The organism is Kitasatospora fiedleri (assembly GCF_948472415.1).
In the GTDB taxonomy this organism is placed as follows: Bacteria; Actinomycetota; Actinomycetes; order Streptomycetales; family Streptomycetaceae; genus Kitasatospora; species Kitasatospora fiedleri.
Map to the genome: position 1 here is coordinate 963208 of NZ_OX419519.1, position 56441 is coordinate 1019648.

Annotated in this window: 45 protein-coding genes and 6 pseudogenes (1 of these 51 running past the window's edge); 24 read left to right on the forward strand and 27 right to left on the reverse strand. The window is 76.2% G+C overall.

The window, feature by feature from the left end:
* Positions 1 to 769 (reverse strand): annotated as a pseudogene (locus QMQ26_RS04755) (cryptochrome/photolyase family protein) (it extends 574 nt beyond the left edge of the window).
* A 306-nt stretch (positions 770 to 1075) separates the two neighbouring features.
* Here QMQ26_RS04755 and QMQ26_RS04760 point away from each other — a divergent pair.
* The 4 genes from QMQ26_RS04760 (at position 1076) to QMQ26_RS04775 (ending at position 6538) form a co-directional block, all read left to right on the forward strand.
* Positions 1076 to 2032 carry a serine/threonine dehydratase gene (locus QMQ26_RS04760; protein WP_282204861.1) on the forward strand — a complete coding sequence of 319 codons (957 nt, stop codon included), beginning with the start codon at positions 1076 to 1078 and terminating at the stop codon, positions 2030 to 2032.
* A 115-nt stretch (positions 2033 to 2147) separates the two neighbouring features.
* Entirely contained in the window at positions 2148 to 4541 is a 2394-nt protein-coding gene (locus QMQ26_RS04765) for a CRISPR-associated endonuclease Cas3'' (protein ID WP_282204862.1), read from the forward strand.
* A gap of 57 nt (positions 4542 to 4598) precedes the next feature.
* The gene (locus QMQ26_RS04770) at positions 4599 to 5036 is read left to right on the forward strand and encodes a hypothetical protein (protein ID WP_282204863.1); all 438 of its coding nucleotides are present in this window, start codon (positions 4599 to 4601) and stop codon (positions 5034 to 5036) included.
* On the forward strand, positions 5021 to 6538 hold the full coding sequence (locus tag QMQ26_RS04775; protein WP_282204864.1) for a hypothetical protein: 1518 nt from the start codon (positions 5021 to 5023) through the stop codon (positions 6536 to 6538). Before QMQ26_RS04770 ends, QMQ26_RS04775 begins: the two co-directional genes overlap by 16 nt.
* A 33-nt stretch (positions 6539 to 6571) precedes the next feature.
* On the opposite strand, the gene QMQ26_RS04780 is transcribed toward QMQ26_RS04775, so the two are convergent.
* From QMQ26_RS04780 to QMQ26_RS04810, 7 genes and pseudogenes are all read right to left on the reverse strand, one after another.
* Positions 6572 to 7579: an NADP-dependent oxidoreductase gene (locus QMQ26_RS04780; RefSeq protein ID WP_199846916.1), complete on the reverse strand. Its 1008-nt coding sequence runs from the start codon at positions 7577 to 7579 to the stop codon at positions 6572 to 6574.
* Between the two features lie 178 nt (positions 7580 to 7757).
* A complete protein-coding gene (locus QMQ26_RS04785) occupies positions 7758 to 8228 on the reverse strand; it encodes a DUF3291 domain-containing protein (protein ID WP_282204865.1) in 471 nt (156 codons plus the stop codon).
* A gap of 94 nt (positions 8229 to 8322) precedes the next feature.
* Entirely contained in the window at positions 8323 to 8952 is a 630-nt protein-coding gene (locus QMQ26_RS04790; protein WP_282204866.1) for a helix-turn-helix domain-containing protein, read from the reverse strand.
* 490 nt (positions 8953 to 9442) lie between these two features.
* Positions 9443 to 10102 carry a double zinc ribbon domain-containing protein gene (locus QMQ26_RS04795; protein ID WP_282204867.1) on the reverse strand — a complete coding sequence of 220 codons (660 nt, stop codon included), beginning with the start codon at positions 10100 to 10102 and terminating at the stop codon, positions 9443 to 9445.
* A gap of 146 nt (positions 10103 to 10248) precedes the next feature.
* Positions 10249 to 10818 carry a hypothetical protein gene (locus QMQ26_RS04800; RefSeq protein ID WP_282204868.1) on the reverse strand — a complete coding sequence of 190 codons (570 nt, stop codon included), beginning with the start codon at positions 10816 to 10818 and terminating at the stop codon, positions 10249 to 10251.
* Positions 10731 to 11588, reverse strand: coding sequence for an FAD-dependent oxidoreductase (locus tag QMQ26_RS04805; RefSeq protein ID WP_282204869.1), 858 nt, complete (start codon positions 11586 to 11588; stop codon positions 10731 to 10733). Before QMQ26_RS04805 ends, QMQ26_RS04800 begins: the two co-directional genes overlap by 88 nt.
* A 172-nt stretch (positions 11589 to 11760) precedes the next feature.
* A pseudogene (locus QMQ26_RS04810) lies at positions 11761 to 12665 on the reverse strand (alpha/beta hydrolase).
* 286 nt (positions 12666 to 12951) lie between these two features.
* Between QMQ26_RS04810 and QMQ26_RS04820 the strand changes: the two are divergent.
* The 3 genes from QMQ26_RS04820 to QMQ26_RS37330 all read left to right on the forward strand — a co-directional run bounded on the left by QMQ26_RS04820 (position 12952) and on the right by QMQ26_RS37330 (position 14865).
* A complete protein-coding gene (locus QMQ26_RS04820; RefSeq protein WP_318552197.1) occupies positions 12952 to 13254 on the forward strand; it encodes a MarR family winged helix-turn-helix transcriptional regulator in 303 nt (100 codons plus the stop codon).
* 118 nt (positions 13255 to 13372) lie between these two features.
* Entirely contained in the window at positions 13373 to 13699 is a 327-nt protein-coding gene (locus QMQ26_RS04825) for a deoxyxylulose-5-phosphate synthase (RefSeq protein ID WP_100835025.1), read from the forward strand.
* A gap of 497 nt (positions 13700 to 14196) precedes the next feature.
* Positions 14197 to 14865, forward strand: a complete 669-nt coding sequence (locus QMQ26_RS37330) for a hypothetical protein (protein WP_318552198.1) — start codon at positions 14197 to 14199, stop codon at positions 14863 to 14865.
* 80 nt (positions 14866 to 14945) lie between these two features.
* On the opposite strand, the pseudogene QMQ26_RS04835 reads toward QMQ26_RS37330, so the two are convergent.
* Positions 14946 to 15877: pseudogene (locus QMQ26_RS04835) on the reverse strand (aldo/keto reductase).
* A 366-nt stretch (positions 15878 to 16243) separates the two neighbouring features.
* On the opposite strand from QMQ26_RS04835, the gene QMQ26_RS37335 reads away from it, so the two are divergent.
* Positions 16244 to 16600, forward strand: a complete 357-nt coding sequence (locus tag QMQ26_RS37335; protein WP_318552199.1) for an SbtR family transcriptional regulator — start codon at positions 16244 to 16246, stop codon at positions 16598 to 16600.
* A 53-nt stretch (positions 16601 to 16653) separates the two neighbouring features.
* On the opposite strand, the gene QMQ26_RS04845 is transcribed toward QMQ26_RS37335, so the two are convergent.
* Positions 16654 to 19053, reverse strand: coding sequence for a hypothetical protein (locus QMQ26_RS04845; protein WP_282204870.1), 2400 nt, complete (start codon positions 19051 to 19053; stop codon positions 16654 to 16656).
* A gap of 193 nt (positions 19054 to 19246) precedes the next feature.
* Here QMQ26_RS04845 and QMQ26_RS04850 point away from each other — a divergent pair, with 193 nt between their 5' ends.
* Positions 19247 to 20998, forward strand: coding sequence for a cation:proton antiporter (locus tag QMQ26_RS04850; RefSeq protein ID WP_282204871.1), 1752 nt, complete (start codon positions 19247 to 19249; stop codon positions 20996 to 20998).
* A gap of 59 nt (positions 20999 to 21057) precedes the next feature.
* On the opposite strand, the gene QMQ26_RS04855 is transcribed toward QMQ26_RS04850, so the two are convergent.
* Both QMQ26_RS04855 and QMQ26_RS04860 read right to left on the reverse strand, forming a co-directional pair.
* Positions 21058 to 21846 (reverse strand): TetR/AcrR family transcriptional regulator, encoded by a 789-nt coding sequence (locus tag QMQ26_RS04855; RefSeq protein WP_282206420.1) that lies wholly within the window; start codon positions 21844 to 21846, stop codon positions 21058 to 21060.
* A gap of 175 nt (positions 21847 to 22021) precedes the next feature.
* Entirely contained in the window at positions 22022 to 22621 is a 600-nt protein-coding gene (locus tag QMQ26_RS04860) for a ricin-type beta-trefoil lectin domain protein (protein ID WP_282206421.1), read from the reverse strand.
* A gap of 498 nt (positions 22622 to 23119) precedes the next feature.
* Here QMQ26_RS04860 and QMQ26_RS38135 point away from each other — a divergent pair, with 498 nt between their 5' ends.
* Both QMQ26_RS38135 and QMQ26_RS04870 read left to right on the forward strand, forming a co-directional pair.
* The gene (locus QMQ26_RS38135; protein WP_404814067.1) at positions 23120 to 23461 is read left to right on the forward strand and encodes a hypothetical protein; all 342 of its coding nucleotides are present in this window, start codon (positions 23120 to 23122) and stop codon (positions 23459 to 23461) included.
* A 12-nt stretch (positions 23462 to 23473) separates the two neighbouring features.
* Positions 23474 to 23830, forward strand: coding sequence for a hypothetical protein (locus QMQ26_RS04870; RefSeq protein WP_282206726.1), 357 nt, complete (start codon positions 23474 to 23476; stop codon positions 23828 to 23830).
* Between the two features lie 42 nt (positions 23831 to 23872).
* Here QMQ26_RS04870 and QMQ26_RS04875 read toward each other — a convergent pair whose 3' ends face one another.
* Entirely contained in the window at positions 23873 to 25033 is a 1161-nt protein-coding gene (locus QMQ26_RS04875) for an FAD-dependent oxidoreductase (protein ID WP_282204872.1), read from the reverse strand.
* Positions 25034 to 25229: 196 nt separating this feature from the next.
* Between QMQ26_RS04875 and QMQ26_RS04880 the strand changes: the two genes are divergently transcribed.
* Both QMQ26_RS04880 and QMQ26_RS04885 read left to right on the forward strand, forming a co-directional pair.
* A complete protein-coding gene (locus QMQ26_RS04880; RefSeq protein ID WP_282204873.1) occupies positions 25230 to 25667 on the forward strand; it encodes a GNAT family N-acetyltransferase in 438 nt (145 codons plus the stop codon).
* Positions 25668 to 25745: 78 nt separating this feature from the next.
* The gene (locus tag QMQ26_RS04885; protein WP_282204874.1) at positions 25746 to 26282 is read left to right on the forward strand and encodes a GNAT family N-acetyltransferase; all 537 of its coding nucleotides are present in this window, start codon (positions 25746 to 25748) and stop codon (positions 26280 to 26282) included.
* A gap of 42 nt (positions 26283 to 26324) precedes the next feature.
* On the opposite strand, the gene QMQ26_RS04890 is transcribed toward QMQ26_RS04885, so the two are convergent.
* The 3 genes and pseudogenes from QMQ26_RS04890 to QMQ26_RS04900 form a co-directional block, all read right to left on the reverse strand.
* Positions 26325 to 26795: an NUDIX hydrolase gene (locus QMQ26_RS04890; protein WP_100835035.1), complete on the reverse strand. Its 471-nt coding sequence runs from the start codon at positions 26793 to 26795 to the stop codon at positions 26325 to 26327.
* A 101-nt stretch (positions 26796 to 26896) separates the two neighbouring features.
* Positions 26897 to 29115, reverse strand: a pseudogene (locus QMQ26_RS04895) (NADP-dependent isocitrate dehydrogenase).
* 535 nt (positions 29116 to 29650) lie between these two features.
* Positions 29651 to 30160, reverse strand: a complete 510-nt coding sequence (locus QMQ26_RS04900) for a pyridoxamine 5'-phosphate oxidase family protein (RefSeq protein WP_282204875.1) — start codon at positions 30158 to 30160, stop codon at positions 29651 to 29653.
* A 320-nt stretch (positions 30161 to 30480) separates the two neighbouring features.
* Here QMQ26_RS04900 and QMQ26_RS04905 point away from each other — a divergent pair, with 320 nt between their 5' ends.
* Positions 30481 to 31344 carry a universal stress protein gene (locus tag QMQ26_RS04905; RefSeq protein WP_282204876.1) on the forward strand — a complete coding sequence of 288 codons (864 nt, stop codon included), beginning with the start codon at positions 30481 to 30483 and terminating at the stop codon, positions 31342 to 31344.
* A 73-nt stretch (positions 31345 to 31417) separates the two neighbouring features.
* Here QMQ26_RS04905 and QMQ26_RS04910 read toward each other — a convergent pair whose 3' ends face one another.
* From QMQ26_RS04910 to QMQ26_RS38140, 3 genes and pseudogenes are all read right to left on the reverse strand, one after another.
* Positions 31418 to 33109 carry a PP2C family protein-serine/threonine phosphatase gene (locus tag QMQ26_RS04910; protein ID WP_282204877.1) on the reverse strand — a complete coding sequence of 564 codons (1692 nt, stop codon included), beginning with the start codon at positions 33107 to 33109 and terminating at the stop codon, positions 31418 to 31420.
* 246 nt (positions 33110 to 33355) lie between these two features.
* Positions 33356 to 35227 carry a BTAD domain-containing putative transcriptional regulator gene (locus QMQ26_RS04915; RefSeq protein ID WP_404814069.1) on the reverse strand — a complete coding sequence of 624 codons (1872 nt, stop codon included), beginning with the start codon at positions 35225 to 35227 and terminating at the stop codon, positions 33356 to 33358.
* Positions 35203 to 35376: pseudogene (locus QMQ26_RS38140) on the reverse strand (AfsR/SARP family transcriptional regulator); the annotation flags it as partial. The pseudogene QMQ26_RS38140 and the gene QMQ26_RS04915, both read right to left, overlap by 25 nt.
* A 305-nt stretch (positions 35377 to 35681) precedes the next feature.
* Between QMQ26_RS38140 and QMQ26_RS04920 the strand changes: the two are divergent.
* The 4 genes from QMQ26_RS04920 to QMQ26_RS04935 all read left to right on the forward strand — a co-directional run bounded on the left by QMQ26_RS04920 (position 35682) and on the right by QMQ26_RS04935 (position 42252).
* On the forward strand, positions 35682 to 36500 hold the full coding sequence (locus QMQ26_RS04920; protein ID WP_282206422.1) for an alpha/beta fold hydrolase: 819 nt from the start codon (positions 35682 to 35684) through the stop codon (positions 36498 to 36500).
* Positions 36501 to 36719: 219 nt separating this feature from the next.
* Positions 36720 to 37799, forward strand: a complete 1080-nt coding sequence (locus QMQ26_RS04925) for a LacI family DNA-binding transcriptional regulator (protein WP_282204878.1) — start codon at positions 36720 to 36722, stop codon at positions 37797 to 37799.
* A gap of 297 nt (positions 37800 to 38096) precedes the next feature.
* Positions 38097 to 40916, forward strand: a complete 2820-nt coding sequence (locus QMQ26_RS04930) for a cellulose binding domain-containing protein (RefSeq protein ID WP_282204879.1) — start codon at positions 38097 to 38099, stop codon at positions 40914 to 40916.
* 460 nt (positions 40917 to 41376) lie between these two features.
* Positions 41377 to 42252: a LysR family transcriptional regulator gene (locus tag QMQ26_RS04935; protein WP_100835043.1), complete on the forward strand. Its 876-nt coding sequence runs from the start codon at positions 41377 to 41379 to the stop codon at positions 42250 to 42252.
* A gap of 140 nt (positions 42253 to 42392) precedes the next feature.
* Here the strand turns inward: QMQ26_RS04935 and QMQ26_RS04940 are convergent, their stop codons facing one another.
* The 4 genes from QMQ26_RS04940 to QMQ26_RS04955 all read right to left on the reverse strand — a co-directional run bounded on the left by QMQ26_RS04940 (position 42393) and on the right by QMQ26_RS04955 (position 46048).
* A complete protein-coding gene (locus tag QMQ26_RS04940) occupies positions 42393 to 43631 on the reverse strand; it encodes an FAD-dependent oxidoreductase (RefSeq protein WP_282204880.1) in 1239 nt (412 codons plus the stop codon).
* A 92-nt stretch (positions 43632 to 43723) separates the two neighbouring features.
* Entirely contained in the window at positions 43724 to 43978 is a 255-nt protein-coding gene (locus tag QMQ26_RS04945) for a hypothetical protein (protein ID WP_282204881.1), read from the reverse strand.
* Complete coding sequence (locus QMQ26_RS04950) at positions 43975 to 44583, reverse strand: VOC family protein (protein ID WP_199846917.1); 609 nt, start codon at positions 44581 to 44583, stop codon at positions 43975 to 43977. Before QMQ26_RS04950 ends, QMQ26_RS04945 begins: the two co-directional genes overlap by 4 nt.
* Before the next feature lie 52 nt (positions 44584 to 44635).
* Positions 44636 to 46048 (reverse strand): MFS transporter, encoded by a 1413-nt coding sequence (locus QMQ26_RS04955; protein ID WP_100835046.1) that lies wholly within the window; start codon positions 46046 to 46048, stop codon positions 44636 to 44638.
* Between the two features lie 170 nt (positions 46049 to 46218).
* Here QMQ26_RS04955 and QMQ26_RS04960 point away from each other — a divergent pair, with 170 nt between their 5' ends.
* Positions 46219 to 47094, forward strand: a complete 876-nt coding sequence (locus QMQ26_RS04960) for a LysR family transcriptional regulator (RefSeq protein ID WP_282204882.1) — start codon at positions 46219 to 46221, stop codon at positions 47092 to 47094.
* A gap of 119 nt (positions 47095 to 47213) precedes the next feature.
* Here QMQ26_RS04960 and QMQ26_RS04965 read toward each other — a convergent pair whose 3' ends face one another.
* Positions 47214 to 48971, reverse strand: a complete 1758-nt coding sequence (locus QMQ26_RS04965; protein WP_282204883.1) for a class I adenylate-forming enzyme family protein — start codon at positions 48969 to 48971, stop codon at positions 47214 to 47216.
* A 685-nt stretch (positions 48972 to 49656) separates the two neighbouring features.
* Between QMQ26_RS04965 and QMQ26_RS04970 the strand changes: the two genes are divergently transcribed.
* The 4 genes from QMQ26_RS04970 (at position 49657) to QMQ26_RS04985 (ending at position 52991) form a co-directional block, all read left to right on the forward strand.
* Positions 49657 to 50382, forward strand: a complete 726-nt coding sequence (locus QMQ26_RS04970; protein WP_282204884.1) for a hypothetical protein — start codon at positions 49657 to 49659, stop codon at positions 50380 to 50382.
* 219 nt (positions 50383 to 50601) lie between these two features.
* Positions 50602 to 51246: an O-methyltransferase gene (locus QMQ26_RS04975; protein ID WP_100838318.1), complete on the forward strand. Its 645-nt coding sequence runs from the start codon at positions 50602 to 50604 to the stop codon at positions 51244 to 51246.
* A 38-nt stretch (positions 51247 to 51284) separates the two neighbouring features.
* Positions 51285 to 52523 (forward strand): 3-deoxy-7-phosphoheptulonate synthase, encoded by a 1239-nt coding sequence (locus tag QMQ26_RS04980; RefSeq protein WP_400686378.1) that lies wholly within the window; start codon positions 51285 to 51287, stop codon positions 52521 to 52523.
* 111 nt (positions 52524 to 52634) lie between these two features.
* The gene (locus QMQ26_RS04985; RefSeq protein WP_100835050.1) at positions 52635 to 52991 is read left to right on the forward strand and encodes a putative quinol monooxygenase; all 357 of its coding nucleotides are present in this window, start codon (positions 52635 to 52637) and stop codon (positions 52989 to 52991) included.
* A gap of 51 nt (positions 52992 to 53042) precedes the next feature.
* Here QMQ26_RS04985 and QMQ26_RS04990 read toward each other — a convergent pair whose 3' ends face one another.
* On the reverse strand, positions 53043 to 53498 hold the full coding sequence (locus tag QMQ26_RS04990; protein ID WP_282204886.1) for a hypothetical protein: 456 nt from the start codon (positions 53496 to 53498) through the stop codon (positions 53043 to 53045).
* Complete coding sequence (locus tag QMQ26_RS04995; protein WP_282204887.1) at positions 53471 to 54061, reverse strand: LLM class flavin-dependent oxidoreductase; 591 nt, start codon at positions 54059 to 54061, stop codon at positions 53471 to 53473. Before QMQ26_RS04995 ends, QMQ26_RS04990 begins: the two co-directional genes overlap by 28 nt.
* Before the next feature lie 540 nt (positions 54062 to 54601).
* Here QMQ26_RS04995 and QMQ26_RS05000 point away from each other — a divergent pair.
* Positions 54602 to 54991, forward strand: coding sequence for a hypothetical protein (locus tag QMQ26_RS05000; RefSeq protein ID WP_282204888.1), 390 nt, complete (start codon positions 54602 to 54604; stop codon positions 54989 to 54991).
* 19 nt (positions 54992 to 55010) lie between these two features.
* Here the strand turns inward: QMQ26_RS05000 and QMQ26_RS05005 are convergent.
* A pseudogene (locus tag QMQ26_RS05005) lies at positions 55011 to 56440 on the reverse strand (dihydrolipoyl dehydrogenase family protein).
* Between the last annotated feature and the right edge of the window lies 1 nt (position 56441).

Genomic DNA, 56441 nt, shown 5'->3' on the forward strand with positions numbered 1-56441 from the left:
AGCTGCCGGACGAAGGCGTCCGCGCCGTGGCCGCCGCGACGTTCGGCGAGGTGGGCGAGTTCGTTGGCGGACAGGCAGCCGAAGTGCAGGTAGGGCGAGAGGCGGGAGGTGCCGTCGGCGGCGAGGTCGTCGTGCAGGGCCGCGTAGTCGTCGGTGTGCCAGTGCTGCCAGGCGCGGCGGGCGGCGGCCTCGCCGGGGTCGGGCAGGCTGCCGGCGGTGGGGGTGGCGGTGGGCAGCGGGGCTCCGGGCAGGTCCTCGGGGGTGTGCAGGGCGGACGGGGCCGGCAGCGGGGCGCGGCGGGGGGTCTGCTGCCAGGCCCGGTGGTAGGGGGTGAAGACGGCGTAGTGGTCGCGCCGGCGGGCCGCACGGCCCCGGGCGGGACGGCGGTCAGCGACGCGTCGTGCACCCGCAGCCGTTCGCCGAGCGCGGCGCGCAACCGCTGTTCGCGGCGGTGCGCGTAGCCGCTGACCCCGGCGGCGACGTGGACGCTCGCCGCGCCGGTCTCGGCGGCGAGTCGCGCGGCCTGTTCGGCGGTGTCGCCCTCGCGCACCAGCAGTCGGCCGCCGGCCCCGCGCAGGGCGGCGTCCAGTTCGGCCAGGCAGCCGGCCAGGAACGCGGCCCGGTTGGGGGCGGCGAAGCCGGCGGCGGCGATCGCCGGGTCGGTGACGAACAGCGGCACCACCCGGTCGGCCCCGGCGCGGGCGGCGTGCAGGGCGGGGTTGTCGTGCAGGCGCAGGTCCTGAGTGAACAGGACGATGGCGAGAGTCATGGTGCTGGTTTCCGTACGGGGTTCGCGGTGTCGACTTGGCGACCTGTCGGTGTTCCGGGCGGCGCGGTGGCCGCGCCGGGCGGTGGTCGGGCCGACGGCCTGGGCGGTCTGGTCGTTCTGGCGCTGTGGTGTTGTGGTGTTCTGGCGCTGTGGCGTGTGCGGTCGCGGCGTTCTGCGGCGGGGACGGGTGTCCCGTACGTCTTCGGAGCGGTCGCCGCACCGGATGGGGCCGGGGCGGGGCGGGGCGGGCCTCGGCGGTACTGTCGGCCCGTCCCCCTCGCCGATCACACCACCGGGAGCCGTACCGTGCACCAGCTCAGCCACGCCGACGTCCAGGCCGCCGCCGACCGGATCGCGGGCCTGGTCCGCCCCGTGCGGGTGGTTCCGGGCGGGCCGGGCGGGGTGTGGCTGGCGTTGGAGCACATGCAGCACACCGGCTCGTTCAAGGCCCGCGGCGCGGTCAACTTCCTGCGCGCGCACCGGGAGGCGGGCACCCTGCCGGACGCGGGCGTGACCATCGCCTCGGGCGGCAACGCGGGCCTGGCCTGCGCGTGGGCCGCCCGGCAGCAGGGCGTGCGGGCCACCGTGTTCCTGCCGGTGAACGCGCCCGCGGTGAAGGTGGCCCGGCTGCGCGGCTACGGGGCGGATGTCCGGCTGGCGGGCGGCGAGTACGCGGAGGCGCTGGCGGCCTGCGAGGAGTTCGCGGCGGCGAGCGGCGCGCTGGCCTCGCACGCCTACGACCACCCGCTGGTGGCGGCCGGGGCGGGCACCCTGCTCGGGGAGATCCACCGCCAGGTGCCGGGCCTGGACACGGTGGTGGTCTCGGTCGGCGGCGGCGGCCTGTTCGCGGGCGTGGCCACCGCGGCCCGCGCGCACGGGGTGCGCACCGTCGCCGTCGAACCGGAGAACTGCCGGGCCCTGCACGCCGCGCTGGCCGCCGACGCGCCCGTGGACGTGCCCGTCGACTCGGTCGCCGCCGACTCGCTGGGCGCCCGCCGCGCCTCCGCCACCGCGCTGGCCGCCGCCCGCCACCGGGACGTGCGCACCGTCCTGGTCCCGGACGCGGCGATCGTCCGGGCCCGCCGCGACCTGTGGGAGGAGCACCGGATCGCCGTCGAGCACGCCGCCGCCACCGCCCTGGCCGCCCTCGGCACCGGCTACCGCCCCGCGCAGGACGAGCGGGTGTGCGTCGTGCTGTGCGGCGCCAACACCGACCTGACGACCCTGGCCGGGGCCGACGGGGACGACCGGGACGACGTCTGACCCCTTTCCCTTGCCGTACCGGCGAACTGTCGGCCCGTACGTCCGCGCCGCGCTGTCGGCCCGTCGTCCGCGCCGCGCCCTAGAGTCGGTGGCCGGTCCGACGGAGGGGAACGGGATGGCGCAGGGGTTCGAGGAGTTCTTCCGCACGGCGACCGGCCACCGGCCGTACGAGTACCAGCGGGCGCTCGCGGCGGACGGGCTGCCGCGGGCGGTGCGGGTGCCGTCGGGGGGCGGGAAGACCGCCGGGGCCGTGCTGGCCTGGCTGCACCGGCGGACGGTGGCCGCGCCGGGGGCGACCGCGCGGCGGCTGGTGTACGCGCTGCCGCAGGGCAGCCTCCCGCACTGGACGCACCGGCGGATCGGCGGGTGGCTGCACCGGCTGGGCCTGGCGGACGCGGTGGACCTGCACCTGCTCGCCGGGCCGGAGGCGCAGAACGGCGCCTGGCGGCGCCACCCCGAACGGACCGCGATCCTGGTCGGCACCCACGACGTGCTGCTGAGCCGGGCCCTGATGCGCGGCTTCGCCGACACCCGGACGATGGCACCGGTCTCGTTCGGGCTGCTCAACAACGACGCGCACTGGGTGTTCGACGAGGCGCACCTGCTGGGCCCCGGCCTGCCGACCGGCGAGCGGCTACAGGCGCTGCGCGAGGCGCTGGGCACGACCGCGCCCACCGGCAGCACCTGGATGTCCGCGGTCGGCGACGGCACCGCTCCCCCGGCGGGGCCCGCCGCGACCGGGGTCCGGCGGGTCCGCCGCCTGCACCCGGACCCCGACCCGGACCGGTACGTGGCCGACCTGGTGGCGGCCCTGGGCGCGGCCCACCGGCCCGGCACCCGGACCGTCGCCGCGCTCAACTCGCCGGCCCGGGCCCGCGCGGTCCACGCCGCGCTGCGCGCCGCGCACCCGGACCGGCCGGTCGTGCTGCTGCACCCGTACCTGCGCGCGGCGGAGCGCTCGGCCGGGCGGGACCACGAGCGGTACGACCACCGGCACGACGAGCGGTACGACCCGGTGGCGGAGTCGGCGGACGGGGACGGCCGGGACGGCTTCCTGGTGGTGACGCGGGCGCTGGACGCCGGGTCCGACCTGTCCGCGCGCACGGTGCTGACCGAACTCGCCCCGTGGAGCGCCCTCGTCCAGCGGGCCGGGCGCTGCAACCGGCACGGCGAGCACCCGGAGGGCGGCGACCTGCTGTGGTGCGTCCCACCGGGCGGGCCCGAGGACGAGGACGAGGACGGGCCCGAGGACGGGGACGGGTACGGGTCCGGGGACGCGGGCGGCGCTGCGGCGCGCTGGCTGGCGGCGCACGAGGGGGCGGCCGTCACCGTCGCGGACCTGTTCCGGGCCCGGGTCGAGCCGGAGGTGCCGCAGGCCCCCGCACTGGGCGTGCCCGAGCTGGTGGCGCTGTTCGACAACGCGCCCGGCGCCGACCCGGTCGACGTGAGCCGGTGGCTGCTGCCCGACCGGGAGCGGACGGTCTTCGTCGCCTGGCGCGCCCTGGCGCCGGAGGGCCCCGCCCCGGACGAGCCCGGGCCCGGCCGCGCCGAGCAGTGCGAGGCCCCGCTGGGCGAGGTGCGCGCCCGGCTGGCGGCGGACGGCGGCGGGGCCTGGCTGCGGGACGACGCCGACGGGCGGTGGCGGCCCGCCACCGCCGCGGACCTGCGCTCCGGCGCCCTCCTGCTGCTGGACGCGGCGCGCGGCGGCCACCTGCCCGGCACCGGCTGGACGCCCGGCAGCCGCGTCCCCGTCCCTCCGCTCTTCACCGGCCGCACACCCCCGGCCACCGCGTGCGCCGCCTGGGTCCCGCTGGAGCAGCACCTGCGCGAGACCGAGGAGGAGGCCCGCGCCCTCACCGCCGTGCTGCCCGGCCTGAGCGCGGCCCAGCGGGAGGCGGTGGCCCTGGCCGGGCGGCTGCACGACCTCGGCAAGTGCCACGACGTGTTCCAGGCGATGCTGCGCGGCGGCGGGGGCGACCCGCCGCCGGGGCTGCTCGCCAAGTCCAAGTCGCCCTGGAACACCGGGGTTTCGTCCCGCCCGTTCTTCCGGCACGAGCTGGTGAGCGCGCTCCTGCTGCTGGCCGGCCCGCACTGGCACGCCCCCGGCGCCGACCCGTCCCTGGTCACCTACCTGGCCGCCGCCCACCACGGCCGGGTGCGGGTCACCGTCCGCCCGGAGAGCGGTGAACCGGCCCCCGCGCTGCTCGGCGTCCACCCCGGCGACCGCACCCCGCCGCTGGCCCTGCCCACCGGCGAGCGCTTCCCCGCCCGGGTGCTCGACCCCGCCGCCCCGTTCCGCCCGGACGGCCGCTGGGCGCCGCTGCTCGGCGCCCTGCTCACCGCCCCCGACCTGGGGCCGTTCCGGCTCGCCCACCTGGAGTCCCTGGTCCGCACCGCCGACTGGCGCTCCAGCGCCCGGCACGACGGCCCGGTCCCGCCCGCCGAGCAGGCGACCCCCGGCCCCACGGCCCCCGGCTGCCCGGACGGGCCCCGCGCAACTATCCGATGATCCACTCGTTGGTCCGTCCGACGTACCCCGGTCGCGTGCCGAGCCTTGGAGGGGCCGATGGATCTCAGGACACTGCCACGGCCCCGGGCGGCCGGTTCCGGCGGGCGGCCGGAGTCCGCGGAGGCCCTGCTGGTGCGGCACTACCGGCACCTGGTGGGGATGGCGTACCTGACGCTGCCCGCCGACCGGGGGCGGCACGCCCGGGTGGTGGCGGCGCACGCGGTGGTGCAGCGGGCGCTGCCGGTGCTCGGCGGGAAGGTCGCGGGCCGGTCGGGGCACGAGTCGGGGCACGAGTCGGGGTACGAGGCGGTGCGGGCCCGGGTGCTGCGCGGGGCGCTGCGTCGGCGGCGCTGGCCGGGGGCGGTGTTCCCCCGGGTGTGGGGGGTGCGGCTGTTCACGCCGCCGGACGACGGGGACGCCGAACTGGACGTCCGGCTGGCCGAGTTGCCCGCCCGGCGCGGGCCGGTTTCGCGCTCCGGGTGCTGGACGGCCTGAACCGGGCCGAGACCGCCGAGGCGCTGGCCTGGGCCGGGGTGGAGGCGCCGGCCGAGGCGGCCCGGGCCGGGGACGAGCTGCTGCGCTCGCTGGGCGGCGCGGACTGGTCGGAGCTCCCGCCCGGCTACGACGCCTGCACGGTGCACCTGCGGCCGGGCGACCTGCTGCGCCGCCGACGCCGCTCGGCCCTGGTGGCCGCGGCGGTGGCGGTGGCACTGACCGCCGCGGTCCTGCCGGTACTGGGCTCGCCCGGTGGCGGCACCGGCGGGTCGAGCGCGCCGCCGCCCGCCGCGCGGGCCGTCCCGCCCGAGCGCCGCGCCGCGGACCTGTGGCGGCGGACCGCGAAGCTGGACCTCGCCGTCTGGCCCGCCCGCGGCGAACTGGTGGACGACACCGCCCTGGTCGGCCGCGCGGTCACCGCCTGGCAGCAGGCCGGGCCGTCCGCCGCCGCCGAGCCCGGCAGCACCCCGGGCCCGCCCGTGGCCGTGCCCCAACTGCTGTACGCGGGGCGGCTGGACGGCACGGCGGTGGTGCTGCTGACGGACGGCCGGAGCCTGGCCCGGTACACCGACGGCCCGGCGTCCGGCGGATCAGCCCCCAGCGGACCGGCGCCCGACGGCCCGGCATCCGGCTCGGCGTCCGGGACCGGCGGCCCGGCGCTGGCGCTGGCGGCGGCCGGGGACAGCGACGTGACGGCCGGTGCGGCGGTGGTGCTGCGGCGCGACGGGCGCGGGGCCCGGTACCTGCTGGCGCCGTGGGTGGCGTCCGCGGCGACCCGGCGGCTGGACCGGCCGGACGAGGCGGAGCGCCCGCTGGCCTTCGCCGACGGGGTGACCGACCCGGTGCCGGGGACGGCCGCGCCGGGCTGCCCGGGGCCGGTGCTGCAACTGCGGTCGGACCCGGTGGTCGCCGAGCAGCACGCCTTCCTGCTGGCCGACCTCGGCGGGCTCGCCCCCGCGCACCTCACCTACACCCCGCCGCCGGACGGCTCCGCACCGGCCCGCCCGCCCCGGGAGGCGGTCGGCGCGCAGGCGCTGCGCCGGTGGGCGGCGGGCGCCTGCGCGGTGCCCGAAGCGGGGCCGGGCGTACGGCAGTTGAACCTGTGGGAGTTCGCCGACCAGCGGCTCCCTCAGAACGCCGGGGAGTTGGCCTGGGCCTGTCTGCGGGCCGACCGCTGGGACGGCTCGGGCAGCGCGGCGGCGGCGGTGCTGCCCCCGAACGGCGGCCGGGCCGAGCGGCTGGCCCGCGCGGACGGCCGGGCCTGCAGCCGCTACGAGCAGGACACCGTCGCCCAGTACCGCTGGCGCGCCCCGAACGGCACCGCCTACCTGCTGGTCGCCGCCAGCCGCCGGGTCTCCCGCCTGCTGGTCACCACCCCGTCCCGCCGGCTGGACCAGCCCGCGCCGCCCGGCCGGACCCTGGCTCTCGACGACCCGGGCACCGGTCCGACCGGCGTCGAGGCCGTCACCGCCTCCGGCACCCGGCTGCGCCCGATCGGCTGACCCGGCCGGTGCCTGCGCCGACGGCGTTCCGGATCAGGTGAGTTCGAGGATCAGCTTGCCGGTGTTGGCGCCGCGGAACAGCATCTGGAAGGTCTCCGGGAAGGCGTCGACGCCGCCCTGGACCAGGTGTTCGCGGGTGGTGAGGCGGCCGTCGGCGATCCAGCCGGCGATCTCCCGGGCGGCCTCCCGGTAGCGGGCGGCGTGGTCGAAGACGACGAAGCCCTCCATCCGGGCCCGGCGCACCAGCAGGGACAGGTAGTTGGAGGGGCCCTGGACGGCCTGCTCGTTGTTGTACTGGCTGATCGCGCCGCAGATCACCACCCGGGCGTGCATGGCCAGCCGGGTGAGCGCGGCGTCCAGGACGGGGCCGCCGACGTTGTCGAAGTAGACGTCGATGCCGTCGGGGGCGTGGGTGCGCAGGGCCTTGCGGACGTCCTCGGTCTGGTAGTCGACGGCCGCGTCGAAGCCCAGCTCCCCGGTCAGCCAGGCGCACTTGGCGGCGCCGCCGGCGATGCCGACCACCCGGCAGCCCTTCACCTTGGCGATCTGGCCGACCAGGCTGCCGACCGCGCCGGCCGCGCCGGAGACCACGACCGTCTCGCCCTCGCGCAGCGCGCCGACCTCCAGGAGGCCGAAGTAGGCGGTCATGCCGGGCATGCCGAGCGCGCCGAGGTAGGTGGGCAGCGGGGCGATCGCCGGGTCGACCCGGTGGGCGCCGCGGCCGTCGGACAGCGCGTACTCCTGGACGCCGAAGGTGCCGGTGACGAACTCGCCGACCCGGAAGCCGGGGTGGGCGGACTCGACCACCTCGACGATCGAGCCGGCCCGCATCACCTCGCCGAGCGCGACGGGCGGCAGGTAGGAGGGGCGGTCGTCCAGCCAGCCGCGCATCGCCGGGTCGAGGGAGAGGTAGCGGGTGCGGCCGAGGAACCAGCCTTCGGCCGGTCCGGTGACCGGCTCCTCGGTCAGCGTCCAGTCCTCCGGGCGGACCGGGCCGACGGGGCGGCGGGCGAGTCGGATCTGGCGGTTGGTGGCCGGCATGGCGCTCTCCTGCGAGGGGGGCGGGACGGGACGCGGGACCGCCGGCGCTCGGGGGACGGGCCGGCGACCCCGCTCGGCCGAGTCTAAGCAAGCGCTTAGTCAAAACACCAGGGGCACGCCGACCGGCCGTCCGCACCCGTCCGGGCGGTCGGCAGCGGGCGGTCCGGCGCCGGGCGGCTCAGCGGGCGTCCGGCGCCGGGTGCGGTTCGCGGAAGGTGAACGCCTCCGGGCCGGGCCCCTGGTCGCGGATCAGGGCGATCCGCGCCATCGCCTCGGCCATGCTCGGACGGTGCCCGGCCGGGACCCACCACATCGCCTGGTGCGCCTCCGTCGGCCGCCGGAACCACTCGCGGCGGCGGGCCAGCACCCGCAGGTGGTCGCTGCGGTAGACGTACGCGCGCAGCGCCTCGACCGACTCCCAGACCGAGCAGTTGATCTGTAGCAGGCCGTCGTCCGGGTCGGGGCGCAGGCCCGTCGCGTCCGCGCCGTCGGCGTCGACCAGCCGCCAGACGAAGCCGGGGCTGCGCTCGGCGAGTTCGTTGATCTCCGCCAACTGGGCTATGAAACCGGCGAGTTCGGGGCTGTCCAGCGGGGCCACGGTACGGCCGACGTTGACCTGGGCCAGCTGGTGGCCGGAGCGGACGGACACGACGGCGGACGCGGCGGCGGCGGGGGTGGCGGGGTGGCGGCAGCGGTCTGAGGGGCAGTCATGCGGCAAGCATGGCCCGGACCGGCTTCTAGCGTCAATGGTTATTGTTTTTAGAGAGCGACACGCAGCAGCCGCCCGCGCACGGGTCCATCGCGGGCGTCCACCCCTCCCCCGCCAGGCCCTCCAGCAGCGCCAGGTTCATCCCGCACACCAGTGCCGGGAACTCGTCCGCCAGCGCGTGGAACGGGCAGTTGCGCAGCCGCACCACCTCCCCGTCCAGGAACGGCGCGTAGCCGCGCTCGCGCAGCGCCGCCAGCACGTCCGGGGGCTGCTCGGCCGATCCCGCCGCGCGGGCCGCCGCCTGCAACTCGCGGTCCAGGCCCGCCCGTTCGACCACCTCGGCGAGCAGCCGTCCGGCCACGCCGTACTCCCGGGGCGGCAGCGCCACCGCGAACTCCGCCTCCGCCCGGCGGTACACCTTGGCGGGCCGCCCCGCGCCGGGGCCGCCGCGTCCGGACAGCCGCCGGTAGGAGACCGCGAGCAGGCCCGCGTCCACCAGCTTGTCCAGGTGGAACGCCGCCAGCGAACGGGAGACGCCCGCCGCCGCGGCGGCGGCGTCCCGCCCGACCTCCTCCGCCGCGTCGGCCACGTGCCGGTAGAGGGCGCGCCGCACCGGGTCGGCGAGGGCGCCCAGCGCCTCGATCGAGGAGTCCTCAGCAGTCATCCGTCGAGTCTATGACCGACCCGCCCGACGCGAACGCGCCACCGGGGCGGCACCGTTGCGCCACACTGCCCGGATTGCCGACGATTCGTTTCTACACCTCTGTAGAGTGTTCCCGACCGCCACCAGCCGGGTCGTTCGGGCACCCCGCACCCGTCCACCCCCGCCGACCGGACTCGAAGGAGGCCCGCAGTGCTCCCTCCGCAGCTGCAGACCGACCCCGCCTGGTCCCCGCCGGAACCGGACGTCCGCCCCGCCTACCAGCCCGTCGAAGTCCTGCTCGACGACTCCGGTACCTGGGCCCTCGGCCGCATCAACGCCTGGTGGCACTCCCCCGAGGGCACCTCCTGGTGCCGCCTCCGCCTGATCGGCGCCACCGCACCCCCGCCTGGCACCGCTACGACCCGAACGCATCCTGCTGCTCCCCACCCACGGCACCTGACGCCGGGCCGGGCCCGGCCTCTCCGGGCCCGGCGCGGCATCAGCGTCAGCGTCAGCGGCGGGTGCCGCAGCTGGGGCAGAAGGCGGAGTCGGCGGGCACCTCGGCGCGGCAGGAGGCGCACTGCGGGGGCTGGGCGAGGCGGAAGCCGCAGCCGGGGCAGAACGGGGTGCCGTGGGTCTCGGCGCGGCACTGCGGGCAGACCAGTTGGCGGTCGGTGGTGACGTCGAACTGCGGGGCCCCGGACTGGCCGTGGGTGTACGCGTTCTGCGTGACGGCGTCGTTGAGGCCGCGCCGGCGGGCGGCGGCGGCCTCGGCGGCGGTGTCCGGGGCGCAGCCGAGGCAGAGGCCCTGGGCGGCGTTCCAGCAGCGGCCGCAGACGTAGTGGGTGCAGCGGGCGCAGCGGTGGAAGTGCTGTTGGGCGTTGCCGATGGCGCGCTGGAAGGCGGCGTCGCGGCCGCTGCCCCAGCTGGCGCCGGCCAGGCCGTCGGCGGCGTTGGTGAGGCCGTTGGAGGCGCTGCCGCCGAGCAGGCTCCAGGCGGCGCTGACGCCCTTGTTGATCCAGCCGGCCGCCTGGCCGGTGCGGAAGGGTTCGAACTCGGAGCGCCAGGTGTCGTAGCAGCGCGCGCAGGAGAACTCGAACTGGAAGCCCGCGCCGGTGCCGTGCTGCTCGCTGAGGTCTCGGTAGTTGTTGCTGAACTGGAACTCGCTCATGTCCGCCGCCCAACCCTTTGCAGGTGCTCCGCAGGTGCCGTCTGGATTTGTCGCACAGGCTCCCACACCCGGGGGCGGGGGCCGGTGCGGGGCCGGTGGTCCGGCCGCCGGTGTGGTCCGGCGGCCGGTGCGGTCGGTCGGTGTGGTCAGCCGCCGAACAGGACCGGTCCCAGCACGGAGGGACGGAACAGCAGGGCGGGCGGTTCCACCATCGCGGCGACCCGGTGGAACGCGCCGGCGACCCGGGCGTCGGTGACGGCGCGGGCCAGCACCCGGTCCAGCATCCGCTGTTGGACGCGGACCTGGAGGCCGGAGGGGCCGCCGGTGGTGCCGGCGAAGCGGACGTCCTCGCCGGCCGCCATCTGCCAGGGGTTCCTGGTGACGCCGGCGATGGCGTCCCGGGTCTCCCGGACGGCGGCGTGGCCGAGGTCGCCGCGGTGGTGGACGGCGTCGCGCAGGGCGCGGGCGGCGAGCGCGGCGACGGTCATGCCCTGGCCGTAGACCGGGTTGAAGGTGCAGGAGGCGTCGCCGAGGGCGAGGAAGCCGTGGGTGGCGGAGCGTTCGTAGTGCCGCCACACGCTCGGGCCGGGGACGAAGCCGCGGGCCGGGCCGGTGGGCTTGGCGCCGATCACCGTCCCGGCGATGACGGGGTCGCGGAGCAGGCCGAGCTGCTTCTCGAACTCCTCGGGCTGGAGGGAGGGTTCGAAGCCGCGCATGCCGCCCATGCCGACGATCCAGCGCTCGCCCTCGACGGGCAGCAGGACGCCGAAGCGGCCCTGGTCGGGGGCGTGGCTCTGCAGGTAGACGGCGGAGTCGGCGGGGGCGTCGGCGGGCGGTGGTAGAACCGGGTGGCGTAGGAGACGCCGGCGTCGACCCGGTCGCGCGGGACGGCGGGCGCGCCGAGCACCGAGAGCCACTTGGCGGCGCGGGTGGCGCGCCCGGCGGCGTCGACGACCAGCTCGGCAGGTATCGCCTCGGTCTCCTCGCCGTGCCGGCCGCGGCGGTTGACCTGCACGCCGGTGACGGCGTGCCGGTCGCCGAGCAGGCCGATCACCTCGGTGCCGGTGCGGAACTCGACGTTGGGCGCGGCGCGGACCCGCTCCAGCACGACCTGGTCGATCAGCGGGCGGCTGCAGGTGAGGACGGCCAGGTCGCTGTCGTAGGGGGCGAGCCAGCCGGCCGAGGTGAGCCAGCGCAGGCCGCCGGAGAGCGGGACCCGGGTGGCGCCGGCGGCGAGGAGTTCGGCGAGGGCGCCGGGCAGCAGTTCGTCGATGGTGCGCTGGCCGGCCTCCAGCAGCAGGTGGCCGTGCTTGGCCTGCGGGACGCCGGGGCGGAAGTCCACCCCGTCCGGGTAGCGGTCGCGTTCGACCACCACGACCCGCTCCGCGACGCCGTGCAGCGCCCAGGCCGCCAGGCATCCGGCCAGTCCGCCGCCGATCACCACTGCCGTGCCGCGGTCACCGGCCGCGGTCCCCCTAGAACTCATGTCCGTACAGTAAGGGACGCGGCGCGCTCGGTCACCGGGGTCCGGGGTTCGGCTGCCTTTTCGTGACGGTCAACTCCCCTCCAGGCGGGGCGGTTTCACCGCTTCCGCCCGGAGGTGCCCGCCTTGTCCGGGGCGCACGGGAGGAACGGGAGGACTCGCCACCGGTCACCGGTCACCGGTCGGCGGCGGTGCGCTGGCGCAGGAACAGGGCGGCCCGCTCCAGCGCCTCGTCGGCCTCGTCGAGGACGCCGGCGTAGCACTGGAAGACGTGCGGCACGTCCGCGGTGACGTCGAGGACGACGTCCACGCCCGCGTCGCGCGCCCGGGCGGCCAGCCGGGTGGAGTCGTCCAGCAGCACCTCGTTGGCGCCGACCTGGATCAGCATCGGGGGCAGGCCGGTGAGGTCGGCGTGCACGGCCGGGCTGAGCAGGGGGTGGCGCGGGTCGGCCCCGGCCAGGTACATGGCGCCGGTGCGGTCGAAGGAGGAGCGGGTGAAGATCGGGTCGATGCCGTCCTTGGTCTCCATGCTGGCGCCGGTGCGGGTGGCGTCGGCGCCCGGGGAGAGGGCCAGGATGCCGGCGGGCAGCGGGAGTCCGGCGTCCCGGGCGGCGAGGGCGGTGGTGACGGCGAGGCCGCCGCCCGCGGAGTCGCCCGCGAGGACGGTGCGGGCCGGGTCCGCGCCGCGCTCCAGCAGGGCGCGGTAGGCGGCCAGGGTGTCCTCGACGGCGGCCGGGAAGGGGTGTTCGGGGCGAGCCGGTAGTCCAGCGAGTACGCGGGCAGGCCGCTGCCGGCGACCAGGTGGCCGGTCAGCGACAGGGCGGTCTCGGGCGAGCCGAACACCCAGCTCCCGCCGTGGAAGTACAGGATCGTCCCGTCCCGCACCTCCCCGACCGGGTCGACCCGCAGGGCGGGACGGCCGCCGAGTTCGGCCGGGGCGGTGCGGATGCGCTCGTGCGGGACGATCATCTCGGCCATCAGCTCCCGGAACCCGGCCCGGATCTGCTCGACCGTCGGCTCCCCCTCGGGGGCCGGCTTCCGCAGCCTCCGGTCGATCTCGGCGCGCTGTTCCCTGCTCATGGCACACTCCTGCCAGAAGTAGCTTCCGCCACACTATATGCCATGGAATATACATTGCCCGACGACCGCACCGCGACGGATTTCCCCGCGGACTCCCCCGACCCCGCCGCCGTCCGGAACTCCCCGAACCCCCCGAACTCCCGGACCTCCCCGCGCTCTTCGCCGACCTGATCCGGTGCGAGACCCGCCTCTACAACGCCCTCGGCGACCGGCTGCGCGAACGACACGGCATCGTCACCTCGCAGTACGAGTTCCTGCACCACCTGCGCGAACACCCCGGCTGCCGGTGGCCGACCTGGCCGCCGAGTTCGCCATCGGCGTCGGCGCGACCAGCAAGGGCGTCGACCGCCTGGAGAAGCAGGGCTGGGCCGTCCGGCACCCGAACCCCGACGACCGCCGCTCCTCCCTGCTGGCCCTCACCTCCGAGGGCGAACGACTGACCGCCCAGGCCGAACGGACCTACAACGAGGCCCTGGCCGAACTCCTCACCCCCACCCTGGACGCCCCCGCCCTCACCGCCCTCGCCCGCACCCTCGCCACCCTGCGCACCACCCTCGAACACCACCGCACCGGCACCCCGGCGGGCTGACCCCCCGGAACGCCGGGACGGGCCGCCCCGGACGGGCCGATCCGTTCCCGGCCCGCCCGTCCCCGCCCCCTGGAATAACCGGTCGAATTCGCCCCGGGCCACGCCTACCCTGGCGGGCATGGCCCACGCGAAGACCTCGTACGTCTGCCTGCCCTGCCGGGCCTCGTACAAGCAGCCCCACGACCGGGAACGGCCGCGGACCTGCCCGCGCTGCTCGGAGGCGCTGACCCACGCGGGGTCGGCCTTCGCCGCGCCCCGGCGGCGGGACACCGCGGCCTGGCGGACCCTCGCGGTCCTGCTGAACGCGGGGGTGGGTTTCCACAAGGACTGCTGCGGCGGCCCCGGGTACCGCCCCCGCACGCCGCGCGAGGTGCGGGAGCGGATGGCGTACGCGCGGCGCACCGGCGAGCCCGTGGCCGAGGCCCTCGTCCGGCGGGTGATCTGACCGGGGGCTGCGGCCCGGCGCACCCCGCCGCGCGGGAGGCCCCGCAGCCGCCCCGAAATCCACCGGCTCCTCGGCGCCGGGCGGAGCACGATCCCGGTGGACCGGGGCGGAGGAGCTTGTTTGGACGTGTTCGCGTGTGCCGGGTGCGGTACCGGGCTGACGGCACCGGTCTCCCGGGTCGCCCTCCCCGTCCACACCCACTACGGCGCCTGGGAGGAGCTCCACCCTCCGCTGATGGAGCCGGCGACGTACGCCGTCGAGCAGTTCCCCACCGGACCGCCGTGGCGGCTGTGGGAGGAGGTCGGGGAGGAGGCGGCCGCCCGGCAGGGGTGTACGCGCCGGTGCACTCCGTCCCCTTCGGTGCGCGGGGCAAGATCGTCATCGCTCCCGGTGATTCCCGGTCGACGACCCTGATCCGGGAGAAGTGCGCGGGTTACTGCCGGGGCGTGGACGGCCGGGACGGGCCCAATCTGGCCTGCACGGGGTGCGGGCGCGCCGTGGCGACCCGGATCGACGACTGCGGCTCGTGGCAGACGGTGTGGCTGGAGCCCGACGCGGTCGTCCGCCGTCCCTCGGGGCTCCCGACCGCTCCGCTCCCCGACTGGGCGGACCTGGAGCACGCCGGGCACCGCGTCCCGCCCGTCGAACCCGACGGGTCGTGGAGCCGCCGCTGGGAGGCCGCGGTCGGCGTCGCGCTGGCCCACCTCGTGGTGGCCACCGGGAACCGCCCGGTGACCCTCCCGGCCGGCCCCGTGGCCGCGTTGCTCGGCCACGCCGTGGCCCGCCGCCTCCCCTCCGGTCCCGACCCCCGCCCGGTGGGACTGGCCGGCCCGGGCGTCCCCGTGCCCCGGACCCGGCCCGACGTCCTGCTCGTCCCCCGCCACCCCGGCACGGGCGAGCCGTGGCGGCCGTCCGACCGGCAGGCGACGGTCGTGCCGCTGGACAGCGGAGTCTGGGCGTACCTCACCGGCACCGGGGAGACCTCGCCGGTGCCCGCCAGCGGGACGCTCCCGGCGGGTGTGCTGCGCGACGACTACCCGCTGCCGCCGCACCCCCGGTACCCGCTGGAGGCCCACGGCGGCGCCTTCCGGGACACCCTGGTCCGTCTGCCCGGAATCCGTCGCCCCGAACTGCGCGGGTACCGCGGCGCCGCGCACCCCTCATGAGCCCGTGAGCGACCGGTGGTGGCGGGGCCGCGCCGAACCGCTCCGACGCCCGTGACCGCTCCTCGGGGTGCGGGGTCCGGTCAGGAGCGTGCGATGTCGCCGGAGCGCGAGGGGACGGCGTCCAGGGCGGCCAGGGTCGGGCGTCGAGGACGACGGCGCCGGCCTCGGCGTTGGCCCGGAGGTGGTCGGGGTCGGCGGTGCCGGGGATGAGGAGGGTGTTGGGGGTGTGGTGGAGCAGCCAGGCCAGGCCGATCTGGGCGGGGGAGGCGCCGAGCGCCCGGGCCGCGGCGAGGACGGCGGGCTCGTCGGCGACCTTCGGGATGCCGGGGTACGCGCCGCCGAGCGGGAAGTACGGGACCCAGGCGACGTCCTCGGCGAGGCAGAGCCGCAGGACGTCCTCGTCGTCGCGCGACACCAGGCTGTAGGCGTTCTGCACGCAGGCGATGCCCGCCGGGAGGGCCCGGCGCAGTTCGTCGGCGCCGACGCTGCTGAGGCCGAGGGCGCCGATCTTGCCCGCGTCGCGCAGCTCGGTCAGGACGGCGAGCTGGTCGTCCAGGTCGACCACCTGGTCGCCCTCGGCGCGCAGCCCCGGGCCGTGGCCGGCGCGGCGCAGGTTGACCAGCGGAATCCGCTCCCAGCCGAGGCTGCGGAGGTTGTCCTCGACGGCGGCGCGGAGCTGTTCGGGGCGCTGGGCCAGCCGCAGCGGGAGCGGGCCGGTGGCGGGTTCGGCGCCGACCTTGCTGGCGACCAGGACGTCGTCCTCGGCGGTGAACGCGGCGCCGATCGCCTCGTTGGCGGAGCCCGCGCCGTAGAACTGGGCGGTGTCGACGTGGTCGATGCCCAGCTCGGCGGCGGTGCGCAGCAGGGCGACCGAGGCGGCGTGGTCCAGGCGGCGCAGCTGCATGGCGCCGAAGCCGACCCGGGAGACGGTGCGGCCCGCGAGCGTGCCGGGCCCGCCGGCCCGTTCCGCACCGGTGGCGGTGAACTGCGGGGATCGGGCCGTGGAGGTCATGGCGATGTCACTCCCGTGAGACGATGGAGGTAAACGGAGGGACTCCGTTACCGGCCACCGTAGCACCGATCAACACTAACCGGAGGGACTCCGCTTTGACCGCCCCGCCCCCCGCGCCTCCGACTCCTCCGCGGCCGGCCCGTCCGGGTCCGACTCCCCGCGCCCGGGCGTCCGCCCCGGGCCGACGCGCAGCGCAACCGCGAGCGGCTGCTCGCCGTCGCCCGGGACGCCTTCACCGCGACCGGCGGCAAGGCCACCCTCGACGCCATCGCCCGCGAGGCCGGTGTCGGCATCGGCACGCTCTACCGCCACTTCCCCACCCGTGAAGCGCTCGTCGAGGCCATCTACGCGACCGAGCTCGACGCCGTGGTCACCAGCGCGCCCGCCCTGCTCGCCCAGCTCCCGCCCGACGCGGCGCTGCGCGCCTGGATGGACCGCTACGCCGCGTTCTTCGCGGCCAAGCGCGGCATCTCCGAGACCCTGCGGGCCGGTTGGGCCTCCGGCGCGATCGCGACCCCGGCCACCCGGGAGCGGATCACGGCGGCGATCGCGGCGATCCTCGACGCCGGTGCGGAGTCCGGTGCGCTGCGGGACGACGTGCCGGCCGAGACGGTCACGATGATGCTCCTGGGCGTCTTCCTCTCCACGACGGCCGGCAACGACCCCGAGCTGACCGGACCGCTCCTCGACCTCGTGGCGGACGCCCTCCGTCCCACCGCCTGACCGGCCCGCCGGGTCGCTTCCCCGTACGAACCGGTCCTCAGCCGACCAGGACCTCAGCCGACCCGGGCGAGGAGGGACGCGAGCACGGTGCGCAGCTGTTCGTCCTCGCGGATCACCGCGTCCTCGGCCCCGAAGACGGCCAGGCGGCGGTCGTCGGTGACGAGTGCGGCCAGCCGGTCGTGCTGCCGCGGCGTCAGGACGGCGGGGCCCAGGGCCCGCAACGCGTAGCAGGCGGTGTCGAGGTCGGCGCCGGTCTCGGCCGAGTGCAGCGCCGCCTCGGCGAGCCGGGCGCGGTCGAGGTCGGCCGGGTCGGCGACCGCGAGCAGCCCGAGGACGGCCGAGGGCGCCTGGGCCGGATGGTCGAGGAGAGCGTGGAGCCGGGCGGTCAGCGGGCGCCCGGCCGGGCCGAGCACGGCGATCTCGCGAGCGGCCCGGGCGGCCGTCCAGTGGAACCACCGCCGGCCCTCGCAGCGGTCGAACACCGCGTCCAGCACCGGGACGGCCTCGGCCGCCTCCCCGGTGATCCGCCACAGGGCGAGCGCGAGCGCGAGGTCGGCGTCGACCTCCGGCGTGGTGTCGCGTGCGGTGTCGCGGTCGACGGCGCGGCCGAGCGCCGCCCGCAGGGCCGGGACGAGGGGCCCGGCCGCCGACCCGAGGGCCGCCGCGGCGCGGGCACCCTCCGCGATGTCACGCGCCCCGCCGACGAGCGCCGCCTCGACGGCGGTGAACAGCGGCCCGGTCTCACCGGCCAGCGCGTGCAGCGCCTGCGCCACGAGCAGCTTCCCGGCCCCGGCCCGCAGGGCGGTCGCGGCCTGCTCGCGCCACTGCGGCCCGGCGGCGATCGCGGCGGCGGTGACAGCGGCGTCCGCGCCGACGGCAGTGCCCACGACGCCCCCGGCGGCAGCGTCCACGGCGGCAGCAGCGTTGCCCACGACGCCCGCAGTGACGGCGGCATCCGCGCCGACGGCAAGGTCCGCAGTGACGGCAACGTCCACGACACCCCCGGCGGCAGCATCCGCAGCCACAGCGGTGCCCACGACGCCCCCGGTGACGGCGGTGATCGCGGTGGCGGCGTACGGGAACTGCGGCAGGACGGCGCACAGTTCGGGCAGCGCCTCGACGGCCTGCGGGCCCCACTGTCGTAGCAGGTGGACCAGTCCGGCGGTGTCGCCCTGGTCCCCGGTCGGCGGGCAGCCGCAGGGCTCGGGACGCTCCGGCGTCCTGGCGGCCAGGCGGGCGCGGACCGCGGCGAACAGCTCGGGGTCGAACGGGAAGGGCGTGTCGGCCGGGGCGTGGGACCCGGCGGCGCACCGCAGGGCGCGCGGGCGCCGGCCGAGCGCCCGGGCCAGCAGCGGGGCGGCGGTCCACGGGGCCACCAGGACGAGCGCGGTCAGCGCCCGGTCGGCCGCCTCGTCGTCCGACTCGTCGTCCGCCCTGCCGTCCGCCCCGCCGTCCGCCCGCGCGGCGGGTTCGGCGAGTGCGGCGAGGACCGGGGCGGCCTCGGCGGCGGCCGGGCCGAGCTTGCCCAGCAGGCGGGCGGCCGTCGCGTCGGCGGCGAGCGGGACGATCGCGGGGATCAGCCGTCGCGGGGCGCTGCGGGACCGGGCGCAGGCGAGGTCGGCCGCCCACAGGGCCTCGGCCCGCACCTCGGGACGCTCGTCACGCAGGGCGGCGTCGAGCAGGGCGAGAGCGCTCTCGCGGTCGGCCTCGGTGTCCCGTTCCAGCAGTGCCCCGACGATCGCGCGCAGCGGCTCCCGGTGCTCGTACGTGTGACCGGACCCGGCCGTCCCGGCCGCGGGCAGCAGGCCCAGGACGGCACTGTGGTGCGCGGCGCGCCACGGCTCCCCCGCGTCCAGTGCGGCGAACACGGCGGCCAGGCGCAGCGGCGCGGGCGTGTCCGGGCCGAGCAGCGCGCGGGCCTCGGCGGCGGCGCCCGCGCGGTCCAACCGGCCGTACGCGGTGAGGAGTTCGGCCCGGACGACGGGCTGGGTCTCGACGGCCAGCCGGGCCCGGACGGCGGGCAGCGCGGGACCGGTGTCCCGGGTGTGGCCGACCGTCCAGCCGGCCGCCTGCCGGACCGCGGCGTCCTGGTCGGCCAGCAGCGGGAGGAGCAGCGGCAGTTGGGCGGCGACGGCGGCCCGGACGGCACCCGGCGCGACCTCGCACTCGTCCTGGCTCTCGGCGAGGCAGCCGAGCAGCCGGAGCGCGTCGAGGCTCCGTCGGCCGGAGGCGGCGATCCGGGCGAGGTACGGGGCGGCGTCGGCGCTGGCCGTGTACACGGTGCCCTGGTGGACGATCGAGCCGTACAGCTCGTCCAGCGCCTCCTCGGCGTCCGCGCCGTCCTCGGCGAAGGCCCGCAGCAGCCCGGGCAGGTCCTCGGCCGGGCCGTAGGCGTGGTTGACGGTGGCCCAGGGGTGGGCGTCGAGTCCGGCGAGGACGGTGCGGAGTTCCATGGCGGTGATCTTCGTGGGAGCCTCCGACATCCGCCCGGACCGGACCGCCCGGACTGGACCGTCCGGCCCAGCCCGGACCGGACCGCGCGAGAGCGGCGGCGCGGGAGCGGCGGTGCGGGCCGGGCTGGGCCGGACGGGTGACCCGCCGGGCGCGTGGCGGGTGGGGCGGTGGTCGGCGGCTTGGGATGGTCGGATGACCTCTGAGCAGATCCTGATCGGGTCCGGACTGACCTTGGTACTCGCCGTCGCCTCCCAGCTGCTGGCCGCCCGGCTGCGCATCCCGGCGATCATCGTGCTGCTGCCGGTGGGCTTCGCGGCGGGCGCGCTCACCGACGACGTGCACCCCGACCGGCTGCTCGGTCCGGCCTTCTCGCCGCTGGTCTCGCTCGCCGTCGCGGTCATCCTGTACGACGCCGGGCTCGGCCTGGACCTGCGCGAACTGACCGGCCACGCCCGGCACACGGTGGTGCGGCTGGTGTGGGTCGGCACCCTGCTGACCGCCCCGGCCGCCGCCTTCGCGGCCGCCCCGCTGCTGGGCGTCCCGGGGAAGGCGGCGGCGATGCTCGGTGCGATCCTGGTGGTCTCCGGGCCGACCGTGGTCGGGCCGCTGCTGGACTTCGTCCGCCCCACCGAGCGGGTGCGGCGCGTGCTGCTGTGGGAGGGCTCGCTGATCGACGCGGTCGGCGGCATCCTCGGCGCGCTGGTCTTCCACGCGCTGGTGAGCGAGCAGCACCGGCGGCTGGGCGCCGGGTTGCTGGAGTTCGCCGCCAGCGTCGGCCTGGGCCTGCTCGGCGGGCTGTTCGGCGCGGCCCTGCTGTGGCTGCTGCTGGTGCGGGCGCGGCTGAACGAAGTCCTGGGCACCAGCGCCCAGTTGGCGGTGGTGGTCGGCGTCGCCGCGGTCTGCGACGCGCTGCGCGACGACACCGGGCTGATCGCCGCGATCGTGCTGGGCGTGGTGGTCGCCACCGTCCCGGCCTTCGACCCGCCCGCCCGGCGGATCTTCCTGGAGACGCTGGTTCCGCTGATCGTCGGCGTGCTGTTCGTGTCGATCTCCTCGACCGTGACCTGGGCGTCGGTGCGCCCGGTGCTGCTGCCCGTGCTCGGGCTGGTCGCGGTGCTGGCGGTCGTGGTGCGGCCGGTGGTCGCGGCGCTGTCCACGGCGGGGACGGACCTGGCGGAGGGCGAACGGGCGTTCCTGGGCTGGATGGCCCCGCGCGGCATCGTCGCCGCCTCCACCGCCGCGACCTTCTCCACCGGTCTGGCCGCGGCGGGCGTCGGCGGCGCGGAGAAGATCCTCCCGGCCACCTTCCTGGTGATCGTGTTCACCGTCACGCTGTACGGCCTGAGCGCCGTCCCGGTGGCCCGGCTGCTGCGGGTGACCCGCCCGGCCCGCTCCCGCCCGCTGCTGGTGGGCGGCGAGCCGTGGACGGTCGAGCTGGCCGCCGTGCTCCGCTCGGCCGGGCTGGACGTGCTGCTGTGGGCCGGACGGGACGAGCAGCGGGCCCGGATCTCGGCCGCCGGGCTCGAACTCGCCGACGGCGAGCTGCTGGCCGCCGCGAGCGGCGAGGGCGCCGAGCGGGAGGGCGTCACCGCGGTGTACCTGCTGACCGCCGAGGACGAGTTCAACGCGCTGGCGGCGGCCGTCCTGCACGAGGTGTCCGAACTGCCGGTGTTCCGGCTGCCCGCCACCGCGCCCGGCCCCGGCGCGGTCGGCGGCCCGCCTGCCGCGACGGTCCTCCCGGCCGCGCTGACCGGCCCCGAACTGGCCCGCCGGCACGCCGCCGGAGCCCGCATCCTGCGCCGCCCCGCCGACGGCGAACTGCCGCCCGGCCACGACCTGCTGTTCACCCTCGACCGAGCCGGCCACCTGCACCCGGCCACCCCGCACGGTGCCCCGCCCCGCCGCGACCGGGTCACCGAACGGATCGTCCTCGGCCCGTCCTGACCGCCCGCCACCCGCCCACCCGCCCGCCCGCCCGCCCGCCCCCGACGGGATACAGGACGTCAGCGCGGCGTGGCGGCCACCCCGTTGATCAGCATCCGGAACGTCCAGGCGAGCCGTTCGGTGGGGCGGCCGGAGACCAGGTCCCCGGCGGTCGCGGCCACCTTCGGGTAGCGGGACGGGTCGGCCTCGCGCAGGGCGCGGACCATCGCGCCGTGCTCGGCCTCGGCCGCCGCGCCGGTGCGGGCGGAGTGCTCGGCGGCGGTGGCGGTGGCCACCTGGAGCAGGGCGTCGACGCCCCAGGCGGCCTGCCCGGCGGGGACGCCGCCCTCCTCCAGCAGGGCCAGCAGGGTCTCCACCAGTGCCAGGTAGTGCGGCCCGGCGGGGCGGGCGAGCAGCGCGGAGTGGGCCAGCGCCGGGTGTTCGAGCAGCACGGTGGTGTAGGACTCCAGCACCGCGGCGAGCCGCCCGCGCCAGTCCCGGCCCGGGTCGTCGGCGGTGCTCGGATCGTCGGCGGCGCCCGGCTCGGCGGCCCCCGCACAGGCGGCGGCGCCCGGATCGTCGGCGGTGCCCGGCTCGGCGGCCCCCGTGCCGGCGGCGGCGCCCAGGTCGACCCGTCCGAGGTGGTGCTCCAGGATCGCGGCGTGCAGTTCGGCCGTGTTGGCCACGTAGACGTACAGCGAGGCCGGGCCGGTGTCGAGTTCCTGGGCCAGGCGCCGCATGGTGACCCGCTGGAGCCCTTCGGCCTCCATCAGGCGGACGGCCGCCGTCACGATGCCGGCCCGGGTGAGCGCGGGCTTGGCGGGCCGCTCCCGGCGGCTGCGCGGGGCGGGGGCGGGGCTGTCGTCCATGGCCACCAACATAGATGATCGGCGCCGGGGGCCCGGGGCGCGGGCCGGGGCGGTCGACGCGGCCTTGAAAGCGCTCTCAGAGCAGGCCGCCCACCAGCCCCCAGCCCCCCGCCGCACCGCACCGGGTGCGGCGGCACGGACCCCGCGCCGCCGCACCCACCACTCACACTGATGCTCAGGCCAGGGCGAACTTCTGGGCGCCGGAGCCGTTGCAGTCCCAGATCTGGAGCCGGGTGCCGTTGGCGGTGGCGCCCGACGGGGAGTCGACGCACCGCCCGCTGGTCGGGTTCGACAGCGAACCGTCGCCGTTGGCCACCCAGTTCTGGTAGCCGCCGCCGTTACAGGTGGCGAGTTGGAGCTTCGTCCCGGCCGCGCTGCTGCCGCCCGCGATGTCCAGGCACTTGCCGAGGGTCTGGAGGGTCTGGCCGCTCCAGGTCCACTTCTGGTCCTTGGCGCCCGACTGGCAGTCCCACAGCTGCACCGCCGTGCCGTCGCCGCCGTTGTCGTCACCGGCCACGTCCACGCACTTGCCGCCGGGCCCGTAGATCGGCGCGCCGATGGCGAACTTCTGGGCGCCGGAGCCGTTGCAGTCCCAGATCTGGAGCCGGGTGCCGTTGGCGGTGGCGCCCGACGGCGAGTCGATGCACCGGCCGCTGGTCGGGTTGCGCAGCGAACCGTCGCTCTGCCGCACCCAGTTCTGGTATCCGCTGGTGTTGCAGGTGGCGAGTTGGAGCTTCGTTCCGGCGGCGCTGCTGCCCCGGCGATGTCCAGGCACTTGCCGAGGGTCTGGAGGGTCTGGCCGCTCCAGGTCCAGTGCTGGTCCTTGGCGCCGGACTGGCAGTCCCACAGCTGCACCGCCGTGCCGTCGCCGCCGTTGTCGTCGCCCGCCACGTCCACGCACTTGCCGCCGGGGCCGGTGATGGCCTGGCCGGAGACCGTGCCGCCGCCGCCCCCGGAGCCCGGGCCCTTGTTGTAGACGGCGACCGAGTCGATGATCAGCTTGCCGCCCGAGACGGTGGCCGCGTTCGGGCCGCCGCCGAAGGCGTCCGGGAAGCCGCCGCCGATCGCCAGGTCGTAGATGATGAAGAACGGGTGGTCGACCGCGTTGGCCCAGGTCGTGGCGTCCACCTGGTTGGCGTTGACGGTGTAGAAGTTGCCGCCGTCCAGGTAGAACCGGATCTGCTCGGGCGACACCGAGCGGTCGATCTCCACCGCGTAGTCGTGGAAGCCGGTCTGGCAGCCCGGACAGGCGCGCTCGCCGGAGCCGATGCCGGTGGACTCGTTGCACGGGCCGCCCGGGTTCACCCCGCAGTGGATCGTGCTGAAGACGGAGCTGCGGCCGTTGATGTCCTCCATGATGTCGATCTCGCCGGACTTCGGCCAGGTCACCCCGTCGCGCAGCGGCGCGCCGAGCATCCAGAACGCCGGCCAGTACCCGGCGCCGTTGGAGGTGTTGACGTTGGGCTGCTGGAGGACGGACTCCATCCGCACCACCCCGCCCGCCGGGGCGCCGAAGGACGCCGACTGGGTCTCCACCCGGCCGGAGGTCCAGCCGGCGCGCGGGTCGGAGCCGGAGTGCAGCGCCTGGAGCACCAGGTGGCCCTGGCCGTCGTAGTAGACGTTGGAGGTGCTGCTGGTCATGGTCTCGATCTCGCCGGTGCCGAAGTTGCTGCCCGGCCCGGTGTCGTACTTCCACAGGCTCTGGTCGATGCCCGTTCCGGACGCGCCGTTGAAGTCGTCGCTCCAGGTGAGCGAGAAACCGGACGGCGGCGCGGGGGCCGCGACGGCGGTGTCCGTCGTCGCGGTGACGGTGGCGGCCACCGTGAGCGCGACGACGGGCAGCAATGAGAGCGCTCTCTTCCACGCGCGGCGCATCGGCCGTGCACTCAGGGATGTCATGTATGCAGCATGGCGATCAGTCGCGTGCTCGACAAGAAGGTGGACGCATTCCGCTTCGAACTCCGCTACAACGTTTACCTTCTGAAGGCTTTCGGCGACTCCGCGTCCACCCCGACCCGGCCGGCGTTCACTCCTCGACGGCCCCCGTGAACATGGCGAGCATCCCGGCGACCGGGTCGGGGCCGAACATCAGCTCCAGACTGGCGGCGGACTCGGCGGCGGAGGCTTCGGCGCGGGCGAACATGGCCTGCTCGTAGGCGTCCAGGGCGGCCTCCGGGTCGCCGGGGCGGGCGGCCAGCGCGAGGCCGAGCTCGGCGCCGTCCTGCATGGCGAGGTTGGCGCCCTCGCCCGCGAACGGGGACATCAGGTGGGCGGCGTCGCCGAGCAGGGTGACGCCGGGGCGGCGCTCCCAGCGGTGGCCGACCGGCAGCGCGTGGATGCGCCGCAGCGTCAACTCCCCGTCGGCGTCGGCGAGCAGGGCGCGCAGCCGCTCGCTCCAGCCGTCGAAGGCGGCGAGCGCGGCCTCGCGGAGCGCGGCCGGCCCGGCGGCGGGCGGCCAGCTCTCGTCGGTGCGGACGGCGGCGTAGACGTGGATGCTGCCGTCGGACTCCAGGTGGCCGAGGAAGCCGCGCCCGCCGCCGAGGGCCATGAACATCCCGCCGCCGACCAGGGCGGCGGGGCCGGGGTGGCGGCGGGCGGCGTCGTGCAGGTCGGCCTCGACGAAGGAGACGCCGGTGTAGGCGGGCCGGGCGTCGGAGAGCAGCGGACGGACCTTGGACCAGGCGCCGTCCGCGCCGACCAGCAGGTCGGTGGTGATCGCGCCGCCGTCGGCGAACTCGACCCGGTGGCGGCCGTCGTCGAGCGCCCGGACGTCCACCGCCTTGCGGCCCCAGTGCACGGTGCCGGCGGGCAGCGCGGAGAGCAGCAGGTCGCGCAGGTCGCCGCGGTCCACCTCGGGGCGGCCGCCGGTGCCGTCGTCCTCCTCGGCGAGGTGGACGGTGGCGTCGGGGCCGAGCAGGCGCAGGGCCTGGCCGCCGGGGTGGACGATCCGGCGGAAGTCCTCGTGCAGCCCGGCGGCCTCGAGCGCGGGCTGGCCGGAGTCGTGGTGGATGTCGAGCATGCCGCCCTGGGTGCGGGCGGCGGCGTCGGGTTCGAGGTCGAAGACGGCGGCGGGGATGCCGTGCACGTGCAGGACCCGGGCCAGGGTGAGGCCGCCGAGGCCGCCGCCCAGGACGGCGAGGGGGTGGTGGTCGGTGTGGCCGGTGGCGTGGTGGGTGGTGGTGGTCACGGCGGGCTCCTCGGGTTCGTCCGGTGGGTTCGTCCGGTGGCTGCCCTTCGAGCGTAACGAACACGTTCGTGACGAACAAGTTCGCCGTGCAGGGTTCACACGCCTGACACGGTGACGCGTCACTCTGCGTAACAGCCCTCGGGTACCGTTCCCACCGCCGCCCCGGCCACTGCACGCACCGGAAGGACCCCGCTCGGTGACCACCGCCCCCGACATCTCCGCTTTCCTGCACGCCCAGGGACTCGACCCGCACGGCCTGGACGACCCCGACACCCTGCTGTGGACCACCCGCGACGCCAACGGGCCGATCGCCAGCGCCGCCCTGGAACTCGCCCGGCCGGCCGCCCTGTTGCGCAGCGTCGCCGTCCGCCCGGACCGGCGCGGCCACGGGGCCGGCCGCCGTCTGGTCGAGGACGTCCTCGCCGAGGCCACCGCCGGCGGCATCCGCCGGGTCTACCTGTTCTCCACCGACGCGGGCTCCTTCTGGCAGCACATGGGCTTCCGCGAGGTGCCCGTCCCGGAGGCCGCCGCCGCCCTCGCCGGCGCCCCGCAGGTCCGCCGGTACCTCGCGGACGGCTCGCTGGCCACCGAGGTCGCCTGGCGCCGCGACCTGGACGCCCCTGACGCCCCCTGACGACCCGTCGGCACCGCCCGCACCGCGGCCCGGCCGCCCCTTGACCGGACATCGGCCGTGCACGATACGTTGACGGGCATGACCGAAGCCCCGCCGCTGCCCTGGCCGCCCGCCCCGATCCGGACCGCCCGCCTGCTGCTGCGCGAGCCGCTGCCCGGCGACCGGCCCGCGATCGTCGAGCTGTTCACCTCCCCCGAGGTCGGCACCCACATCGGCGGCGCCCGCCCGCGCGAGGAGTTCGAACGCACCCTGCCCGACGTCCCCCGGGGCCGCCCCGGCCTGCTGGTGGTCGACCTGGACGGCGCGATGATCGGCCTGGTCACACTCGACCCGCGCGACCGCGAACGCCCTGGCCACCTGCGCCCCGAGGGCGGCGAACGCGAACTCGGCTACCTCTTCCTCCCGCACGCCTGGGGCCGCGGCTACGCCACCGAAGCCGCCACCGCCGCCCTCGACTGGCTGGCCACCGCCCTCCCCGGCGAACCCGTCGTCCTCTCCACCCGGACGGCCAACACCCCCTCCCTCCGCGTCGCCCGACGCCTCGGCTTCACCGAGGTCGAACGCTTCCACGAGTACGGCGCCGAACAGTGGTTCGGCGTCCGCCACCCGCACTGACCCCCACCCCGGCAGCCGTGCGCGGCAACGGAGTCGACGCGATCAGCCCAGGGCGAACCAGGGGGCGGGGTGGTCGGTGAGGGCCTTCTCCAGGAGGAGGGTGTCGTTGGGGGCCAGCGGGGGGAGGGCGTCGAGGGGGAACCAGGCGACGGCGAGGGACTCGTCGTCGTTGACGGTGGCCTCGCCGGACAGCGGGCGGCAGCGGAAGGCGAGGTCCAGGTACTGGACGCGGTCGCCGTTGGCGCAGGCGAAGGCGGGCAGGGTGAGGACGCTGGTGATCCGCTCGGGGCGGACGGTGACGCCGGTCTCCTCCCGCACCTCGCGGACCACGGTGTCGGCGGGCTGCTCGCCCGGTTCGACGATGCCGTGCAGCAGGGCCCAACGGCCGGTGTCGGAGCGGCGGTTGAGCAGGATGCGGCCGTCCTCGACCACCACCGCGGTGATGCCGGAGAGCCAGAGCGGGCCGTGGCCGACGTGTTCGCGCAGGTCCAGGATGAATGGCGGGGTGGGCATACCGGGCACTGTAGTGCGCGCCCGCCCGGGGAGCGCGGAACGCCGCCGCGCCCCGCCCCGGAGGGCGGTGCGCGACGGCGTCCGGGCTGCCTGACGGAGCGTCAGGCCAGGGTGGCGAGCGCGTCGTTGAGGGTCTTCGACGGGCGCATCACGGCGGCGGCCTTGGCCGGGTCGGGCTGGTAGTAGCCGCCGAGCTCGGCGGGCTGGCCCTGGACGGCGATCAGCTCGTCGACGATGGCCTGCTCCTGGTCGGCCAGGGTCGCGGCAAGCGGGGCGAACGCGGCGGCCAGCGCGGCGTCCTCGGTCTGGGCGGCCAGCTCCTGGGCCCAGTACAGGGCCAGGTAGAAGTGGCTGCCGCGGTTGTCGATGCCGCCGAGGCGGCGCGAGGGCGACTTGTCCTCGTTGAGGAAGGTGCCGGTGGCGCGGTCCAGGGTGTCGGCGAGGACCTTGGCGCCGGCGTTGCCGGTGGTGCCGGCCAGGTGCTCGAAGGAGGCGGCCAGCGCGAAGAACTCGCCGAGCGAGTCCCAGCGCAGGTAGTTCTCCTTGACCAGCTGCTGGACGTGCTTCGGGGCGGAGCCGCCGGCGCCGGTCTCGAACAGGCCGCCGCCCGCCATCAGCGGGACGACCGACAGCATCTTGGCGCTGGTGCCCAGCTCCAGGATCGGGAACAGGTCGGTCAGGTAGTCGCGCAGCACGTTGCCGGTGACCGAGATGGTGTTCTCGCCGCGGCGGATGCGCTCCAGCGAGAGCTTGGTGGCCTCGACCGGGGAGAGCACCCGGATGTCCAGGCCCTCGGTGTCGTGCTCGGGCAGGTACGCCTTGACCTTCTCGATCAGCACGGCGTCGTGGGCGCGCTCGGCGTCCAGCCAGAACACGGCCGGGTCGCCGGTAGCGCGGGCGCGGGTGACGGCCAGCTTGACCCAGTCCTGGATCGGCAGGTCCTTGGTCTGGCAGGCGCGGAAGACGTCACCGGCCTGGACGGCCTGCTCCAGGACGGTCTCGCCGTTCGCGTCGACCAGGCGGACGGTGCCGGCGGCGCCGATCTCGAAGGTCTTGTCGTGGCTGCCGTACTCCTCGGCGGCCTGGGCCATCAGGCCGACGTTCGGACGGAGCCGATGGTGGCCGGGTCGAGGGCGCCGTGGGCGCGGCAGTCCTCGATGACGGCCTGGTAGACGCCCGCGTAGGAGCTGTCGGGCAGAACCGCCAGGGTGTCGGCCTCCTTGCCGTCCGGGCCCCACATGTGGCCGGAGGTGCGGATCATGGCCGGCATCGAGGCGTCCACGATGACGTCGCTGGGGACGTGCAGGTTGGTGATGCCCTTGTCGGAGTCGACCATGGCCAGGGCCGGGCCGTCGGCGATCTCGGCGTCGAAGGAGGCCTTGATCTCGGCGCCGTTGGGGAGCTTGTCCAGGCCGGCCAGGATGCCGCCGAGGCCGTTGTTCGGGTTGAGGCCGGCGGCGGCCAGGTCGGCGCCGAACGCGGCGAAGGTCTTCGGGAAGAAGGCGCGCACCACGTGGCCGAACAGGATCGGGTCGGAGACCTTCATCATGGTGGCCTTGAGGTGCACCGAGAACAGCACGCCCTCGGCCTTGGCCCGGGCGACCTGCGCGGCCAGGAACTCGTTGAGCGCGGCGGCGCGCATCACGGAGGCGTCGACCACCTCGCCGGCCAGCACCGGGACCTTCTCGCGCAGCACGGTGACGGTGCCGTCCTCGGCGACCAGCTCGATGCGCAGCGCGCCGTCGGCGTCGATCACGGTGGACTTCTCGGTGGAGCGGAAGTCGTCGACGCCCATGGTGGCGACGTTGGTCCTGGAGTCGGCCGACCAGGCGCCCATCCGGTGCGGGTGGGTCTTGGCGTAGTTCTTGACCGACAGCGGGGCGCGGCGGTCGGAGTTGCCCTCGCGCAGCACCGGGTTGACGGCGGAGCCCTTGACCTTGTCGTAGCGGGCGCGGATGTCGCGCTCCTCGTCGGTCTTCGGCTCGTCCGGGTAGTCGGGCAGCGCGTAGCCCTGGGCCTGGAGCTCGGCGACGGCAGCCTTGAGCTGCGGGATGGAGGCCGAGATGTTCGGCAGCTTGATGATGTTGGCGCCGGGGGTCTTGGCCAGCTCGCCCAGCTCGGTGAGGGCGTCCGCGATGCGCTGGTCCTCCTGGAGGTACTCCGGGAAGACGGCGATGATCCGACCGGCCAGCGAGATGTCGCGGGTCTCCACGCTCACACCGGCGGTGGCGGCGTACGCCTGGACGACCGGCAGGAACGAGTACGTGGCGAGGGCGGGGGCCTCGTCCGTGTGGGTGTAGATGATGGTCGAGTCAGTCACCGTAGCTCCAGCTTCCACGTCTGAACGTCTTGACGTCAAGATATCTCGTCCCGGGGGGATCTCCGCAACCAACCCCCCGACCGGCGGCGACCCGGGCGCGGCGGGCAGGCGCCGGGCCGGGGTGGACGCGGTGCCAAGCGGGTGTCGACGCGGTGCCAAGTCGTCGTGCCGGGCCGGGGCTACGGTAGGCGGTGTTCAGGGGAACCCCGCGCTCCACGGGGGTGCCGGATTCCTCCCGATGTGGCGGGGGCGTCGATCCGGTGCCGGGGCGCGATCGTGCCGGGACGGACTCCTCTCCGCCCGCACAGGCGGGTAGCCGGTCCGGGCGGTGGCCGTCCCCAGCGCCACCGCCCGGGCCGGTCCGCCTCCGGTCCGCCGCCCGCGCCCGGGGGCTCAGTTCCCGGGGCGTCGGCCGTCCGGATGCTCCGCCCGGTGACGGTGGTCGGGGTCAGCCGCACCCAGCGGCCGTGTCCGGCGGGCCGGGGCAGTTCGGCGAGCAGGGCCGGTTCGGTGACGTACTCGAGCGGGCCGACCATCAGCACGCTCCAGCCCTCGCGCAGGTCCCCGTCGGCGCGGTCCACCTCGAACGCGGCGTCGCCGCCCGCCCGGGGGCCAGCGGGCCGTGCTCGGTGGTGCGGTAGAGGACGGTGCGGCCGTGCACCAGGTAGCCGACGGGGCGCACCACGGGGCCGTCCGGGCCGGTGCGGGCGATCCGGCCCAGGCCGTTGGCGCCCAGGCGCCGCCAGCACTCGGCGACGTCGAGTTCGCCCAGGACGGGCGGTCCGACCAGCACGGGGCCGGCCGGACGGCCGACCCGTTCGGCGGGTCGGCCGGCCACCAGCTCCTCGTACTCCAGGCCGAGGACGGCGGCCAGCCGCAGCAGCGCGAGCGGGTCGAAGTCGGGTCCGAGTTCCAGGACCCGGTGCAGGTACGCCGTCGACATGCCGGCCCGTGCGGCTGCCTGCGCCTCGGTGAGCCCGAGGTCGGCGAGGCGGTCGGCGAAGCGGCGGGCGAGCGCGGTCGGAGCCGCGTGGTCGGTGGTCACTCCGGTCACCTCCCGTGGATCGTCGGTCCGGGCCGGTGCGCGCGGGACGGGTGGCTCCCGGCGCCTGGTACCGCGTCCGGCCGGTACCCCCATGGTCCGTGACCCGGGCCCGGCCCGGCAGGGGCCTTGGACCTGTCTTCGCCGCCGGAGCGCCGAGGCGGAGGGGCGAAGGGGCCCCGGGGGGCGGGCCCGGGACCAACGGCCCCGGGCGGCCGGGCCCGCCGGCCCTGGCGGGCCCCGACGGGCCGGAGCAGAGTGGGCCGCGACCCCGGTGTCGGGCGATGGGGGCCCACGGGGATTCGCACAGGGAAGGCACTGCCATGACTCGTCCCGTTCTCGCCGCAGTCGATGCGTCCGTCCGCAGCCGTGCCGCCGCGCACTGGGCCGCCCAGGAGGCCGGCCGCCGGGGTGCGCCGCTGCGGCTGCTGCACGCCTGGCCGTACCAGGGCCGCAAGGCCGACGACCGGGTCGGGGCCGAGGACCTGGAGGGCGGCGGGCGGGCGATGCTGGACGACGTCGCCCGGGAGCTGACCGCCGCGTACCCGGGCCTGGAGGTCTCCGGCGAGCTGGTGCCGGACGCCGCGGTCGACGGGCTGACCGCCGCCGCCGAGCAGGGGGACCTGCTGGTGATCGGCACCCGCGGGCTGGGCGGCTTCCGCGGGCTGCTGGTCGGCTCGGTCAGCCTGGGCGTGGCGGGCCGCTCGGCGGCGCCGGTGGTGCTGGTCCGCGAGGGCCGGCCGGAGCCCGAGCGGCACGAGCCGGAGGTCACCGTCGGCCTGGACGCGCTCGAACCGAACGACGCCGTCCTGGAGTTCGCCTTCGAGGCGGCCCGGCTGCGCGGCGCCCGGGTACGGGTGGTGCACGGCTGGGAGCTGCCGCCGGCCTACGGGTACGCCGGGTGGGTCCCGGTCGAGACCGAGCAGCAGGAGCTGGGCGCGCTGGCGGTCGGCATGGTCGCCGAGGCGGTCGCCCCGTGGCGGGGGAAGTACCCGCGCACGCTGGTGCTGGAGGACGTCCGCACCGGTGGCGGCGCGGCGGCCCTGGTCGAGGCGTCCGAGCAGTCGGACCTGGTGGTGGTCGGTCGCCGTCGGCGCACCCTGGGCCTGGGCAGCAAGCTCGGCTCGGTGGCCCACGCGGTGATCCACCACGCGCAGGCCCCGGTCGCGGTGATACCGCACGACTGACCCCGCGCCCACCGGTCCCGGCCGGCCCCGGCCGCTGAGCCCCCGACGTCCCCGTGCCCCGCGCCCCCGGCGCTCAGCGGTCGAAGCGGAAGGCCAGCAGCGTCGCGTCGTCCTCCGACAGCGGGCCGGACATGTCGCGCACCACGGCGTCCACCAGTTCCTGGAGGTCCGGTCCGGTCGCGCAGTCCTCGGTGGCGTGCCGGTGGACGGCCGCGCAGAGTGCGGCGAGGCGGGCGTCGATGTCCTGGTCGCGGCGCTCGATCAGGCCGTCGGTGTACAGCAGGACGGTGTCACCGGGGCGGACGCGGGTCTCCACCGCCCGGTAGGAGACGTCGGGCAGCACGCCCAGCGGCGGGCCGGTCTCGGGGTTCATCGGGGCGGCCCGGCCGTCGCGCAGCAGCACCGGCGGGGGGTGGCCGGCGCAGATCCAGCGCAGCAGGCGCCGGTGGGGGTAGTAGCGGGAGACGATCGCGGTGGCGGTGGCCTCGTCGCCCTCGTCGCAGGCGATCCGGTTGAGCCAGCCGCCGAGCGACTCGACCAGCGCGCCGGTGAACGCCAGTCCGGCCAGCGCGTGCCGCAGCGTCGACATCAGGGCGACCGCGTCCAGGCCGTGCCCGCGCGCGTCGCCGACCGCCAACAGCACTTTTCCGTCCGGGAGTTGACGGACCTTGAACCAGTCGCCGCCGACCCCGCCCTCGGCCGGGCGGTAGGCCACCGCGGTGCTGACGCCGACCCCGACCAGGGCCGCGGAGCGCGGTTGCAGGGCCTCCTGGAGGCGCTGCACCACGTAGTGCTCGGTGTCGGCGCGGCGGGCCTGGCGCTCGGTCTCCTCCTGCTGCTCGCGCAGCCGCCGCCGGCTCTCCCACAGTTCGGTGACGTCCTGGAGCACCACCCGCAGGCCCTCGATCGGCCCGCCGTCCTCGCGCACCGCCTCGGCCACCAGCCGGACCCGGCGCGGCCGGCCGGACCCGTACAGCTCGGTCAGCACGTCGATGTCCTCGCCGGTGGCCAGCAGCCGGTCGAGCTCGCGGTAGAGGGCGGGGCGGGCGGTCTCGGTGACCCGGCGCAGCGCCCGGCCCGGGGGCAGGGCGGCGGTGTCGGGGGGCAGGCCGAGCAGGACGGCCAGGCCGGGCGAGACGTCCAGCCGGTCCTCGTGCAGGTCCCACTCGGCCCAGCCGACCCGGGCGATCCGCTGCGCGGCGCGGGCGATCTCCTCGGTCCGGTCGTCGGGCCACACCAGCAGCAGCCGCCGGCCCAGCCGGTGCGCGGTGACGTGCTCGCGGCGGGTGCGGGTGCTGCCGTCGGACGCCGGGTAGCGCCGCCGCACCGGCACCGAGCGGGCCGCGTGCCCCGTGCGCAGCACCTCGCCGACGGTGTCCGCGAACGCCGCGCTCCACAGCCCCGGGTACGCCTCGCGCAGCGAGACGCCGCGCCCCTCCTCGGCGGCCTGCCGGTGCGCCTGGCCGGGGTGGTGCGGGTGTCGGAGCACGGCCTCGTTGACGATCACCGCGGCGAGGTCGCGGACGTCGCCCGCCCCGTCGAGCACCGGCTCGGCCAGTACCGCGGCCTGCGGGAGGGCGTCCAGCAGGTGGTGCAGGTCGCGGTCCGGCGGGCGGGCCAGCTCCGGGTCGAGCGCGGCGTCCGGGACGACCGGCGGCGGCCCGGACGGCTCGGCGGGCGCGGCCCGGCGTTGCTCCTCGCGCAGCCGCTCGACGGTGCGGCGCAGGGCCTCGCCCCCATCGGCCCGCTGCGGTCGCCCGTACACGGCAGCCCCTCTCCGCTCGGCGTTCTCCGCCACTTTTCCGGCGGCCCGGCCGGGCGGCGACCTCGGCGGACCGGACGGGTGAGCCGCGGGGCGGGCCGGTCCGCCGGGGGCCGGTGCCCCGGTCCCGGGCGGTCTCCGGCGGGCCGGGGCGGCGTCACCCCGGGCGCGGGCACCGGCGCGGCGGGGGTGGTCGGCGGTGCGAGGCGTTCGACGGCTCCTCCGCGGACGGAGCCCGCCCCGTTCTCCCTATGCCTCCCCGCTCTCCCCGCTCTCCCCGGCGCAGGCCCGGGCCTCGGCCAGGTAGCGGGCCACCGGGCCCAGGGTCAGCAGGCCGCTGGCGGCTCCGGCGTGTTCGGCGCGGGCGGGGTGCAGGGCCCGGGCGGCCCGGGCCGCGGGGGCGGGCTGTCCGAGCAGGGCGGCGGCGCGGGCGGTCAGGCACCACAGGGCTTCCTGGAGGTGGTCGGGCGGGGGCTCGGGCAGGGCGGCGAGCGCGGCGGCGGCCTCCGTCCGGCGGCCCTGGGCGTGCAGCAGCAGCGGGCGCGCCCAGGGCAGGTACGGGCCCCAGTCCAGACGCGGGTCGGTGGGGGCGGGCCGGTCGTGCAGCAGGCGCAGGCCGAGCAGGGCGAGCGGGAGCAGGCCGCGCCGCAGGCCGGGCATCCCGGCGGTGCGCAGGGTCGCTTCGGCGTCCCGGTAGCGGGCGGCGGCCTCGGCGGCGGTCGGCCCGCCGGGGCGGGTGCTGCGGTCGGCCGCGGCCCGGGCCCGGAACCAGCCGGTGAGGACGCCGACCAGGGGCGCCTCGGTGCCGGCGGCGAGCCGTTCGGCGGCCCGGGCGTGCGCGGCGGCGTCCAGGTCGCCGAGCGCGGAGGCGGACTGGAGGCGGACGAGTCGGCCGAGGACGGCGAAGTGCGGCAGGTCGTGCCGGGTGGCCAGGTCGAGGATCTCGGCGCCGGTGCGGTCCCGGTCGGGGGCCAGGCCGGGGCGGCCGAAGGACTGCAGGAAGACCCCGTTGAGGGCGAACGCCAGCAGTGCGGGGTCGCCCAGGCCGCGGGCCAGCGACTCGGCCCGCCGGGCGGCCCGCCCGGCGTGGCGCAGCCGGTCGGGGGTCAGGTCGGCGCTGCGGCTCTCGACCGCGACGGTGGCCAGCAGCCGGGCGGCCAGGGCGTCGGGGGCGGCCGGGCCGAGCGCGGCGAGGGTCCGTTCGGCGGCCTCGACCACGGCGCGGGACTGTTCGGCGTCGTCGGCGCGGCTCCACAGCGCGGGGACGTCGTAGGCGCCGATGACCCGGGCGGTCAGTTCGGCGTCGCCGGTCCGTTCGGCCGCGTGGATCGCGGCGAGGCGGTCGCGGCGGGCGTGCACCAGGGCGTCGCCGCCCGCGAGCGAGAGGGTGCGGGCGAGGTCGACGGTGGTGCGCGGGCCGAGCCGGCCGCCGGGCACGCTCCAGGCGGCGGGCGGCTGCCCGTACGGGGCGGCGCCGGTGAGGATGTCGGCCTCCAGGCGCTGGAGTTCCGCGCCCGGGTCCAGCCCGAGCCGTTCGCCGAGCAGGGTGCGGGCGCGGCGCAGGGCGGCCAGCGCGTCGGCCTGCCGGCCGGCCCGGTGCAGGGCGCGGGCGAGCAGGGCCCAGGCCGGTTCGCGCCAGGGGTGTTCGTCGACGTGGGCGCCCAGTTCGGCGGCGAGGGCGGCGAGCGGGGCGGTCGGGATGGGGGCTGGGGCGGGGTCGGGGGTGCTGCTCGCCCGGGTGTCGTCCGTGGCGGTCGGGGCCGCGTCGAGGAGCAGGCGGGCGCGCAGTTCGATCGCGTCCAGCCGCAGTTCCTCCAGCCTGGTCCGCTCGCGCCGGGCCCACGGCCGGTCGGGCAGGTCGGCGTAGGCGGGGCCGCGCCAGTCGGCGAGCACGGCGGTGAGTGCGGGCACGGCGGCGGGGTCGTGCCGGGCGCGGGCGAGGATGTCCTGGAAGCGGTGGGCGTCGATGTCCGCCCGGGGCAGGCGCAGGGCGTAGCCGGGGCCCTCGGTGACCAGCAGGCGCGGCGGGGTGCGGGCGGCCGGTCGGGTTCGAGGGCCCGGCGCAGGGCGGCGACGAAGGTCCGCAGGGCGCCGACGGCGCGGGGCGGCGGGTCGTCCCACAGCGCGTCGACCAGGGTGTCGGTGGGGACCATCCGCCCCTCGGCGGCCACCAGCCGGGCCAGCACTTCGCGGTGGCGGGGGCCGCCCAGGCCCACCGGGGTCCCGTCCGCGCGCCGGGCCCGGACGGAACCGAGCACGTCGATTCGCATGGCCCCATCCTGCCCCGGAGCGGCGCGCGGACGGCGGGACGGCGGTGGGAACGGGGGGTCGCCGCTCCGGTTGCTGATCGGTTGCTGATCGGCGTCGCCGAGGCTGGTGCGGTCGGTTCCCGATCCGGGGAACCCGGTCCGAGGAAGAGGTACCTGTCATGACGTCCACGACGTCCGGTGTCACGTCCGGCACGCCCGGTCCCGCAGTAGGCCCCGCAAGCCCCGCAGGTCTCGAGAGCTTCGAGGGCTCCGAAGGTTTCGAGGGCTTCGAGGACGTCCGGCTGCCGGGTGCGGACGGGGTGGAGATGGCCGCGTGGGTCGGCGGCAGCGGCAGCCCGGTGGTGCTGCTGCACGGTTTCCCGCAGACCCGCCTGATGTGGCGGCACGTCGCCGGGCGGCTCGCCGCCGAGCACACGGTGATCTGCCCCGACCTGCGGGGCTACGGCGCCAGCGGGAAGCCCGCGGCCACCGGCCCCGAGGTGTACGCGAAGCGCACGATGGCCGCCGACGTGGTGGCGCTGGCGGCGGCGCTCGGCCACCGGCGGTTCGCGCTGGTGGGGCACGACCGGGGCGCGCTGGTCGCCTTCCGCGCCGGGCTGGACCACCCCGGGACGGTCACCCACCTGGGCGTCCTCGACGTGGTGCCGACCCTCGACATGTGGGACGTCCTGCACGGCACCTCGGCGGCGGTGGGCTACCACCTGTACCTGATGGCCCAGCCGCCCGGCCTGCCGGAGACGATGATCGCCAACAGCGCGGACGCGTTCTTCGGCTCCTTCCTCGACGCCTGGGCGAACGACCCGGCCGCCCTGCCCCCGCGGGTCCGCGCCGAGTACCTCCGTGCGAGCGCCGCCGCGGTCCCCTCGATCGTCGCGGACTACCGCGCCTCGGCGGGCATCGACGTGCTGCACGACCGGGCCGACCTGGACGCCGGGTCACGGCTGGCCATGCCCGTCACCGTCGTCCAGCAGGACTGGGGCGCGCAGTTGGGCTACGACGCCGCCGGGGTCTGGCGCGCCTGGGCCCCCGACCTGGACCACCGCCTGACCCGCGCGGGCCACTTCATGGCCGAGGAGTCCCCCGACGAGATCACGGCGGCCGTCCGCGACCTGCTGGCCCGCTGACTGGCGGCGGTGGTCCGCGGGGCCGGATGTTCCGACGGTGCGTCAGGAAGGTTTCGAACCGGGGCCAGTGGGGAGCGGGACCCGGCGCGGGCGGGGCGGGGAGAAGGTCGTGTCGGAGCTCTTGACGGTCCACCGACCAGGACCCTACGGTGCGGACACCGATGGCCCCGGGCGGGTGGCCATGGGCTCCCCCACCCCGTGTCAGGAAGGGCGACCGCGTTGCCCGTTCACCCGCTCCCCCAGCCGATCGGTGCCGCCCGCCAGCCGGGTCGCGCCGTCCCGTTCCCGATCTCCGGACCGGACGGGGCGCCGAGCGCGTCCCCCGGTCCGACGCTGGCCCAGGTCGCGGCCCGCGCGGGCGTGTCGAGCGCCACCGCGTCCCGGGTGCTGAACCGGTCCGCGCCGGTGTCCGCCGAGGTCGCCGCCCGCGTCGAGCGCGCGGCCCGCGAGTTGAGCTACGTCCGCCGCCGGGCGCCCGCCGCGACGGCCCGGGACACCGGGGCGATCGCCGTGGTGGCGTTCGCGGACGTGCTGCGCTTCCACGCCGACCCGTTCCCGGTGCGGCTGCTGGCGGGCGCGCAGCGCGTCGTCCCGGACCGGGAGCTGGTGGTGCTGACGGCGGGCCCGGGGCCGGCCCGGCCGTCGCTGGTGCGGTACCTGTGCGGCGGGCACGTGGACGGCGTGCTGCTGGTCGGGCGGTGGGGCGACCCCGCGCTGCCCGGGCTGGTGCAGGCCGCGGGCGTGCCGGTGGTGTCGCTGGGCCGGCCGCCGCAGTCGCAGCGCCTGGCGCACGTGGACGCCGACAACCTGAGCGGCGCCCGCGCCGCCGTCCGCCTGCTGCACCGGGCCGGGCGGCGGCGGATCGCCACCATCGCCGGGCCTCCGGACACCGCCGCGGGCGCCGACCGGCTGGCCGGCTACCGGCGGGCGCTGGCCGACCGGGGCGACCCGACCCGCTGCGCGGTGGCCTACGGCGACTTCGGGTCGCGCTCCGGCGAGCACGCCATGCTCCGGCTGCTCGACCAGTACCCGGACGTGGACGCGGTGTTCGCCGCCTCGGACGCGATGGCGGTGGGCGCGCTGCGGGCGCTGCGCCGGCTCGGGCGGCGGGTGCCGGACGACGTCGCGGTGATCGGTTTCGACGACTCCCCGGCCGCCGCGACCTCCCGGCCCGGCCTGACCACCGTCCGCCAGCCGGTGGAGGACCTGGGCGCCCGCGCGGTGGAGCTGCTCCAGGACGCGGCGCCGGGCCGCTCCGTGGTGCTGCCGACCCACCTGGTGGTGCGCCAGTCCTGCTGACCGGGCCCCGCCCGCCGCCTGGTGGAGGCCGTCCGGGCGGCGGGCGGCGGTGGAGGCCGGCGGCAGGCGGCTGGCGGCAGGCGGTCGAACGACTGTCGAACGCGGTCCGCCGCAGGTGCGTGACGCTGCGTCAGGGGCGCTTTCCGGAGCACCGGTCGGCCCCGGAGCCGATGTAACTTCCACCGCGGGCGCGGCACCGACCTGCGATGTCCCGTCCGCGCGGAACCCGGCCGTTGTCGGCCGGGCGGACCGGGCGGCTTTCCTGGTCCTCCGCACCCGTGACCGAGGAGAGCCCCCATGATCCCTGTCCCCCCGGAGCGCCGGGCCGCCTCGCGGCCCCCGGTGCGCGGACGCCGGCCGGTGCCGGCGGTGGTGGCCGCCGTCGCCGCCCTCGCCGCCTGCGTGGCGACCGCGGTGCTGCCCCGGCCGACCGCCGGTGCCGCCGAGTCGGCGGGCGCGGCGGCCGTCGGAAGCCGGCCGTACAGCTGGGACAACGTGCAGATCGGCGGTGGCGGGTTCATCCCGGGCATCGTGTTCAACCAGGGGCAGCAGGGCCTGGTGTACGCCCGCACCGACATCGGCGGCGCGTACCGGCAGGACCCGGCCACCAAGCGGTGGACCCCGCTGCTGGACTCGCTGGGCTGGGACGACTGGGGCCTGACCGGGGTGGCCAGCCTGGCCACCGACGCCAGGGACCCGAAGCGGGTGTACGTCGCGGCGGGCACCTACACCAACAGCTGGGACCCGGCGAACGGCGCGATCCTGCGCTCCTCCGACCAGGGGAGGACCTGGCAGCGCACCACCCTGCCGTTCAAGATCGGCGGCAACATGCCGGGCCGCGGCATGGGCGAGCGCCTCACCATCGACCCGAACAACGACGCGGTGCTCTGGTTCGGCGCGCCGAGCGGCAAGGGCCTGTGGCGCAGCGCCGACTACGGCGTGACCTGGTCGCAGGTGAAGGCGTTCCCGGTGACCGGCACGTACGCGCCGGACCCGACCGACACCTCCGGCTACCAGAGCGACCCGCTGGGCATCCTGTGGGAGGTGTTCGACCAGGGCAGCGGCACCGTCGACGGCGTCACCAGGACGGTGTTCGTCGGCGTCGCGGACCGGCAGAACAGCGTCTACCGCTCGGACGACGGCGGGGCGACCTGGACCAGGATCGGCGGCCAGCCGACCGGCTTCGTCCCGCACAAGGCGGTGCTGGACGCGTCCGGCGGCAACCTGTTCGTCTCGTACTCGGACACCGGCGGCCCGTACGACGGCGCGCACGGCGACGTGTGGAAGTACGCGACGGGCACCGGCGCCTGGACGAACGTCAGCCCGGTGCCGTCCTCGAACAGCAGCGACGACTACTTCGGCTACTCGGGCCTGACCGTCGACCGCCGGCACCCGAACGTGCTGATGGCGACGGGCTACAGCTCGTGGTGGCCGGACACCCGGATCTGGCGCTCGACCGACTCCGGCGCGACCTGGAAGCCGTTCTGGTCGTACGACGGCTACCCGAACCGGGTCGACCGGTACACCATGGACGTCTCCGCGGTGCCGTGGCTGACCTTCCACGCGAACGCCTCCGCGCCGGAGGAGGCCCCGAAGCTCGGCTGGATGACCGAGGCGCTGGAGATCGACCCGTTCGACTCCGACCGGATGCTGTACGGCACCGGCGCGACGCTGTACGGCTCCTCGAACCTGACCGACTTCGACAAGGGCGCCAAGGTCGGCATCGCCCCGGTGGTCAAGGGCCTGGAGGAGACGGCGGTCAACGACCTGGTCTCGCCGCCGACCGGCGCGCCGCTGCTCAGCTCGCTGGGCGACCTCGGCGGCTTCCGGCACGACGACCCGACGAAGGTCCCGGCGCAGACCTTCGCCCAGCCGAACCTGACCTCCGGCACCTCGATGGACTTCGCCGAGGCCGCGCCGGCCACCATGGTGCGGGTCGGCGAGACCGCGTCCGGTTCGACCGAGAAGCACATCGGCTACTCGACGGACGGCGGCTCCCACTGGTTCGCCGCCTCCGCCGAGCCGGCCGGCGTGACCGGCGGCGGGCAGGTCGCCCTCGCGGCCGACGGCTCGGCCACCGTGTGGAGCCCGAAGGGCACCGGCGTGCACCGCTCCACCGGGACGGGCAACTCCTGGACGGCCGCCACCGGCATCCCGGCGGGCGCGAGCGTGCAGGCCGACCGGGTCGACCCGAAGACCTTCTACGGCTGGTCCGGCGGCACCTTCTACGTCTCCACCGACGCGGGCGCCACCTTCACCGCCAAGGCGAGCGGCCTGCCCGCCGAGTCGGTGCGCTTCAAGGCAGTCCCGGGCACCAGGGGCGACGTCTGGCTGGCCGGCGGCACCGCCACCACCGGCTACGGCCTGTGGCACTCCACCGACGGCGGCGCGACCTTCGCCGAGCAGCCGGGCGTCGACCAGGCCGACACCATCGGCTTCGGCAAGGCCGCCCCCGGCCGGACCTATCCGGCGATGTACACCTCCGCGAAGATCGGCGGCGTGCGCGGCCTGTTCCGCTCGGACGACGCGGGCGCGAGCTGGGTCCGGATCAACGACGACGCCCACCAGTGGGGGTGGACCGGCGGCGCGATCACCGGCGACCCGCGGATCTACGGCCGGGTCTACGTCGGCACCAACGGCCGGGGCGTCCTGTACGGCGACCCGGCGGGTGGCGCCTCAACGTCCCCGTCTGCCTCCACCTCCCCGTCCACCTCTTCGTCCCCCTCTCCCTCTCCCTCCCCCTCCTCGTCCCCGTCCCCGTCTCCGTCCTCCTCGCCCAGCAGCGGCACCTCCTCCTGCGAGATCACCTACGCGGTGAGCAGCCAGTGGAGCGGCGGTTTCGGCGCCACCGTGACGGTGGCGAACAGGGGCACCGCGCCGGTCAGCGGCTGGACGGTGGCGTGGACCTTCCCGAGCGGCCAGAGCGTCACCTCGCTGTGGAACGGCAGTGTCGCGCAGAGCGGGGCGAAGGTGACCGTCACCGACGCGGGCTACAACAGGACGATCGCCCCCGGGAGTTCGGTCTCCTTCGGCTTCAACGGCAGCTGGAGCACCGCGAACACCACCCCCACCGCGTTCACCCTGAACGGCGCCGCGTGCGCCGTGAGGACCGGCTGACGCACCGGCGGACCGGCCATCCCGCGCCCGGAGCCCGGGGCGTCCTCTTCACGGAGGAGGCGCCCCGGGCTCCGGCGTGCCCGGGCCCACCCCGCGCACCGGCAGTCCCACTGACGGATTCCGGACGCACCGTTCACAGGAAGCGCGCGATCCGGTCACGTCACGCTCGCCCCGTTTAATAATCGATCGGGCATGCGAGTATTCAGGAATGGCGGGCACCGCTTCGGGCCCGCCGGCGGGTGGGGCGGCCGTGTCCGGGCGGTGTCCCACCCCTGCCCCGGCCGTCTCTCCCGCCCGCTTCCCGAAGGAGATTCCACCCGAAAACAGGCCCTGCTGACTCCTTCGCGAAACGGCCGGCACTGACCGGTTTCCCTGCCCTCCGGGCCACTCGGAAGCCCCTTTCCGTGCCCGGTCCCCCACATGGCCATCGGCGTGGCCGTGTCTACCGAGAAGCAGGTGCGTGAAAGTGTCTTTACGCGACATCGAGGTCAAGTTGCTGCGCGCGCTCGTGGCGATTGTCGACGAAGGCGGATTCGCGTGTGCCGCCCGTTCCCTGCACGTCACCCAGCCGACCATAAGCCAGCAGATCCAGCGGCTGGAATCCATTGTCCAGGCGCCGCTGTTCGAACGCACCAGACGCCCGCTGCTGCTGACCCCCGTCGGCCGCGAGGTGCTGGCGCACGCCCGCCGGGTGATCCTGCTCAACAACGAGGTGCTCGGCCGGATATCGACGCTGGGCTCGCTGGACTCGCTCAGTCTGGGCTGTTCGGTCCACTTCGCCGACGGTCTGCGCACGATGCTCAGCGAACTGGCGGCGGAGAGACCGCAGTTGAAGTGCTCGATCGCCACCGGCCTGAGCGCCGCGCTGGCCGACCGGGTCGCCCAGGGGGAGCTGGAGGCGGCGATCCTGCTGGGCATCGAGACGCCGCGCTGCGAGATGCTGGGACGGCTGCGGGTGGCCTGGTACGGGCCGGACTCGCTGCCGCCCGAGGAGCCCGTCCCGGTGGCCCTGGTCAGTGAGCGCTCGGCCCTGAGCCGGCGGATCATCGAGACCCTGGCCGAGCACAACGTCCCCTGGCGGTCGGCCCCCTGGTGCTCGGACCCGCTGGCGGTGCGGGCCTCGGTCCGGGCCGGGCTCGCGTACACCGTGCTGACCGCGAACGTGCACCACACCGACCCCTCGCTGCGTCCGGTGCCGTCCGGCACCCTCTGTCCGGACCCGGAGCCCCTCCCGGTCTACCTCGCCTTCTCCCCCTCCGCCCGCGAACCGGTGATCGGGGCCGCCCGCTCGGCGGCCCGGGCCGCGCTCCGGGACGTCCCGCTCGGCCCGCCCTGACCGTGACCGCGGCCGGACGGGACCCGGCGGGGCGGAGCGGGAACCCGCCCCGGCCGACCGTCCCGCCCCCGCCCCCACCCGGGCGGGCGGACGGGCACCCGCCCGGACGGGCGGGCGGAAGGGCGGGACCGGACGGGCCGTCAGTAGTTGTTGCGGGCGGCCCCCTTGGCGGCCAGCTTCGGCCCGTACGGCGCCGAGTCCAGCCAGGCGCCCGCCTTCTGGCCGGCCAGCGCCACCGCGACGGCCATCCGCCGCCGCAGCCGGACCGCGGTCCGCTGCGCGACCATGTGCTCCAGCGCGGTGCTGGCGCAGCCCCGGTTGTACAGCGCCGCCTCCTTGCGCTCGGCGGCGAACCGGGCGATCTGCGCGGTGGCCGCGGCCCGCCCGTCGGCCGACAGCGCGTCGTGCACCGCCTCCACCGCCCGGACCGCGTCCGGGATGCTGGAGTTCATGCCGCGCGCGCCGAACGGGGCGAACAGGTGGGACGCCTCGCCGGTCAGCAGCACCCGGTGGTGGGTGTCGGTGAACTCGGTGGCCACCTGCTGGGCGAACGTGTAGGTCGACACCCAGCTGACCCGCTCCCCGTACGCGGCGGGCATCACCCGGGAGATCCAGCGGCTCAGCCCCTCGGGGGAGACGAAGCGCTCCGGGTCGTCGTCGACCGCCAGGTTGAGGTCGACCCGCCAGCCGCCCGCGAACGGGACGATCAGCACGTTCCGGCCCCCGGCCTTGGGGTGCTTGTAGTGGAAGACCCGCTCGATCGGCACCGGGTGGGCCGGGTCGTCCTTGAGGTCGACCACCACGAAGGTGTTGCGCGAGCGCGGGCCCTCCAGCGGGACGCCGATCGCGTCGCGCAGCGGCGAGCGGGCGCCGTCGGCCGCGATCACGTAGTCGGCCTCCCAGGCCCGCCCGGTGGAGTCCACCAGCCGGACGCCGTCGGGGGTGGTCTCGGCGGACTTCACCTCGACGCCGTGGTGGAACTCGACGCCGTGCTCGCGGCAGGCCGCGGCCATCAGGTCCTCGGTGTCCACCTGGGGCAGGCTGGTGAACGGGGGCAGGCCGTCCTTGGCGAAGCGGGGGTAGGTGCGGGTGTAGACCTCGTGCCCGGCCCAGAAGGAGCGCTTGGTGGCCCACATCACGCCGCGGCCGGCCACCTGCTGCCCGAGTCCGGGGCTGAGCCGCTCCAGTTCGCGCAGCGAGGCGCCGTGGACGTACGCGGCGCGGCTGCCGGGCCGGACGGTCTCGGCGGTGCGCCGTTCCAGGACGACGGCGGGCATCCCGGCGGCGCGCAGCGCGAGCGCCGCGGCGAGCCCGGCCGGGCCCGCGCCGACCACCAGGACGGGGTGGCGGGTGGTGCGGCGGTCGGCGGCGCGGTCCACGGGGTGCTCCTGACTGCTCGTCGACCCGGCTCCGGTCGACCCGTCTCCGGTCGGCCGGTCGCCCGTCGGCTCGCTGCTCGTCGGCTGGTTGCTCATCGGCCCTCCCCCGTCAGGTGGAGCGTGTCGGCGGTGAAGAGGACGATGCGGCCGGCGAGGCCGCCGGTCAGGGCGGCGTGCCAGAGCGCGGTGCGGATGCCGGTGCCCTCGCGGCGCAGCACCACCTCGTCGGTGGGCGAGGTCAGTTCGAGGTAGTCGCCGGTGGACCGGGCGTCCATGCCCGCCTGGCGGGCGGCGGCCACCACCGGTTCGAACTCCGGCACGTCGAGCACGTACAGGGCGAGCGTCATGGCGCGGGCACCTCCAGGTTCTTCCGGATGAGTTCCGCCTTGCGCTGCCACATCGCCTGCACCGAGGGCCGGGGCGCGCCCGTGACGTCGATCAGCGCCTGGAGCGTCAGTTCGGCGTCGCGGGCGTCGATCCCCGACATCTCGCGCAGCGGCCGGGTGATCTCCAGCTGGAGACCGTTGGGGTCGTCGAAGTAGATCGACTCGATCAGCTCGTGGGCGAGCGGCGTGGTGACCCGCACTCCGTGGGCCTTCAGCCGGTCGCGCCAGGCCAGCAGTTCCTCCTCGGTCTCGACGTGGAAGGCGACGTGCCGCGAGCGGTGCATGAGGTCGCTGGGGGGCGCCTCCTCGGGCAGGTCGAAGTAGTAGAAGAACGCGATCCGGTTGCCCCGGCCCATGTCGAAGAAGAAGTGCACGAAGTCCGGGTAGTCGTCGGTGACCCACCCGTTGGCCGTGATGGCGTGCACCAGCGGCATGCCGAGGGCCCGGGTGTAGAACTCGTACGTCTCGCGCGGTCGCCAGGTGACGAAGGCCAGGTGGTCGACCCCGTCGACGCTCAGCCCCTGGGACGGGGCCGGCGGCCGGATGGGCGGTGGTGCGGTAGCCAATGTTCCTCCTGGAGACGGGTAGGGCGGAACCGGGCGCGCGCTCGGGGGTGGGTCAGGACTTGGCGGGTGCCTTTCCGCGCAGTCCGGTACTGGTGACGACGGCCCCGAGCAGCAGGACCAGTCCGCCCACGATCAGCGCCCAACGGGTGCCGTCGGCGCTGGACGAGGACAGGTTGAGGATCACGCCGAGGACCGCGACGCCGAGCGAGGCGCCGACCTGGCGGGCCGAGTTGAGGACGCCGGCGCCCATGCCGGCGAACTCGGCGGGGACGGTGCTCGCCATGCCGGCGACCAGCGCGGGCAGGGCGAAGGAGACGCCGAAGCCGAAGGCCAGCAGGCCCACCACGGTCGCCACCAGGGCGAGCGCCGAGTCGTCGGTGAACGGCGCCTGGAGCAGCGCGCCGACGCCCATCAGGCTGAAACCGATGGTGGCGGGCTTGCGCGGCCCGATCCGGCCGACCAGGCGGCCGGTGTAGATCGGGTTGAAGGCGGTCGGCAGGGTCAGCGGCAGGAAGACCAGGCCGGCGACGACCGGGGAGTAGCCGCGGCCGTCCTGGAAGAACAGCGACAGCACGAACAGCAGGCCGGAGAGGCCGAAGTTGGCCAGCAGGCCCGCCGCGACCGCGGGCGAGAAGCCCGGGCTGCGGAACATCCGCAGCGGGACCATGGCCGCGTCGCCGGCCCGCAGCTCGGCGGCGAGGAAGACGATCGCGCCGAGCACGGTGAGCCCGAAGGCGACCAGCACCCCGGGGGCGCCCCAGCCCTTGTCCGGGCCCTCGATCAGCGCGTACACCAGGGCCGCCAGGGCGACCACGGAGCTGATCTGGCCGGGCAGGTCGAGGCCGCTGCGCTGCTTGCGGGCGGTCTCCGGAGCCAGCCGGAGCGTGATGACCAGGCTGATCACCGCCAGCGGCACGTTGATCAGGAAGATCGCGCGCCAGCCGACGGTGTCGGTCAGCACGCCGCCGACCACCGGTCCGGCGGCCAGCGCCGCGCCGGTGATCGCGGCCCAGGAGCCCACCGCCCGGGCCCGCAGCGCGGGGTCGGTGTAGGCGTTGGTGATCACCGCGAGCGAGGAGGGCAGCAGCAGCGCGCCCGCCGCGCCCAGCGCCAGCCGCAGCGCGACCAGCACCGGCAGGGTGGTGGCCAGCGCCGAGACGCCGGACAGCACGCCGAACGCGACCAGGCCCCAGACGAAGACCCGGCGCCCGCCGAAGCGGTCGGAGAGCCAGCCCGCGGTGAGCAGCAGGGCGGCGAAGGTGATGGTGTAGCCGTTGGTGACCCACTGGAGGCCGCTCAGGCCCACGTGGAGGTAGTCGGCCATCGCCGGCAGGGCCACCGAGACGATGGTCATGTCCAGCAGCACCATGAAGTAGCCGAGCGAGAGCCCGATCAGCAGGGTGCGGGGTGGTCCTTCGGGGCCGGTGGGAGTGACGGCGGCCTGGACGCCGGCCTGGGTAGCCATGTGTGCTCCTCGTTCAAGAATGGCATGCCTCGCCCCCGGATCATCGGTTGGTCGGAGGCGGGAAGTGCCATTCTTCCGGACTCGGAAGGGGAGTTGACGGTACTGACGACGGGAATGGCCTATGGATACAATCGGCCCAGCCGATAGATCGTCAGAGGGGTACCACCATCATGGAGTTACGACACCTTCGCACGTTCGAGGTGGTTGCCCGGACGCTCAGCGTGACACAGGCGGCGCGCGAGTTGCACTACGCCCAGTCCAGCGTGAGCGATCAGATCCAGTCATTGGAGCGCGAGTTGGGCGTCGAGCTGATCAACCGCTCGCAGCGCAGGATTCGGCTGACCCCGCAGGGCGAGGTGCTCTCCTCCTACACCGACCGGATTCTCAAGCTGATCGAGGAGGCCCGGTTCGCGGTCTCCCGGCCCACCACGGAGCTGGCCCTCGGCGCCCTGGAGACCCTGGGCCTGTACCTGCTGCCCGAGGTGCTCTCGTACTACCGCGAGCTGTACCCGCAGACCAGGGTCCGGGTCTCCCAGTTCAACCGCGGCGAGCTCTACCAGTCGGTGCGCCGCGGCGACCTCGACCTCTGCCTGACCTTCGGCACGCCGCCGGAGGACGGCGGCCTGCGCGCGGAGACGCTGGCCGAGGAGCCCCTGGTGATCATCGTGCCGCCCGGGCACCCGCTGGCCGCCCGCGGCCAGGCCGACCTGGCGGAGCTGGCCGCCGAGCCGTTCCTGGCCACCCAGCAGGGCTGCGGGTTCCGGGAGATGTACGACGGCGCGTTCGGGGGCGCCGGCGGCAAGGAGCCGGTCGCCGAGGTGGACAGCATCGGCACGCTCGGCGCCTGCGTCTCGGCCGGGATGGGCTGCGCGCTGCTGCCGCTGGTCTCGGTCCGCAACCAGGCCGACCGGGGCGAGGTGGCGGTGGTGGAGATCGGCGACAGCGAACTGCGGACGGCGATCACCATGACCTGGCTGGACCGCAACTCGGCCAACCCGAGCCTGATCGGCTTCCAGACCGCGATCCGCAAGCAGCTGGCGGGCTGAGCGCGGGCCGTTCGCGTGGCCGTTCGCGTGGCCGTTCGTGTGGCCGGCCACGGAGCCGTTCGCCGGACGGCCGACCGGGCGGCCGACCGGGCTGCTGACGGGGAGGCGGGTCCGGGGGCTCATCGGGCCGTGTCCAGGTCCGCCCGCCGCTGCCCGTCCCGGGGGCGGGGCACGAACGGGGCCGCCGGGGCCGAAGGCTGCACGGGGAGCGGCGGGACCGGCGGGGCCGTCGGCTGCGCGGGGTCCGCCGCGGGCGGCGGGTCCAGCGGGATCTCCTTCAGCCGGGCCCGGGCGATCTTGCCGGTGACGGTGGTCGGCAGCCGGTCGACCACGACCAGCTGCTCGGGCAGCTTGTAGGTGGCCAGGCCCTTGCCGGACAGGTGCCCGGTCACCTCGTCGAGGGTCAGCCGGGCGCCCTCGCGCAGGGCGACCAGCAGGCAGGAGCGCTGGCCCAACCGCGGGTCGGGCCGCGCCACCACCGCGTGCTGGGCCAACTGCGGCAGGTCGTTGAGGAGTTCCTCCACCTCCAGGGCGCTGAACTTGAGCCCGCCCCGGTTGATCAGCTCGTCGCCGCGCCCCCGGTAGCCGACCGAGCCGTCGGGGTGCAGGGCCGCCAGGTCGCCGGAGCGCAGCCAGCCGTCCGCCGTGAACGCGGCCCGGGTCAGCTCCGGCGCGTGCAGGTAGCCGCGGAACAGGTACGGGCTGCGGTACTGGAGCTCCCCGGTCTCGCCGGGGGCGGCCGGGACGCCCGCGGCGTCCACCACCCGGACCTCGCCGCCGGACACCGGGCGGCCGATGGTGGCCGCGGCCTCGGGCGGGTCGCCGGGGCGGGTGAAGGTGCCCGCGCCCACCTCGGTCATCCCCCACTGGACGATCAGCCGGGCGCCCAGCCGTCGGCGCACGCCCTCGGCGAGTTCCCGGGGCACCGGCGCGCCGCCGGTGCGGACCTCTCGCAGCCCGGCGACCGGACGCTCCGGCCCGGCCGCCGCTTCCTGCTCCAGCAGGGCCATCAGGTCGCGCAGTTGGGCCGGTACGGCGAACGCGGCGGTGGCGCCGGCGGTGCGCAGCGCGGCCAGGAAGCGGCGCGGCTCCCAGCTCTCGAAGAGCCCGACCGCGCCCGCGCCGACCAGGGCCAGGTGCACCGAGAGCATGCCGAAGGCGTGGCTGAGCGGGCTGGCCGAGACCACGGTGTCCCCGGCGCCGAGGCCGCCGTCGGCCGCCACGGCCGCGGCGTTGCCGAGCAGTCCGGCGTGGCTGTGGACGCAGAGCTTGGGGCGCCGGGAGGTGGTCCCGGAGGAGGCGAGCAGCATCAGCGGCGCGTCCGGGTCGCGCGGGGGCTCGGGCAGGTCGCCGGTCGACTCCGGTGCCCCGTCCAGCAGTTCGGCCGAACTGCGCAGCCCGTCCGGGCCGTCCGCCGACCGGGGTGCGACGCCGCCGGAGACCCAGACCTCCCGCAGCGCGGGGAGGTGCTCGCGCAGGGCGCGGATCTCCGCGGTCCGGTCCCGGCCGCGGTAGGAGTCCCGGGCCACCAGCGCGCTCGCCTTCGACTGTTCGAGCAGCGAGCGGACCTCGTGCGCGCCGTACCCGGAGTGCAGCGGCAGCAGCAGGACGCCGAGCCGGGCGGTGGCCGCGTGCAGGACCACCAGCTCCCAGCTGTTGGGCAGTTGGGCCGCCAGTACCTCGCCGGCCCGCAGTCCCCGCCGGTGCAGGGCGGCGGCGGTCCGTTCGGCCTGGCGCAGGCAGTCCTGCCAGCTGTACCAGCGGTCGCCGTCCAGGACGGCCGGCCCCGGGCGGCGGGCGGCGGCCCGCTCCAGGGCTTCGCCGAAGGTGCGGGAGACCGGGGAGACCGTTGTCGATTCCTCGGGGGGAGCTTTCACGGAGGTCCTCCATCGGCGTCGGCGCAAACATCCGGTGCTTTCCGACCGGGATTCTGCTCATGCCTCCGACCGCCCGTCCAGGGCGCCCCGATAAGGGATTCCAATTCACCGGGACCGGTCGGTCCGAATAAGGGCCCCTTATATCCGGACCGCCCGGGCGGTGGCACCCACCGCGGTCCGGCGGATTCGCCCCGGAAGCTTCGGCCGTTCCGATGTGATCCATCGGCGGCACCGGTCGAAGGGCCCCGGCGGTGCCCAAAAGGGGCACGGACCAGGCGGCACGCGTTAAGAACAATCAATCGGGGAGCGCGGGCCGGCGGCTTCCGGACGGGCTCGGGGTGGGGGCGCAACACGCCGGTAAACCGTTCGGCCGGGCCGATGGGCACCATCGAGAAAACCGAATCCGCCCGTTTGCCCAGGCCACGGGGCCGGACCGGTGGGAATCCGGCCACTTCGGCCGGCCGGTCCGGGCCGATCGGCCCTGGAAAGGCTTGCCGAACGGTCCGCGGCCACTACAGAATTCCGGTCGTCCCCGTTGCAGGAGGTATCGATGTCGATTGCACGACGTTTCGAGAAAGCGAATGCAGAGCCGGGGTCGGTCCACGGAATTCCGGAGACCGGTGGCTTTTCCGGGGCCGGGACGCGCCCCGGGTCCGAGGTCTTCTCGGCGGCCGGGCTGCGCCAGTTGGACGACGTCGTCCGCAGCGCCCGGCTCGCCTCCGCGGCGGTCGCCTCGTCCCTGCTGGCCCCCGTCCCGGCCGGCGACGCCGCCGCGCTGACCGAGCAGCACTGCGTGTTCGACCACTGCGGCCTGCTGCTGTTCCCGCGCACCCTGGACGAGGGCCTGCGCGGGCTCCAGCAGCTCGGCCTCGCGCCGTCGCCCGTGGTGCCCAGCACGGTGGTGCGCCGCCGGCTGGCCGAGCGCCACGGGCTCGACCCCGCCGACTGCGACGTCCGGATCACCCGGCTGCGGCTCGGCCTGCCCAACGGGCGCCGCCACGCCGCCGTGGAGGTGTTCCTCTTCCCGCGCGACAGCCGGGCGTACGCCCCGCAGGTCGAGGAGGCCGAGGTGGTCAACGGCTTCGAGCAGCACACCGCGTTCGTGGTGGCCCGTCCCAGCACCGGGCTGCTGACCCGGCTGGTCGCCTCCTGGCGGATCGAGGCCGGGCTGCTCACCGAGGGGGGCGGCCACAACCCCCACGAGGGCGGCCCCGACGGCTCCACCGTCATGTACTTCGTCCGCGAGCACGACCACCCGGGGCTGCGCCGCCGGTTCGAGCTGCACTGTCCCGGCGACCTGACCGCGTTCATCGCCGGACTGCCCGAACAGACCGCGGCGGTCCGGCACGCCTACGCCGCCTGGCACCCCGTCGACCCGGTGCTCGCCGCCCCGCCGGCCCGCTCCGTCTGAGACCGGCCCGCACCGCGCACCGCGCACCGCGCACCGCACCACCCTGCACCGCGCCGTCCCGTCCGGCTCGACCCGCTCCGCCCGCTCGACCCGCTCGACCCGCTCCGCCCACCGCCCCACCTCACTCGGGAGAATCCTGTGCTGCGCAACGACACACTCACCCCCCGAGGCGTGGCCCTCACGCCCGAGCTGCACGACTACCTCCTGGCCCAGGGCCGGATGACGCCGGACCCGCTGCTGGCCGAGCTGATCGAGCGGACCCACGCGGCGATCCCCGACCAGGCGCACATGTCCGTCGCCCCCGAGGAGGGCGCGCTGCTGACCTTCCTGGTCCGGCTGCTGGGCGCCCGCCGGATCGTCGAGGTCGGCACCTTCACCGGCTACTCCTCGCTCTGCCTGGCCCGCGGCCTGCCCGCCGACGGCTCGCTGATCACCTTCGACGTCTCGGCCGAGTGGACCGAGCTGGCCCGCGAGTTCTGGGTCCGCGACGGCGTGGCCGACCGGATCGAGCTGCGGCTGGGCGACGCGCTGCAGACGCTGCGCGCGCTGCCCGCCGAGCCGCACCTGGACCTGGCCTTCATCGACGCGGACAAGCCCGGCTACGTCGGCTACTGGGAGGAGCTGGTGCCCCGGCTGCGCCCCGGCGGCCTGCTGCTGGTCGACAACACGCTGTTCAGCGGCCAGGTGATCGACGAGGACCCGGGCCCCAAGCCGGCCGCCGTCCGGGCGTTCAACGAGCACGCCCGGCGCGACGAGCGGGTCGAGCTGGTCATGCTGCCGATCGCCGACGGGTTGACCGCGGCCCGGCGGCTGGCCCCCGGCGAGCGCGCCTCCCGCGGCCCGTGGAACGAGGGCCCGCGGTGACCGGCACCGCCCGCCCCGGCCACCCGCCGCAGCACCTGCTGCCCGCCGAGCGGCCGTTCACCGACCTCGACGAGGAGTGGACCCGGCAGGCCGCCACCGCCGAGCAGCAGCCCGACTGGAGCGACCCCGTCCGGGCCGCCGCCGCCCGCGCCGAACTGGCCCGGCTGCCCGGCCTGGTCACCTGGGCCGAGGTCCGCCACCTGCGGACCCTGCTCGCGGAGGCCGCGGCCGGCCAGTACCAGGTCGTCCAGGCCGGGGACTGCGCGGAGGACCCGCAGGAGTGCGAGCCGTCCACCGTGGTCCGCAAGGCCGCGCTGCTGGACGCGCTGGCGGGCGTGATGACCACCGGCACCGGTCGGCCGGTGCTGCGGATCGGCCGGATCGCCGGGCAGTTCGCCAAGCCGCGCAGCGCCCCGACCGAGACCGTCGACGGCCTCGAACTGCCGGTCTACCGCGGTCACCTGGTGAACGCGCCGGAGCCCACCGCGGCCGCCCGGCGGGCCGACCCGGGGCGGATGGTCGACTGCTACCACGCGGCCCGCTCCGCCGTGGCCTGCCTGCGCCAGCGCGGCGGCGCCTGGGGGCTGCCCGCCGGGGCGCCGGTGTGGACCAGTCACGAGGCGCTGGTCCTGGACTACGAGCTGCCGCTGCTGCGCCGGACGGCCACCGACGACATCCTGCTGACCTCCACCCACCTGCCGTGGATCGGCGAGCGGACCAGGAACCCGGACGGCCCGCACGCGATGATGCTGGCCCAGGTCGCCAACCCGGTCGCCTGCAAGATCGGGCCGACCACCCGCCCGCAGGACCTGCTCGCGCTCTGCGACCGCCTGGACCCCGGCCGCGAGCCGGGCCGGCTGACGCTGATCGTCCGGATGGGCGCGGCCGCGGTGGCCGCCGCGCTGCCGCCGCTGGTGGCCGCCGTCCAGCGGGCCGGCCACCGGGTGGTGTGGCTGTGCGACCCGATGCACGGCAACACCGTCAAGGCGCCCAACGGGGTCAAGGTCCGCTCGGTGCGGACGCTGGTCGCCGAGGTGCACGCCTTCCAGGAGGCGGTCGCCGCGGCGGGCGGCATCCCGGCGGGCCTGCACCTGGAGACCACCCCGCACGAGGTCGCCGAGTGCGTCTGGGCCGACCCGGCGGAGCTCGGCACCGGGCCCGGCACCGCGCCGCCCGGCACCGCCTCGCACTGCGACCCCCGCCTCAACCCGGCCCAGGCCGTCGAGGTGGCCCGCGCCTGGGCGGGCCCGCCCGGGCCGCTCACCGCCCACCGGTGACCGCCGGTGGGCGGTGACCTCCGATGTCCACCACCGTCCACCGATGTCCACCACCGCCCACCACTGTCCACCAGTGAATGAACCGAACCCGAGGGAAAGGGAACGATCCTGATGAGTGAGACCATCCTGCGCACCGACGACGGCGCCATCTTCATGATCAACGTCTTCGACGTCGAGCCGGAGAACCAGAAGGAACTCGCCGAGGTGATGAGCGAGGGCGCCGAGAAGTACATCCGCAACCGGCCGGGCTGCCTCTCGGTGAACATCCTCACCAGCCGGGACGGCAAGCGGCTGCTCTACGTCGCGCAGTGGAGCCACAAGGACGGCATCAAGGCCGCCATGGGCGACCCCGACATCCAGCGGGTCCGGGACCGCGCGGCCGAGCTGGCCAAGCCGGACCCGCACGCCTACACCGTCTACTCCCTGCACCACCCGGACCCGGCCCCGGCCGACGCCGAGCAGGGCTGACCCCGGACCGGACCCGGACCGGGCCCGGCGGCCCGGCCCGCTGACCCCCCGTCAGCGGGCCGGGCTCCAGCCGAGCAGCGGACCGAGCCGGGTGGCCAGGTCGGTGAGGATCTGGGTGTAGTCCTCCGGCGCGAAGGTGAACGGGAGCGCGAACGCGACCTCGTCGCTCTCCCGGAACGCGGCGTGCGCGTACAGCCGCTCGGCGAGCTGCTCGCTGGTGCCGACCAGGTCGGGGGCGAACAGCAGCCGGCCGGGGCCCTGCGGGGCGCGGGTGCGGGCGAGCCGGGACGCGGCGTACGCCTCGTACTTGGCGCGCTGCTCGGGGGTGGCACCGTCGGTGGGGACGACCACCAGCCCGTGCGAGACCCGGGCCGCCTCGCCCGCGGGGTGGGCGGCGCGGAACGCCCGGATCAGGGCGAGCTGGTTGGCCTCGAAGTCCTCGCTCTGCTCGGCCCGCACCACGCTGCTGGTGAGCAGGTTCAGCCCGTGCGCGCCGGCCCAGCGCACCGAGCGCAGGCTGCCGCCGCCGTACCAGACCCGCCCGGCCAGACCGGGCACGTGCGGCTGGACGCGCTCGGAGTACGCCTCGATGCCCTCGGTGCCGCGGAAGCTGCTGGCCCGCTCCCGCGCAGCAGGCCGAGCAGCCGCTCGACCCGCCCGTAGCCGAAGTCCTCGCGGTCGGCGGTGTCCGGGTACAGCGCGTCCTTGACCTCCTCGTAGTGGATCGGCACGCCGACGCTGACGCCGGGGTTGAGCCGTCCGCCGGACAGCACGTCGACCGTCGCCAGGTCCTCCGCGTAGCGCAGCGGGTTCTCCCAGCCGAGCGGGGTGACGGCGGTGCCGAGGGCGATCCGGCGGGTGCGCTGGCTGGCGGCGGCGAGCACCGTCAGCGGCGAGGAGATGCCGTACTGGAGGTGCCGGTGGCGCAACCAGGCGCTGTCGAAGCCCAGTTGCTCGCCGAGTTCGATCAGCCGCAGGGTGGCCTCGTGGCCGCCCGCCGGGTCGTGCTCGTCGAACAGGCCGATGGTCAGGAATCCCAGCGAGCGCAGCGGCCGGTCGGGGGTGGGCACCGGGTTCCTCCTCGGTCCGTTCGGTCTCCGTCCCGCCACGCTCACACACCGGGGCCGGGATGATCAACCGCCGGCCGGGATTGTGACCTGGCGTCACGCTCCCGCAACACCGCCGGTTCCCCGGTTCCGCCCGGCCCGCCGTCCGGCCCGGCTACGGTGGCTGCTGCCACCGGACGCGCCGGACGTCGGGTGCTCCGGGAGGGACGACGATGTTCGCCGAGGTGCTACGTCACCCGCTCCCCGTCTCCGGGTTGCCCGCCTCCGGGTTGCCCGCCTCCGGGTTGCCCGCCTCCGGGTTGCCCGCCTCCGGGTTGCCCGCTGCTCCGCTCCCCGGAGTGCTCCCCCGCGGGCGGCGCGCCCTGCTGGTGGCGGCCCTGGCGCTGGCCGCGGCGGGCTGCGGCTCCTCGGGCGGCGGCCCGGCCCCGGCCTCCGCCGCTTCCCCTTCCTCCCCACCGCCTCCGTTCCCGGCTCGGTCAGCGTCACCGTCAGCGGCGACCCGGCCGCGGCCGGGCCGGCGGGCCGCCCGGCCGACCCTGCACGGTGTGGACGGACGAGCAGGTCAGCGCGGCGATGGGCGGCGGCTCCCGGCTGCTCGCGGAGGGCCCGTCCACGGAGCGCCCGTGGTCGTGCACCTGGGGCTCGCGCCGCTCGTACCTGTCGCTGCGCCTGGTCGACGACGCGGCCTTCGCCCGGACCACCGCGGACCCGGCCTTCACCTCGGTGGCCGTCCCCGGCATCGGTGACGGCGCGGTGCTGCTGACCCGCGCCGGGGACGGCGGCGACCCGGAGCTCTTCTTCACCGTCGGCGCCTCGCACTACGCGATCGAGGCGGTCGCCGACCGCGCCGGGACCGGCGCCGCCGACGCGCCCGCCGAGGCCGCCGCCGAGCAGTCCCTCGGCAGGCTGGCCGCCGGGAGACTGCGCGGCTGACGCCCCGCCGCCGGGCCGGTCAGCCCCGGTAGGTCTCCAGCAGCCGGAGCCAGACCTCGCTGATGGTGGGGTAGGCGGGCACGGCGTGCCAGAGCCGGGCGAGCGGGACCTCCCCGGCGACGGCGACGGTCGCGGAGTGCAGGAGTTCGGCGACGCCGGGCCCGACGAAGGTGACGCCGACCAGCACCTCGCGGTCGAGGTCGACGACGGCCCGGGCCCGGCCCCGGTAGCCGTCGGCGTACAGGGCGGCGCCGGAGACGCTGCCGAGGTCGTAGTCGACGGCGCGCACCCGCAGCCCGGCGTCCCGGGCCTCCTGGAGGGTGCGGCCGACGGCGGCGACCTCGGGGTCGGCGAAGACCACCTGCGGGACGGCGGCGTGGTCGGCGGTGGCCACCGAGCGGCCCCAGGGGGCGAGGTCGAGGGGGCGGCCGGCGGCCCGGTCGGCGATCACGCCGCCGAAGACCCGGCCCTGGTACTTGCCCTGGTGGGTGAGGAGCGCGCGGTGGTTGACGTCGCCCGCGGCGTACAGCCAGCCGGCCGGGACGCCGGTGGCGCGGCCGGTGTCGTCGGTCTCGATCCAGCCGCCGGGTTCGAGCCCGACGGTGTCGAGGCCGAGGTCGGCGGTGGCGGGGCGGCGGCCGGTGGCGAACAGGACCTCGTCGGCGGGCAGCCGGGTGCCGTCGGACAGGTCGAGGGCGAGCGCGCCGGCCCGGCGGACTCGCGGTGCACGGCGGTGACCGAGACGCCGAGCCGGACGTCCACCCGGCGGCCCGCAGGCCGTCGGAGACCAGCTGCCCGGCGAAGTCCTCGGTGCGCTCCAGCAGGCCGCCGCCGCGCACCAGCAGGGTCACCTCGCTGCCCAGCGCCCGCCAGGCGGTGGCCATCTCGACCGCGACGACGCCGCCGCCGACCACCGCGAGCCGCCCGGGCACCTCCTGCGCGGAGGTGGCCTCCCGGCTGGTCCACACCCGGGCCCCGGCCAGCCCCGGCAGGTCGGGCAGGGCGGCCCGGGTGCCGGTGCACACGGCGACGGCGTGCCGGGCGGTCAGGGTGCGCCGCCCGCCGCCGGGCGTGTCCACGGTGACCCGCCGTTCGCCGTCCAGCCGCCCGTGCCCGCGGACCAGGTCGATCCCGGCCGAGGCCAGCCACTCCACCTGCCCTCGTCGTGCCAGTGCGAGGCGAACCCGTCCCGGCGCGCCAGCACCGCCGCCGCGTCCAGCCGCCCCGCGGCGGCCTCCCGGCTGCCCGCCACCCGCCGGGCGTCGGCGAGCGCAGCGCCTTGCTCGGCATGCACGCCCAGTACGAGCACTCGCCGCCCACCAGTTCGCTCTCCACCAGGGCCACGCTCAGCCCCCCGGCGCGCGCCCGGTCCGCCAGGTTCTCCCCGGTCGGTCCGCCCCCGATCACCACCAGGTCGTAGTCGTCACGCCCGCCGCCCTCGGCACCCATC

What these genes read in the sequence shown, in the direction of transcription:
- QMQ26_RS04780 (WP_199846916.1), bottom strand. Translation starts at nt 7,579, where the DNA reads ATGCCGGCCACCAACCGCCAGATCCGACTCGCCCGCCGCCCCGTCGGC.
- QMQ26_RS04920 (WP_282206422.1), top strand. Translation starts at nt 35,682, where the DNA reads ATGGCCGCGTGGGTCGGCGGCAGCGGCAGCCCGGTGGTGCTGCTGCAC.
- QMQ26_RS04890 (WP_100835035.1), bottom strand. Translation starts at nt 26,795, where the DNA reads ATGCCCACCCCGCCATTCATCCTGGACCTGCGCGAACACGTCGGCCAC.
- QMQ26_RS04765 (WP_282204862.1), top strand. Translation starts at nt 2,148, where the DNA reads ATGGCGCAGGGGTTCGAGGAGTTCTTCCGCACGGCGACCGGCCACCGG.
- QMQ26_RS04850 (WP_282204871.1), top strand. Translation starts at nt 19,247, where the DNA reads ATGACCTCTGAGCAGATCCTGATCGGGTCCGGACTGACCTTGGTACTC.
- QMQ26_RS04790 (WP_282204866.1), bottom strand. Translation starts at nt 8,952, where the DNA reads ATGACTGCTGAGGACTCCTCGATCGAGGCGCTGGGCGCCCTCGCCGAC.
- QMQ26_RS04805 (WP_282204869.1), bottom strand. Translation starts at nt 11,588, where the DNA reads ATGAGTTCTAGGGGGACCGCGGCCGGTGACCGCGGCACGGCAGTGGTG.
- QMQ26_RS04985 (WP_100835050.1), top strand. Translation starts at nt 52,635, where the DNA reads ATGAGTGAGACCATCCTGCGCACCGACGACGGCGCCATCTTCATGATC.
- QMQ26_RS04960 (WP_282204882.1), top strand. Translation starts at nt 46,219, where the DNA reads ATGGAGTTACGACACCTTCGCACGTTCGAGGTGGTTGCCCGGACGCTC.
- QMQ26_RS04855 (WP_282206420.1), bottom strand. Translation starts at nt 21,846, where the DNA reads ATGGACGACAGCCCCGCCCCCGCCCCGCGCAGCCGCCGGGAGCGGCCC.
- QMQ26_RS04905 (WP_282204876.1), top strand. Translation starts at nt 30,481, where the DNA reads ATGACTCGTCCCGTTCTCGCCGCAGTCGATGCGTCCGTCCGCAGCCGT.
- QMQ26_RS04795 (WP_282204867.1), bottom strand. Translation starts at nt 10,102, where the DNA reads ATGAGCGAGTTCCAGTTCAGCAACAACTACCGAGACCTCAGCGAGCAG.
- QMQ26_RS04885 (WP_282204874.1), top strand. Translation starts at nt 25,746, where the DNA reads ATGACCGAAGCCCCGCCGCTGCCCTGGCCGCCCGCCCCGATCCGGACC.
- QMQ26_RS04845 (WP_282204870.1), bottom strand. Translation starts at nt 19,053, where the DNA reads ATGGAACTCCGCACCGTCCTCGCCGGACTCGACGCCCACCCCTGGGCC.
- QMQ26_RS04975 (WP_100838318.1), top strand. Translation starts at nt 50,602, where the DNA reads ATGACGCCGGACCCGCTGCTGGCCGAGCTGATCGAGCGGACCCACGCG.
- QMQ26_RS04800 (WP_282204868.1), bottom strand. Translation starts at nt 10,818, where the DNA reads ATGCGCGGCTTCGAACCCTCCCTCCAGCCCGAGGAGTTCGAGAAGCAG.
- QMQ26_RS04955 (WP_100835046.1), bottom strand. Translation starts at nt 46,048, where the DNA reads ATGGCTACCCAGGCCGGCGTCCAGGCCGCCGTCACTCCCACCGGCCCC.
- QMQ26_RS04930 (WP_282204879.1), top strand. Translation starts at nt 38,097, where the DNA reads ATGATCCCTGTCCCCCCGGAGCGCCGGGCCGCCTCGCGGCCCCCGGTG.
- QMQ26_RS04945 (WP_282204881.1), bottom strand. Translation starts at nt 43,978, where the DNA reads ATGACGCTCGCCCTGTACGTGCTCGACGTGCCGGAGTTCGAACCGGTG.
- QMQ26_RS04825 (WP_100835025.1), top strand. Translation starts at nt 13,373, where the DNA reads ATGGCCCACGCGAAGACCTCGTACGTCTGCCTGCCCTGCCGGGCCTCG.
- QMQ26_RS04770 (WP_282204863.1), top strand. Translation starts at nt 4,599, where the DNA reads ATGGATCTCAGGACACTGCCACGGCCCCGGGCGGCCGGTTCCGGCGGG.